Genomic DNA, 56,333 nt, shown 5'->3' on the forward strand with positions numbered 1-56,333 from the left:
CTGGTCACTCTGGGCGGGTGGGAGAGATAATCCTTGGCTTTGGAGTTCTGATCTGGTGCGCTGCGGCTGAACTGCTGGCCCGGCAAGGAGGGCAGTGAGGGCAGGGAGGGGCCTGCCGAGGCCGAGGTGCGTGGCGGCGGCTGCAGCAGCAACTGCCGCGCCTTGCCCACCTGGTCGAGCCCGACGAGCACGCCGCCCTTGCGCCGAAGCACGCGGTCCACGCCGCCTTGGCGCAGGCGCTCCTGCAACTGTATGGGGTCACCCTTGACCATCAGCGTGCCGTCGCGCTGTATCTCTATGACGGGCGCGGGCTGAGACGCTGCAGCGCTGGTGGGCAAGCCATGCGGCCCCTCAGTACGAGGAGCACTGGCGCCCACTGGGCTGGGGCTGGCGGTGGAGCCGCCAGCCGTCGGCGCTTGGGTCGCGGCGGGCGCAAGCTGTGCGGCAGTTCTGGCCCGGGGCAAGGTGGCCGTTGCCGATGCGCGCTGAGACCCACGATCCGCCTGCGTGCCACTTGGGCCTGCCTGTGCAGCGAGTGGGCGGCTGAGCACCTGCTGTGCCAGTGCCGCCTGGTCCACGGGCACCAGAGTCACACCCGCGAATGGTTCGGCACCGCGCACGCCGCCGGCCTGCAGGTGCGCGAGGATGGTGGCTTGGTCGCCGCCGACGACGAGCGTGCCGGAGTCGAGGGCCTGAATCTGTGCGTCTATGGAGGCGGGGGCCGGAGGCTGGACCTGGGCCGCTGAGGTGTGGCAGGCTGAGCCGTGCTGGAGGTTGGTTGGCGCTGTGTCTGAGGCGCTGGCGGTCGGCTTCAGCATCTGCGGCGGTAGGTGTTGGTGCCGGTGCTGGAACGCCGGATGCCTGAGGCTTGTGTCCGCCTGCCCTTGCGGTGTGCCACTGCTGTTGCCGTCGCTGTGCCGGTTGCTGATTCCGGCGTGCAAAACTTCAGGATGTCGGAGGGCGCCTTCTCCACTCAGATTTATAAGACTCCTTTAACCACAAATTTATATCCTCCCCTCCTTTGACAACATATTCAATAAAAGACATCGTGTTTCCGAGATCGCCATTCCAGCCAAGAAGAAATAATACAAATTTATTAGTGTATACACTGCCCATGGGCATGATCTTTTTTACCTCGTCAAGATAACGATTGTACACATCAAGGTAGTCACCGCAGCTACCCCCCTCCTGGGAAATATCCCTTCCGAGGGTGGCTCCAAAAATCTCTATGGTATCGATCTTAGTCATAATATTTTCTTAAAAATCAGGTGGGTCTTGAAATAATATTCACTTTTCTAGGGATATTTTTAATGCCGTTGATATTAGTGTATTCTAATAATTCAATTTCAAAAATTCCATATCCCAATTTTTCTCTGGCTTTCCCGAATGATATGTCTCTTATGGCGGCCTGAGCCCAATCTTCTTTCGTTCCATTGTGATTGCTTTTGCGATGTTTGTCGAATTCTTTCTGAAAATTTTCAAGATTGCTTTCTGTTAGATTGCCTGGTAATCCAATAGGAGGGCTTCCTTTTGTTTTTATGTAATAGGAAATTACTTTTCTCAATATCGCCTCTGTGAATCCATGGCCGTCAATTCTGACGTATTCTTTTGATTTTTTTGCGCCGTCTTACCAATGTTCAAACGAGGACCGTCTTTCGTATCGTCTATGTTTGCAAAGGCAACATATTCCCCGTCAACGGGCAAAGCAATGTCGTCGCTAAACGGGTCATCTTCCGACATCCGAACCTCAATGTCTTCTTCGTTGTATGGGACCGGTCGAGGATTTTTCTCCGTTCCCAGAGGGCCTTTCGGAGAAGCACCGGCGCTGTCGTCTCCTGCCTTGCGGCTCATCTGGATGGGAAGAGACCGGGAAGGCGAAGAAGAACTTGCTTTGCCCGTGGGGCTCGCAAGATCGTTTTGCGATGAAGCAGTGGCTGCACGCTCTTGCTGCGCAATGCCAAACGCCAGGTCCACCAGATCCTGCCCATCGAAAGCCTGCGGATTCCCCGTCAGCTTGCCGAGCACGGCCTGCAGCGATTCCCGTACGCGCGCTAGCCACCCCTGCACCGAATTGATGGGCATCAGCGCCGTGGGCTGCACGCCCAGCTCCATGGCCACTTCAACGGCGTAGGGGAACAGTTCTGCGCTGCTGTAGGCGGCTGCATCTGCACTGTCTGGCCGTGAGGCCTTCACACGCGCCATGGCCTCGTCGTAGACCCTGCGCTCCAGGCTTCCCTCTGGCCTGTTAGCCCAACTGCCGATTACCTCGTGCAGTTGCTTCCACCCCGCCTCGCCCAGCACCGCCTTGCCATGCTTGTGCACCAGCTCGTGCGCGGCCACGGCTATCTCCTGGCCTGCTTCGATGTGGTCGGCGATGAGCAAGACGGTGTTGGTGTCCTGGTCAAAAAAGCCCCGCGCCAGTCCCGTGTCCTGCGAGCCGATGTCCACCTCGCCAATCAGTGGCTCCCAGTGCGCCTTGATATCGGCCGAGGTGGCGACCACCACGCGGCCGCGGCCCTCTGAGAGCAGGCCCATGCTGTTGGTGAGCTTGGCCACTGCGGCGCAGACGGATCGAGCGGTGGCGGGCTTGGAGGGCAGGCCCCTGGCCCGTGAGGGGCGGTCTGGCGAAGGCGGTGCGCTGCGGCTGAATTGCTGGCCTGTGGGGGAGGGGCCTGCGGATGTTTGTGCGCGTGGTGGCTGCTGCAGCAACTGCCGCGCCTTGCCCGCACCTGGTCGAGCCCGACGAGCACGCCGCCCTTGCGCCGCAGCACGCGCTCCATGCCGCCTTGGCGCAGGCGCTCTTGCAGCTGTACGGGGTCGCCTTTGACCGCCAGTGTGCCATCGCTCTTGTGCACCAGCTCGTGCGCGGCCTCGGCCATTCGCGGGCCGGTCGTTCAGATCGACGGTGCGCTTCTATTCGGTCAGGTGACTAGCCGCGCGGCAAGCTCGTGACCAGAAAGCCCTCGCAAGTGGCCCAGTTCGCCACACTTCGGCGCAACAACTTTAGCGCAGCATTGGCATCCATAGCACCAAACGTTTCGAGGCGCTCGCTGTCGGGGATGAGCATCAGCGCCCAGAAATCCAGTTGGTTCAGCACCGCAGCCCATCTCCGTTTCGAAACGGCTCAATTGCATGATGGCATCGGCAGCCACATCTTCGGCATCGTCATCGTCATAGACATCGGCCATCCAGACCCAATGATCGTAGGAGGCGAACACGGGTCCAGATATGCCGCCATACTCAAGGTCACGTTCGGTTTGGGGCAAGTACTTGCGCAGATGTTCCTTCACGGGACCGAAGTTGAAGCGCACGTCCCTGAGTCCTGGCGCCGCAAAGTTTTGTGGTCTCTGCTCTTCAAAAATCTCATTTCCCAATGAGCGAAGACCGGTTGTATGAATGGGAAACACTGCATCCCTTTCACTCCTTCGCACATAGATCCCGAGCCACGCATTCATGATTCAGTGCCCCCAAAAAAATGTTGCTGATCCGCTCCGCCACTTCTTTTGCACGGGATCATAGGGCGCCTCTAAAAACCTCAATTTTCCAGATTTTCGCCCATATGAATCAATGACTTAGGTGCGCTGTTTTTGAAAAATCAGGGGTTTTAAGAGGCTCCCCATAGTAGTACTGATGGCCGTGAGGATTTGGATGGGGATTCTCTTCTTCTGGCAGATACCCGTGATCGGTCCAATCCACGCGAGACCATGGAACGTCTGTCCCATCAAGTGGAGGCCAAACACCGCCAGGGAATGTCGCGGTCTGTCGATAAATGGTAGGGAGCCTCTAAAAACCGCTGTTTTCAGCCAGTCACAGGCGCAGGCGGCTTGAGCGCTTCGGATGAGGCTCATTTTTTGAGCAATTTCCCCCTTTTTTGGGCATTTCTTGCCCCATTTCTCACCCATTGGCCCCTTGCAGGCGCACCTCGGTCTTTGAGGGCATTCCCTTGTCTTTGTAGAACGCATCCACCCCGTCGTCCACGAACTTGGCCAGACGCTTGAGGTTGTAGCAAACCGCCATCATGGTCATGGCCACCGTGGCGCGTGCCTGGCCAATGGTGCGGATGAACTTGCCGCCCATGTGGCGCATCTGGGCAAAGGGGTGCTCCACCCGGGCTCGGGTTTTGGCAATGCGCTTGTTGCGCCCTTTCTGGCATTCGCTCAGGGGTTTGCCCGGCTTGGCCTTGCGCTGGATGTGCTCGCGATAGCCCAAGACCTTGAGCATCTCGCTGCGCTGTTCGCTGGGGTAGCCACGGTCGGCATAGACATCGCAGCTGGTGTTGTGCTCATCGAGCACTTCATCAAAGTGCGTGCTGTCGTGCTCGCTGGCTGTGCCGGTGGTGATCTTGCGAATGAACTTGTGGCGCACATCCACGCTGATGCTCAGCTTGTAGCCGTGGTAGCCCTTGCCGTGCTTCTTGGTATGGGTGGCGTCCAGGTCTTTTTGCCTGCGCTTGGCCTCGTTCCAGTCGCTGGGGATCTTGCCCTGCTCCAACTGCTCTTTGTCTTGTTTTGTGAAGTGCTGGATGGGTGCAGGCACCAGGGTGGCATCGATGATATGCCCGCACCGCGCCAGGTAGCCGCGCTGCAGCAGTTGGCCGTCCACTGCCTGGAACAGGGCCGCCACGCCATCAACGCCCAGGCGCTGCTGGTAATGCCAGATGGTGTTGCGATCTGGGACGTTGGCGCTATCGGCCAGCAAGCAAAAGCGCTGGTAGCTCATGCGGTCAAGCAGTTGGTATTCCATCTGCTCGTCGCTGAGCTTGTAGAGATACTTCAGGATCAGAATGCGCACCATGACCGCAGTGGGATACGGCGGACGTCCACCCTTGGCGGCATCCCCTCGGGGCAGCAGTTGATCAATGACCCGCGTCAGCTCGTCAAAGTCAATGTGCCGGGCAATGACCTGCAGGGGATCGCCCAAGGTCTCGATCTTGTGCTTGCGCGCGGCATCGGCGAAGAGGTCCAGCTTGATGGCGCTGCGCGCTTGCGCTTTGGGTTTGCTCATGCGGTGATTGTCGCGTTGGCTGCGGTGGCATCAGGCGGGGAGGTTTTTAGAGGTTCCCGGTAGTTCCATCTTGGCCTACTTTCGCACTCAGAATATGGGGTAATCTCCTATGCATGAGTGGAGGACGGCAAGCACAGACGGTCAAGCTATCGAAAGAAGATCGTAAATCTCTGGAATCATTGATCCGTCGAGGCACTGCTGAGCAGCGCCAAGTGGTTCGAGCGAAGATCGCGTTGATGTGCCACGCGGGTGCCTCGACGACGGCCATCTCGCAAGCGGTGGGCGTTTCCACGCAGACCGTCTCTCATTGGCGCACTCGATTGGCCCGGCAAGGCCTCAAGGGTTTGGACGAGGTGGCGCGCACTGGGCGGCCCCGACGTATCAGCCCCGCACAGCGCCTGCAGTTGCTCTCGCTCGCTTGCGAGCCCGCCCAGGTGCAGGGGCGCTCGACACCAACACTCGATGAATTGGTAGAGCGTGCTGTCCAGCGTGGCGTGGTCACGCAGATCAGCCGCAGCCACCTGCAACGCATCCTGCAGGCAGGCGACTTGCGACCGCATCGTGTACGGCAGTGGCTGCATAGCCCCGATCCGCAGTTTCGCCAGAAGGTCAACGAGATCTGCGCGCTGTACCGCCAGGCTCCCAAAGGATCTGTCGTGCTATCGGTCGACGAGAAGACAGGGATCCAGGCCATCGAGCGCAAGCACGCAGACCACGCGCCAGGGCCGGGCCGTGCGCGACGGCGCGAGTTCGAGTACATCCGCCATGGCACCCAGTCCCTCATCGCTGCACTGGACGTGCATAGCGGGCGCGTGATAGGCCGTTGCACGGATCGACGTACCCAGGCCGATCTTGTGGCCTTCATGGAGCAGCTCGCTCTGGCTTATCCCAAGGAGCGAGTTCATATCGTGTGGGATAACCTGAACACCCATCGCGCCCAATCGGTATGGGAGGACTTCAACGCCCGACACAACAATCGGTTTGTCTTTCACTTCACGCCGCTGCATGCAAGCTGGGTCAACCAGATCGAGCTGCTGTTCGGCATCTACGCGCGCAATGTCCTGCGCCACGCCAGCCATTCATCGATAGCACAATTGCGTGAACGCACCGAAGCCTTCATGGCGCAACGCAACAAAGCGCCCAAGCCGTTCAAATGGACATTCGCCGGCTTTGAGCTACAAACCGGCGAACCTCTGAGGTTCAAACACCATGCCAACGTTCGAAGCACAAGGAAAGGCCGCTGAGCTACAACGCCAACTCGCCACGCTCACCGGTCACCATCTGGCCCACGTCAGGCCCTATGGCAAGCATTTGCTGATTCAGATGCACAGCAAGGGTAGTGACGACAACGATGACAGCATCAACACCATCGCACGCCTGACCGAACTTGCGCGCAACTCCTACTCAGCCGCATTCCGCAGCCATACGGGTCGATGGGAGCCCTTGCCCGGCAGCGGAGATCTAGCCACAGTTGCCGACTTGGTGGTCTCCTTACTTGGGCCATACTTCGAGCCTACTACGTAAAGCTATTTACGGGATGTTGTACTAGTTCACTGACCTCATCGGGCCTGAATGTCGCTACCACTCCCTCCAGCCCGTCAGCCAGGGCCGGGTTTTCCTGCTGTGCAATGGCAAATGCCAGGTCCACCAGGTCTTGGCTATCAAACAAGTCCGGCCGATTCGATAGCGTGGTCCACACCCTGCTCAGCGTCTCAAGCGCACGCGCCAGCCAGCCCTGCACCGAAGTGACGGGCCGCATGGACGAAGGCTCCACGCCCAGCTCCATGGCCACCTGTACGGCGTAGGGGAACAGCTCTTCACTGCTGTAGCTGGTCTCATCCGCTCCGGCCGGCCGCGAAGCCCGCACGCGCGCCATGGCCTCGTCGTGGACCCGCCGCTCCAGGCTCCCCTCGGGCCTGTTCGCCCAACTGCCGATCACTTCGTGCAGTTGCCTCCACCCCGCTTCGCCCAGCACCGCCTTGCCATGCTTGTGCACCAGCTCGTGCGCGGCCACGGCCATTTCCTGGCCGGCTTCGATGTGGTCGGCGATGAGAAAGACGGTGTGGGTGTTGGAGTCGTAGAAACCTTGCGCCAAGCCCGAATCCGGCGGGCCCATGTCCACCTTGCCGACCAGGGCTCCCAGTGCGCCTGGATGTCGGCCGAAGTGGCCACCACCACGCGGCCGAGGCCGTTGGCCAGCAGGCCCATGCTGTTGGTGAGCCTGGCAACTGCAGCGCGCATCGATTGAACGGTGGCGGGCTTGGAGGGCAGGCCCTGACTGGTGTGGGCGCCTCGACGCGCGCCAGGGCCTTCGCCTTGTGCGCGGCGGTAGCCAGCCAAGTGCTTTTCCGATAAAATACGCGGTGTTCCCGGCTTGTTTTGGACCGCCGTACTGGGCAATCGGAGCCCAGCCTGCGCCAAGATAGTCGGGAACTTTTTTGGTCGACATAACGCGCCAGTCCGTCCCGTAACCAGCGGCCATAGGGCGGCGGCCCGTCGTCCTTGTCGTATGCGTTGACCAGCAAATGCAGTCGCAACGCCGCGGAGCCGATTTCCGCATCAGGCTCTACTACCATGAGTACATGCGAGCCTTGCACTGTCTCTGGGGCGACCACCACCAGCCTTCCTGCAACGGTATCCGAATCAAAAACCGCAGCTGGGCTTTCCAGCCATTGCGGTACCTTCATCCACTCAGCAGCAGTCATGTGGGGATGCTTGAACTGTCCTTGCAAGACTTTGCTTTCCTGCAAGTACAGTGGTGTTGCCGCGTATCCAAGCAAACCCAGCATGTCAGACGAGTCCAGAACAGTGACGCCGATTCTGTTTGCTGGCGCTTCCGCAAACAATGCATCGATTCGGGCCTCGTAGGCAGTTTTGGTCGCTGCAGTTCGAGAGAACTGCAACGTACCTGCACCGGCTGCACCCGATCCCTGCGACTGGTGTGCGGATGTGGTGTTGAACCGGGCTTGGCTGTTGCCTTGGGCATCGCCATCCTTGCGCCCCGCATGCTCGATTGCCCGCATCACAAAGCGCTCGGCCTCGTTGTAGGTCATGGCTCTTATGGCCCGCGCCAGCTTGGCCATGCCTGCCTTGTCAGCCACGGTGGCCAACCATTGCGCCAGTGCTCGGATGCGCGATGGCTTCCAGCGCGTTCCCATGCTCAAATCGACATTCAGCTCCTCGGATATCCGCGCCAGGCCTTCCTCAATGGCCATCGCCTCCAACTGCCCTTGCAGTTCACTGCCCTTGTACCCAAGGCGCGCAAGTTGTTCGCGCTGCTGTGGCACGATGCCGGTGCGCTTCCATTCATTGGCATACTGCTGAATCCGCGTGTCCCTTGCCGCCAAGTCCAGCATGGTCTGCACGTACTGAGCGCGTGGCACCAGAAAGCGCACACCCCGATGGAGCAGTTCATGGAAAACGACCAGCCGCACGTCCAGGTCCGAGCCCACGCCCGACTGGAACACATAGATATCCCCACTCCCGAGGGTAATGCCCGATGCCATTACTTCCGCAGGCACGACGAGTCCGATATCTCCGGGGCTGCCCACGGCCTTGACTGGTGGCGCACCAGCAACCCCCGCAAGAGTCTCCTGGATCACCTGGTCGATGCGTTCAAGCGAAAGCTCCGCCTTGGGGAGCGTTGAACGGGTGCTGTAGCGGCTGGCAGGCGAAGGTCCATCTTCGGCTTTGCTTGCTGATGCGTTGCGGCTGAACTGCTGGCCCGACAGGGGGGAGGGCAGAGAGTGGTCCGCCGAGGCCGAGGTGCGTGGCGGCTGCTGCTGCAGCAACTGCCGCGTCTTGCCCACCTGGTCGAGCCCGACGACCACACCGCCCTCGCGCAGCAGCACGCTGTCCACTCCGCCACCCCGCAGGCGGTCGCGCAGTTGCGCTGGATCACCCTTGACCATCAGCGTGCCGTCGCGCTGCGTGTGCATGCTCACGGCGCTTGGGGCGCTCGACCCAGGTTCGCCCTCGGCGACCCGGCGCCCCCGGGTCAGCGAGAAGCCTTTGCCGCCCGTATGCACGCCCTGCTGGTGCAGTGTGCGCCCTGCATCGGGCAGCGCGTCATGCAGGATGCCGGCGGCCAGTGCATCGCGCACAGGCTTGGACCCTATGTCGCCCGCGTCGCCTATCGCGAAAACGCTGCCCGAGCCTGACTGGCGCATGAAGCGGCGCACGGTGGCCGCCAGGTAGGGATAGCTGCGCGTGAGGATGCTGGCTGGCGCTTCGGAGATCGCGCGCACCTTGCCATCTGCGCCGGTGCCGATGAGCGTGATCCAGCCTGGCCGCTGCATGGACTTGCCTACGATGGCCAAGTCGTCCGATCCTGCGATCCTCTCGCCCAATACCGCCATGGGCTTGCTGGCCTTGAGCAGCCTGTCCTCGCCGAAGTCTTGGTAGCGCACCATGTTGGCAGGTTCACTGCCCTGGTTCGCAGCGTCGATCACGGCGTACTTGTTGCTGTTGATGACAACGTGGGCCAGCAGGCCCGGCACATGCGCGGCGAGGGTCTTGGTAAGTTCCAGGTCCGGCCCGCTGGGCGTGGGGTTGCCAGATGGATGGTTGTGTAGCACATAGTAACCATCAGCCCCAGTGCGCTGCATGTTGTCTCGGAACTCTTGATAGTACTCAGGATGGGTCATCCCGGCCGGCACCATGGGCGTTTCGCCCGGCAGCCGCGCGCTGACGCCGGTGGCATGCACCACCTGGCCATCCTTGACGAAGAAAACCCGGAACGTCTCGAACCGGGGATCGCGATACACCTGGGCCAATTCGGCCAGGTGCGCGGGGCTGTCTACTTGCTGCCCGACGAGAGATTGACTGCCGGTACGCTCAATTCGCTTGGCGATTCCAAGTCCCACGAGAGTGGCGGTTCGAGGCGGTATGGCATCACCCGCCCCCCGCACGCTGTCAGCGGTGGAAGCACTGGATCGACCAGTTGTTGGTCCTCGGCCGTCGTCAGGCTGTGTAGGTTCTTGAACGCGTCCATCGGCATCACTGTAGCCGCTGCGATAGCTCTCTGCAACGAGCTTGCCTTGGCTGGGTGCAGGATTGTGAGGTTGCGCAGGCTGCAGGCCGCCCAGCAACTGCCGCGCCTTGTCCACCTGATCGAGCCCGACAACCACGCCGCCTTTGCGCCGCAGCACGCGGTCCACGCCGCCTTGGCGCAGGCGCTCCTGCAACTGTGCGGGGTCGCCTTTGACCATCAGCGTGCCGTCGCGCTGCATCTGCATGCGCATGGAGTGGATCTGCGTGCCATCATTCTTGTCATCAGTTTGAAGGCCGGCCGATGGATCTTGCGCGCTGCGGGTGCTGAACCGTGTCTGCCCGGTGTGCGAAGCTTCCGCGCCAACTGCCCCCGCCTGGTCGATGGCGCGCATCACGAAGCGCTCGGCCTCGTTGTAGCTCATCGCTCGGATCGAAGCGGCCAGCCGCCCCATGCCCATGCGGTCCGCCACGCTGGCCAGCCAGTTGGCCAGCGTTCGGATGCGCATGCCCAGACGGGTGCCCGCCAGCTTCTGGGCGCGAAGCTCTTCGGCCACTACCGCCAAACCCTCTTCGATGGCAAGGGCCTCGTATTGGGCAGTCAGCTCGGTTCCGGTGAGGCCCCTCTCACGCAACACGCGCAGTTGATGCGGAGCATCCGGCGCTTTCGCCTTCCATTCAATCGCGTATTGCTGCACCCGTCTGTCGCGCTTTGCCAAGTCCAGCATGGACTGCACATAATCGCGGCTTGGCAATACATTGCGCACTCCCAAATGGAACATTTCATGGAAAAGCGTCTCGGCCACCGCGTCGGCGTTCTGGTGAGCCGAAGCGACGATCACGATCCGGCCCTCTTCTGGCAGCGCCGCGCCCATTACACCCTCCGGCGCCCCGACCCAAGCCTCTTCGCTCCGCCCCACGACGTCGACTGGTGGCGGGTTGCGGAGCCCCGACAAGGCCTGCTGCACAAGCTGCTGCACCTGTTCAAGAGATAGCCCTGGTGCGTGGTTACCGCTGTGCGTACTGAATTTGGATGTGGCATTGCGGGGTGAAGGCTTGGAGATGCTGGCAACTGGCACCTCTACGTTGACCGTCAACAACCTGCGAAGTACACTGGCCACGTCTCCTGAAGTTGCATTGCCGGATCGCTCCACACCGTCCACGGTGTCGGCCCCGGAATTACCGGACTTCAGGAGGCTTTCTTTTGTGATTGCACTGTGCAGGTACATGCGCTGGCTGTTCGGCGTTGTACGAACCAGCACGGTGACTATGTTCTCCACCCCTGCAATGCTCACCGGCGCGCTGATGAAGTGGTCCGTGGTGTCGCGACTGTGCTGTGCGCTCAGTACGAGAGCACCATGCTCCACCACCTGTCTTGCTGCGGCGAACGCCACCGCCTTGTAAGGATTCATGCGGTGTGCCATTGAGTCGCGCACCGACCGTTCGTCCAGCACCACCTGACCAATTTCTCTGTTCGTGGCTTTGTTGCCGAAGCCTTGGAACAGTCTCACCGCCCAGTCGCGCAGGAGCGGATACCCGTGAGGCGCTTCGTTGCCTTTGAGCACAGCCACAGGTGCTCCTTGCAGTATGCGCGCCTGTTCCTGAATTCTGGATTCGCGTTGAGCATCGTCACTTGATGATGCAACTGAGGTGGCTGAGGGCGATTCGAAGGCGACCGAACTGGCGTGGAGGGCATTGATGGGTGGCGATCCTGCAGTGTCTGCGCCTTCGCTTATCTGCGCAGGGTGGGGTTGGGGTGCACCCAGCAACTGCCGTGCCTTGTCTACTTGGTCAAGCCCGACGAGCACGCCGCCCTCGCGCCGCAGCACGCGGTCCACGCCGCCTTGGCGCAGGCGCTCCTGCAACTGTGCGGGGTCGCCTTTGACCATCAGCGTGCCGTCGCGCTGCATCTGCATACGCACAGGGACAGGCTCCGGCGCCTCTCGAAACTGCGCACTGTTGCTGGGCCTTGCGGTTGTCCTCCCTCCATTCGCCAGGGACTGGCCAAGGTCGGTCACGGCGTCTCGCAGAATGCCAGCTTCGACAGCGTGGCGAACCGGACTGTTGTTGATGTCTCCAGCCTCGCCTACGGCAAAGACTTCGGCAGACCCCGACATCCGAACGAATCGGCGCACCGTGGCCGCCAGGTAGGCGGGGCTGCGCGAGAGAATGCTTGAAGGTGCTTCGGCAATGGCCCGCACATGGCCGTCGGAACCTACTCCCACCAAGGTCATCCAACCGGGCCCTTGCATGGACTTGCCTACTATCGCCAGAACATCCGGCGATGGGATGGTCTGGCCCAGTGCAGCCATGGGCTTGCTGGCTTGCAGCAGGCGGTCTGGCCCAAAATACTTCAAGCGCACCATCGTTGCAGGCGCAGTTGCACGCGCCGCATCCCCAGGCGTGATCACCGCATACTTGTTGCTATTGATGACCACATGGGAGAGCATGCCGGGCACCTGCCGGGCAAGGTGCTCCGTCAGCTCAAGATCCTGCGCGCTCGGCTCTGGATTGCCCGATGGATGGTTGTGCAGGATGTAGTAGCCCTGCGCCCCGGTTCGGCGCATGCCCTCTCGGAACTGCGCGAGGTACTGGGCTTCGGTCATGCCTGCAGGCACCATCGGTGTCTGATCGGGCAGGCGTGAACTCACGCCCGTTGCGTGCACTACCTCGCCGTCCTTGACGAAAAAGACCCGGAAAGTTTCGTAACGGGGATCCCGGTAGACCTGCGCAAGCTCTGCCAGTTGCTCTGGAGAATCTACCCGTTCACCGACAAGGGCCTGGCTGCCGGCAAGCTCGACGCGCTCGGCGATTCCAAGTCCCACAAGAGTGGCCCGGGGTGCCGCGGGCCCTCCTTGGCCCGCCCCTCCACGGCGCGCTCCGCCAGCAGTTGCTCTGGCTGGTTGTGCGGTGCCCGCAGAGTATCCATCGTCGGGCTGGGCGGGCTCGTGGAGGTAAAAGCGGCCACTGCCGTGACTTGAGGTATCTGCGGCAGTTCTGTCAGGGCCAAAGTCGCCCCGTCCACCGCGTCCTGTTCGTCCGACTCCCAGATCAACGGCCCGCCCGGATCGTAGTAATCCATGCGTGTCTCCGACTCGCGCACTGACAGGAGCGACCGGTTCTGGTGAGGCGGAATCCGTGTCATGCCGGTCAACGGATGGGGCAGGGCGGGTGGGGACGTCGTCATCACGGAAAGTGTAGCGGGAATGCCCCTGGCGATGATCCCCAGTATGGGGCCCGGATCCTCGTTCACCAGATGTGTCGCGCACGGGCCTTCGCGCAGTAGTCCCGTCGCTATTTGCAGACACCGATGCATGACCTGCCGACTGGCCTGATGGCGCCAAAGCGCGCGACGGGCGAAGCAAGACCCGTTGTGCCAGTGCCGCCTGGTCCACGGGGACCAGGGTCACGCCCGCGAATGGCTCGGCACCGCGCACGCCGCCGGCCTGCAGGTGCGCCAAGATGGTGGCCTGGTCGCCGCCGACGACGAGCATGCCGGAGTCCAGGGCCTGGATCTGTGCATCTATGGGCGCGGGGGCCGGGGGCTGGATCTGGGATGCTGCGGTGTGGCGGGCCGAGCCGTGCTGGGTAGTGGCTGGCGCTATGTCTGTGGCTGCGGCGCTGGCATCGGCTTCAGCGTTCGCAGCGGAAGGCGTTGGGGCCGGAGCTGGGGTGCCGGGTGCATTGGTTGCGGGATCGGCGGCGCTTGCCTGGGTGGCTGTCTCTGCCTGATCTGCATCGCTGTTGACCTGTCCGTGCGGTAAGGCGTTGGCGCCTTGCTGTGTGCCGCTGCTGTTGCCGTCCGTCGATGCCGGCATGGGCATCGTGGGCGTGGCCGATGGGGCGGCAGGGCTTGGTGTGGTCGCCGCGCCGGTTGCAGCATCCAGTGCCGGCAAGGCCTCGGCCTGGCGCAGTATCTCGGCTTCGGCTCGGGCTTTCTTGTCGGCGGCGGCTACGTCCGACCATTGGGTGGTGTTGGGCACGGGCTCGCCGTGGTAGCCCGTTGCTGGCGCCGTGGAGCCTGATGAGGGCGCTGGAGTGGGGGCGGTGGTGTTGCCGGTGCCTCCCTCATAGGTCCCTTCACCGGCCCGGGGTGCGTGCGGTGCGGTGGATTGGTCCTGTACGCGCGGTGCGGGCTGCGTCACACCACCCCCCAGCACGCGCCGTCCCCCGCTCATCATTGCGCCCTGCATCACGGTCTGGGTGATGGTGTCGCCCAGCTGTTGGACGTAGTCGCCCAGCGTGGCGTTCGGGTTCAGCGCCATGCCGGCGGGGGCCCATTTGTCCACGGCGAACTGGCCGGTGGTGGTGAGCACTTCTCCGGGGATTTCCTTCTTGACCAGGTTGGCCAGAAAGCTCGCCAGCGCATCCCCGTGCATGCCGGCGCTGGCCTTGCGGATGGCCTCCATGTTGCCCTTGAAGCCGAACTTCTCGCCGATCACCTCGAAGGCGGCGAATGCGCCTGCGCGCCCGGCTGCCTGCTGCGGATCGAGCCCGCGCGATTTGCCGTCGCTGTACTCCTGGCCGAACGACTGCACCGCTATGCCGCCCATGCTGAGCAACTGCGACGGTACGAAGCTGCCGGTGACCAGCATGGGTAACTGCTGGGTGATGGAGCTGACGGCACCTTCGAAGTTGCGCTGCAGTTGGGTGCCGCGCTCGCCAATGGCCTGCTCCATGCCGCGCAAGGAGGTGGCGCGGTCTGCGGTGCGCTGCCGGGTTGCATCGTCTGCGCCGGTCAGGTCTTCGATGGCCTGGCTCAGGCCCACCACGCCCTTGCCCAGGCCCAGCCCGCCTTTGGCGACGCCGCGCACCACCGCGTTGTTCAGCAGGTTGGCGGGGCGGTCGGGGTCGAAGAGGTTCTTGGTGTCGAAGTCGTAGGTGGAGGGCTGCACCGTGCCGCCCAGGGCCTTGATCTCTTGCCCGGGCGCCACACCTGCGGCAGCGCCCTCGTGGGCTGCGCGGCGGGCGAAGTCGGGGTGCTCGCCCTTGGCGATCAATGCCTTGGTGCGGCCTTCGGCGCGGGTGTCGAACAGGGCTCCGGTGGGCGAGCGCGACAGGGCGCCTTCGTCTGCCCGTGCGAAGAGTCCCGCCCGCTCGCGTGCGAGCTGGCCCTGCCACCCGGGCAGGGATTGCATGCGCTGGCGGTCTTCAGGGTTGGCTGCGTTCCATGCGTTGCCAAAGGCCTGGCGCACCTCGGGGCGCACCGGGGCAAAGCTGGCGGCGGGCAGGTCCGCAGGCGGTGCGGCGCGTTCCAGCACGCTGCCAACGCTGGCTGGCGTGGCCTTGCCGGCGGTGGCCTCGGGCTGGGTGGCCACCCATCGTGCGGCAGCGCCGGTGCCCGGCAGCATCTGGGCCAGGGTCTTTGCGCCCGACGCCAACTGGCTCTTCACCTCATCCACCAAAGGCTTCTGCGCTGCCGGGGCCTGGCGGTACACCAGGCTGCGCGGGTCGTCGGCGGCCCCCAGCCTGCCGTCTGGCGGGGCAGGGGGGTGGTCTGGCCTTGAGGCTTGCGGTTGCGGCGCCCCCGGCACGGGCGTGCTTGCCTGGGGCCGCGCGGGCCGGGGCCGTGCCGAGGGGGCCGGTGCTGGCCCCGGGGCGGGCACCTGCGCATCGGCCTGCGTTGGGGGCGAGAGGGGTGCAGCGGCCGGTGCCGCCAAGGCATCGCCAGCGTTGCCCTCTTCGTCCCGGCGGTAGGAGGCCAGGGCCTGGGCGTAGTCGCCATCTAAGGCCTCCAGGCGCGAGCGCAGCGAGGCTGCGGTGCCGAAAATGGAATCGACCGAGCCGCCAGGGCCCAGCGCGCGCAGCACATCGGCATCCACCCCGTATTCGCGGGCGGCAGCATCCAGGGCTGCGTCAAGAGGTACTGGGCTGGGCGGCATGGAGGCGGGCGGGTCCGCAGGCCAGGCGGACCAGGGCGTGTTGCCGTCATCGAGGGCGTAAGCGCCCCAGGCCTCGTCTTGCGAGGCCAGTTCGTACAGGTTCATGGAAAGGGCTCCGCGCGGAGGTTGGTGGTACGAGACCACTCTGGCGCGCGGATCAGCCGCTGGGGAGTGCCGGCATATATGCAGCAGGGCGGGGGGGCAACCCCCACGCGCCCGCCCGCCCGCCGCTACCCGGCCTTGATGTGCTCGGTGAGGAACTGCACAAACGCCTTGCCCGCGGCCGGCAGGGCGCGGCCGGCCAGGGTCTGCACCTCCAGGTAGCGCTCGTTCATCTCGCGGTCGCGCAGGGCAATGGCCACCAGCTCCAGCGACTGCAGGCGGGTGCGCACCGAGAGTTCGCCGTAGAAGGCGATGGCTTCGGGCGCGGTGGCGGCGTAGCTCACCAGCGAGTCGGCGTGGTTGCTGGTGATGGCGGTGGCGTACTGCAGGCCCTGGCGGCTGCAGCTGGTGTCCAGCAGCTGGCGGATGGAGCTGACCGGCGTGGGCAGCGCCAGCGGGTAGGCCACCACCTGGCTGAGCGATAGCTGGCGCTGCGCGGCCAGCGGGTGGCGGCGCGACATGACGGCCAGCACCGGGCAGGGGTGGCGCAGCTCCAGCTTGATGCCGGGCTCGGGCAGGCCGCTCAGGGTGATGCCGATGTCGGCCTCGCCGTCGCGGATGCGACCCGGCACGTCGCCCTGGGCGCACATCTCCAGGTGAAAGCGGATGCCCTCATACGTTTCGCCAAAGCGCGCGATCAGCGTGGGCAGCAGGTCGTAGGCAAAGCCGGCCGCGCTGGCCACGCGCACAAAGCCTTTGCGCAGGCCGCGCAGGGCGGATATGTCGCTGAGCACACGCTCGTTGTCTTGCTGCACGCGCTTGGCGTGCGCGGCCAGCAGCTCGCCTGCCGCATTGGGCACCATGCCGCGCGCCTGGCGCTCGAAGAGCAGGGTGTCCATCTCGCGCTCCAGCCGGGCCACCTGCCGGCTCACGGCGGAGGGCGCCACGTTGAGGCGCAGGGCGGCGTCTTTCACGGAGCCGGCGCGCACCACTTCGAGGAAGTAGCGGACGGCGGTCTCTTGCAGGATGTGGCTGGCCATGGGGTCTCCTGTCGGTTCAGTTATCTATCGCGCTATGCGTTGCCCGCAGCCCATGCAACTGGCGCGGCCAGAGCCAGTGCCCACGCGCAAGGGCCGCCCCTCGCGCATGCGACGTTTCACTTGCGGGCACTGGGGGCGTCCCCCTGAGGGGGAAGGCGCGAAGCGACTCAGGGGGCATCTGGTTCAATTGCCGTTTCGGCAATCGACAATTCTAAACATTGCGCTTGTTGCATTCAATACCGGGTCCTACCATGGCTGCATGGCGTGGATGTGACGCTGACGACCAACCGACCTCTCTTTCAGGAATGCTGTTCATGAAAACACCGATGCCGCTGTCTGCCACCCGATCCAACCCTGCGCGTGCCCACCGCCTGCACGCCCTGCTGTTCGCTGGCCTGGCCAGCGTGGCCGCGCTGGCTGCGTTCAGTGCCCCCGCGAAGGCGGCCGAAACCGCATTCCCCACCAAGCCCATCACACTGGTGATCCCCTTCCCGCCGGGTGGCGCCACCGATGTGTTGGGCCGGGTGATCGCGCTGCGCATGGGCCAGGCGCTGGGCCAGCCCATCGTGATCGAGAACCGCGCGGGGGCGGGCACCATCATCGGCGCCAGCTACGTGAGCAAGGCGCCGGCGGACGGGTACACGCTGCTCATGAGCTCGGGCACCACCTTCACGGTGAATCCGGCCATCCGCAGCAACCTGCCGTACGACCCGGTCAAGGGCTTCGAGCCCATCGGCATCTCGGGCCGCACGGGGCTGATATTGCTGGCCAACCAGGAGGTGCCGGTGCAAAGCGTCAAGCAGTTCGTCGACTACGTGAAGGCAGCGCCGGGCAAGTATTCGTACGGCTCATTTGGCAGCGGCACCACCTCGCACTTCGCGGGTGAGACCATCTTGCAGGCCACGGGGCTGAAGATGGCGCACATCCCCTACAAGGGCAGCGCCCCGGCCATGACGGACCTGATGGGCGGGCAGGTGCCCTTCACCGTGGACACGGTGAGCGCCGCCATCCCGCAGCTCAAGACCGGCAAGATCAAGGCCATTGCCGTCACCACGGCCAAGCGCTCGCCGCTGCTGCCCAACGTGCCCACGCTGGCCGAGGCGGGCTACCCCGACATCAACCTGGACACCTGGCTGGTGGTGGCCGCACCCAGGGGCCTGCCGCCCGAGGTGCGCGCCAAGCTGGAGAAGGCCCTGGCCACCACCGTGGCCGACGCCGAGACCAAGGCCAAGCTCACCGCACAAGGCATGGAGCCGGCGTTCAGCAGCGGCGCTGCGGCCAGCGAGCTGATCCAGCGCGAGCTGCCGACGATGCGCGCCGTGGCTGCCCGCTCCAACATCACTGCTGATTAATTCGGTACAACCCCCTGAGTCGCTTCGCGCCTTCACCCCTTCTCTCGAATTGCTGCGCAATTAGGGAAGGGGGACACCGCCAGCGCACGCAAGTGAAACGCCGCCTGGCTGCTTGGCGGCCCTTGCGCGGCGGTCCTGGCCTCGGCCTTGGGAGTGCTGCCGTAGCGCCTTGAACAACCATCCATAGAACATGCCTGTCACCGCTTCTTCGATTCCTGTTGTAAACCAGCCCGACCGCCCAGACACCGCCAGCCGCCCCGGCGATGCGCTGGTGGAGCAATCCGCCGTGGCGCTGCGCCGGCTCATCGGGCGCAAGGAGATCTCGCCCGTGGAGCTGCTCGATGCCTGCATCGACCGCATCGAGCGCATCAACCCCTTCGTGAATGCCGTCACCGCCACCTGCTTCGACCGCGCCCGCACCGAGGCGCGCGCGGCCGAGCAGGCCGTGGTGGATGGCACTGCACCCCTGGGCCTGCTGCACGGCCTGCCCCTGGGCGTGAAGGACCTGGAGCCCACCGAGGGCCTGCTTACCACCTGGGGCTCGGCCATCTACCGCGACCATGTGCCCACGCAGGACATCGAGCTCGTGGCGCGCCTGCGCCGGGCCGGTGCCATCGTGGCCGGCAAGACCAATGTGCCCGAGCTGGGTGCGGGCGCCAATTCGCGCAACACGGTGTGGGGTGCCACGGGCAACCCGTTCAACCCCAACCTCAATGCCGGGGGCTCCTCGGGCGGCTCGGCCGCGGCGCTGGCCTGCGATCTGCTGCCGGTGTGTACTGGGTCGGACACCGGGGGCTCGCTGCGCATACCGGCGGCCAAGTGCGGGGTGGTGGGTTTTCGGCCATCGCCCGGTGTGGTGCCCAGCGTGCGCAAGCCGCTGGGGTGGACGCCCATCTCGGTGGTCGGCCCCATGGGCCGCACGGTGGAAGACGCCTGCCTGCAACTGGCCGCATCGGCCGGCATGCACGCGGGCGACCCGCTGAGCTATCCGCTCGATGCGATGGGCTTCCTCACCCCGCCCGAGGTGGACCTGGGCCGCCTGCGCGTGGCCTACACCGAAGACTTTGGCACCTGCGCGGTGGACGAGGGCATACGCGCCAGCTTCCGCGCCAAGATCGCGGCCATGCGGCACCTGTTCCGCAGCTGCGACGAGGTGAAATTCGACCTGGGCGACACCCACCGCTGCTTCGACGTGTTGCGCGCCGAGGCGTTCGTCGCCGGCATGCAGGCCGCCTACGACCGCGACCCCGACAGCCTGGGCCCCAACACCCGCGCCAACTACGAAATGGGCAAGCGCATGAGCCTGCTCGACAGCGCCTGGGCCCAGGCCGAGCAGACGCGCATCATCCAGGCCACCCAGCGCACCTTTGCCGACTACGACCTGATCCTGTCGCCCACCACGCCCGTCTCGCCCTTCGCGTGGACGCAGCTATATGCCGACACCATCAACGGCGAGCAGCAGGCCACCTACTACCGCTGGCTCAGCCTGACCTACGTGGTCACGCTCATGACGCACCCGGCCCTGTCGCTGCCCTGCGGCGTGGACCACCGGGGCATGCCGTTTGGCCTGCAGATCGTGGGCGGTTTTCGGCAGGACCACCAGGTGCTGGGGGCATCGCTGGCGCTGGAGCGGGCGTTTGCGGCCCGGCCCGAGTTGCGCCGGCCCCGGCCGGATCTGGCGGCGCTGCGCCGGGCGGTGCCGGATTTGCGGTCGATTGTGACCATGCCGCCGGTGCTGGGCGAGAAAGGACTGGGAGGGCAGGGGGCCGCTGCTTCGGTGTCGGTGGTGTGATGCAGTCTACGCGGCAGAGCCGACTTTCGCCTTGGCGCGCAGCAGGCCCTTTTTCTGCCCGAGGGTGTAGAAGACAATGACATCCACCTCGCCCGAGGTGCCGATGGTGGGGCATCCCTCTGCTGCGCCGTAGTAGATGGGCTCCTCCTTCATCCCTGGGGGAACCGGCTGGCCTGGTTGCAGGCTCTGCTGGGAGAGCCAGTTCGTCGCCGTGGTCAGCACGGTGAAGCGGTGCCGTTCTCGGATCGGAAACTCCATGGACTGCCCCCCGCTCTCGATGCGCACGGCGGTGGTGACCAGTCCATCGGGCAGGCCTTGTGCGCCGCCCCGGATGGCATGGGGGACGATCATCTCCCAGCAGGGGCCCGAGCCGGGCATCAGGTCGACGTAGGGGCCAGCCTGCAGTTGCATGCCGCTGGCGATGCCCGCGTCCCGGCTCGCCTGGAACACCCATTGGCTCAGCGGCCCCAGGTCAAGCAGCCGCCCGCCGCTTTCCGGGCCCAGGTACATCAGGTGCGGGGTTCCGTGGCCGTTGACGGCGAGCTGGTGGCCGCCGGGGTACTCGCGCAGGTAGTAGGGGCCGTCGATGTGCGCGGGCACCTTGGCTGCCTGCGGCGCAAAGGTCTGCGGCATCGTCTTTTCTGCCCAGTCCAGCACCAGCGCCGCGTCGTGCACGGGGCCCAGCCCCTGCACCGCCATGGGCGCTGCAGAGCCCTGGGGCAGGCAGATGACCAGATCGGGGGGTGGGTTGTAGGTGGCGGGCACGCCGGGGTAGAAGCTGGTGGTCACGCGGCAGGGGGCGCTGTTCCAGCCGGCGCCTTCGCCCCAGCACTGCACGTACCCGCCTTCGAGCACGGCGCAGGCGGCTGTCTGGCCGGCGCTGATGGCCGTGGCGTCCGTGATGCCCGCGACCTGGCCGGCAGTGCCCCCAGCGAGGCCCGTGCCCAACTGCCCGTTGGCATTGTTGCCCCAGCAGGACACGGTGCCGTTCACCAGCAGGGCGCAGGTGTAGCCGTTGCCCACAGCCACGGCCTTGGCGGCGGCGGCAAGGCCTGTCACCTCGACCGGCGTGCTCAGCGGGCCGGTGCCTGCCGGCACGCCCAGTTCTCCATAGCGGTTGTTGCCCCAGCACGAAACCCTGCCGCCCCATCTCAGCACGCAGGCGTGGCCGTCGAAAAGCGATACCTCCAGCGCATCGCTGATGCCCGGCACGGTGCGCGGCTGGCGCGGGTCGTCAGCAGCCCCCGCAAGCCCGCTGCCGGCGCCCACGCAGACCACCTTGCCGTCCAGCCGGGCCACGCAGGTGCTGCCATGGCCAGCCGCTACGTGCCGCACGTCCGACAGGCCATCCACCGCTGTTTCCGTGCCTATCTGGGTCTGCACGTGCCTGCCGAGTTGCCCCTGGCTTCCATCGCCCCAGCACGAGATGCGCGTGACAAAGCGAAAGCACGCATGGGTAGCGCCCACGGCAATGGCGTCTGCGTTGTAGTAGCGCGCGACGGTGTCGGGCACGGGTGGCCCGCCCAGTTGCTGCCGATCGTTGCTCCCCCAGCACTTGACCGATGCATTGGTCAGCAGGGCGCAGCTGAAGTCACGCCCCACCTTCACGTCCTTGATCGAATAGGGGCCGAAGTCCGGGGCGGCCAGGCTGCCCCAGCAGGTGATTTTGTGGGTGTCCGCCGCGGAGCAGCCGTGGCTGGTGCCCATGCTCACGGTGGTGGCCATGGACGTCGACGGCATGAAGGCTGCGGACAGCAGCAGCGCAGCGGCCGACGGCACGATCTTTTGGAGAAGCCGCGGCGCGCTGGGTGTGATGTGCATGGTCATGGTCCTTGGCGTACGAGGGAGCGCAAACGCGCCGGGGCAAAGAGGTCGGGATGGTGGATGTCGATGCTGCAGAGCGCTGTGCGCAGGGGCGTGCAACTCAGTACGCCGCGCCTACCTTGGCCCGCGTGCGCAACTGTCCCTTGCGATTGCCCAGGGAGTAGAGAACCGTCACGCCCACCTCGTCGCCCGAACGCACGGCCACGGGGCAGCCTTCGGCGATGTCGCTCAGCACCGTCTCCAGCTTCATGCCGGCCGGTACCGTCTGGCCCGGCTGAGGTATGCGCTGCGAAATCCAGTCCGTATCGGTGGTGAGGCGCTCACTGGGGTAGTTGCCCAGGCCACGGATGGGCAGTTCCATGGTCGTGCCGCTGCTGTTTTCCACCCGTACGGCAGTGGCGACCAACCCTTCTGGCAAACCGTTTGCGCCACCGCGAATGGCAAAGGGCACCAGGAAGTTCTTGCACGGGCTGGGAATCCTGTCTGTGAAGGCGACGCCAGGCATGAGGTTGAGGTAGGGCGCCGCCTGCAGCTGCATGCCGCTCTTGGTGCCTTCTACCTGGCGTGCCTCGCTCAGCCACCGGTCCAGCGGCCCCAGGTCGAGCAGCCTGCCCTCGCTGATGGGCCCCAGGTACAGCAGGTGCGGCGTGCCGTGGGCGTTGACGCCCAGCGTATGGCCACCCGGGTACTGGCGCATGTGGAGCTGGGTGTTTACTGGATCTGGATCACGGCCTGCCTGTGCCGGGAAGGTGCCGGGCATGGCCTTTTCGGCCCAATCCAGCACCTGGCCTGCATCGCTGGCTGCGCCCAGACCCTTGACGGCCAGCGGTGCGAACGAGCCCGGTGGGCGGCAGATGGCGATGTCGACAATGGGGCCCCACGATGCAGGGTGCTCCGGGTAGGTACCTCCCAGTGTGCCGCAGATGCCGTTGCCCCAACCCGAGCCCTGGCCCCAGCACTGCACATAGCCACCCTGCAAGGCCACGCAAGCGGCCGTCTGCCCCGCGCTGATGGCGGTGGCGGTGGTGATGCCGGTGACCAGGCCGGTGGCGGTGCCACCCAGGGCCGTGCCCAGTTGGCCATTGGCGTTGTTTCCCCAGCATTTCACGGTGCCGTTGACCAGCAGGGCGCAGCTGAAACCATTGCCCACGGCGACGGCCTTGGCTGCGGCGCCCAGGCCCGTCACCTCGACCGGGCTGCGCAGGATGTCGCTGCCGGCCGGTATGCCCAGTTGGCCATGGCTGTTGCGCCCCCAGCACGACACCTTGCCCTGCGCGCGCAGCACGCAGGCATGGCCGTCGAAGAGTGCGACCTCGCGTGCATCGGTGATGCCGGGCACGGTGCGTGCCACGCGGGGCTCATCCAGGCCGCCCGAGAGCTCGCTGCCCAGGCCGACGCAGACGACCTTGGCGTCCCACTGCACTACGCAGGTGACGCCCTGGCCCGCCGCGAGGTGCACGGCCTTGTTCAGCCCCTCCACCGCGATGGGCGCTGCCGAACTGGCGGCACTGCCGACGCCCAGTTGCCCCCGACTGCCGTCGCCCCAGCAGTAGGCCTGGTTGTCCAGCAGGGCACAGGCGTGCGTTGCGCCCACGGCCAACTGCGTGAAGCGCCACAGGCCCCCCACGCCCAGGCCGGCGGCGGTGGGGGCGTTGACACCCAGTTGCGAAAAATCGTTGTTGCCCCAGCAGCGCACGGTGCTGCCCGCCATCAGGGCGCAGCTGAAATCCCGCCCCGCCCGCACATCGAGCACCGTGTCGGGCGCCTGGTCCTGCATGGGCACGCTGCCCCAGCAGGTGGGCTGGTGGGTGTCGGACACCGAGCAGCCGTGGCTGGTGCCCATGCTCACGGTGGTGGCCGTTGCCGCCGATGGCATCAAGAACAGGAAAGCGGCAGGCAGTGCCAGCGCCGCCATGGCAGTGGCCTTGCGCAAAAGCCGCAATGCAAAAAAGAACGGGTTGCTTGTGTAGTCGTTCATGGTCCTCATCCTCCCGGGACTGTCGAAGGCCATTCTAGGAACGCGAAGGCTGCCAAGCATGTGGCCGCAGTCACAGGCCTGATGTAACGAAACGTGGCGAAAGCAGGCCATGCGATGGGCGTGGCGCAGCAATGCCCCGCTCTAGAATCCGTGACAAACACCAAGCCTGGGAGGGAACCGAGGATGAGTTACACGCTGCAGCTGTGGGAAAAGCCCGCCGACTGGCCGTGGCCGGCCACCAAGGCGGAGGCCGACGCGCAGTTCGAGCGCGTCAGCGACAGCCCGCCGCCAGGTCAGAACCCCAAGTTCCTGGAATGGGGCCGGGCGCTGCAGGAGCGTTATCCCGAAGCGATGGACGTGTGGCTGGACGGCAGCGAGGACGGCATCACCGAAGATGCGACGCTTGGCTTTGGTATCAACACCCGCACCGAGCACTGGAACGATGCCTTCGAATTGGCCTGGGCGCAGGCCACCCGGCTGGGGCTGAACCTGTACGACCCGCAAAGCGGCGTGCACTACCTGGGCAATGGCGATGTGCCCGAGGAGCCCGACCTGCAGCTCAAGCGCGCCGAGCAGGCCCGCAAGGCCGGCGACGATGCCACGGCCTGGGCCGAGTACCGCATCCACGCCGCGCGCGGCAACCCGCATGCCCTGTATGCCATGGGCCGGGCGCTGCGCTTTGGCACCATGGGCCAGCGCCGACACTTCGACCTGGCGGCCGCGCTGCAGGTGATGGGCGCACACGACGCACCCACCCGGCAGGACGCGCAGGCTTTCTACGAGCGCTTTCCCGTCGAGGGGAAGGGGCGCATACAGACCCTGATGGCGCGGCTGAAGTCGGCATCGGGCGACATGCTGCTCGCGATCGTCGATGGCGAGCGCAAGGCGGTGGACGATGCCTATGTGCACAACGAGCAGTTGCTGCTGTACACCCGAAAGCGCATCGAGGCCGCCGACGGCATGAAGGCGGCCGCATCGATGGGCCACGAGCTGGCGGCCTTCTACACCGTGCTGGAGTCGGTGATCGGCTGGGAGGAGCCCAGCTTCGAGAACGCCCGCTACTGGTGCCAGCGTGCGGTGGACTGGGACCACGAGCCCGCCAAGCGCCTGTTCGCGCTGATGCACGAGCGCGGCTGGGGCGGCTCGGTGGACATGGCCCTGGCCGCCAAGTGGAACGCTGCGGCCAGCGAGCAATGGCAGCAGGAGCACAAGCTGCGGCGCGCGAAGGAAGAGGCCGAGTCCCCCGGCGGCCTGAGCCTGGCGCCCATGGCGCCCCCCGCACCCGCCACGGCCCCCGTGGTGTGGACCGGATCGGTGCTGCGCGACCTGGTGGGCTGGTTCGCGCGCGAAGGCAACCCCCATGCGGCGTTCTACATGGGCACGCTGGACGAGCACGGCCGCGCCGGCGGCGTCGTGAACCTGGCGCAGGCCCGCGACTGGTATGCCCTGGCGGCCGAGGAAGGCCATGCCGATGGCACCTACAACCTGGGGGTGGCCATCGAGAACGGCAGCGGTGGCCCCAAGGACCGGCTGGTGGCCCAGGCGCTCTTCATGCTGGCCAACACGCGCGGCACCACCGTGCGCGTGGACACGCTGAAGCTGGCGCCCCACGAGCAGGGCCCGGTGCGCGCCCTGGTGTCCGCCCTGCGCGAACCGGGCCGCCTGCGCGCCGTGCTGCGCGAGAAGGGGCTGCAGGCCGGCGCGGGAGGCATCGGCGCACCCCCCAAGGGCGCGGCGGGTGCCGCAGTGGTGGCAGGTGCCGGCGCTGCCGCAGCGGCCGGGCTCTCTGGCACGGACTGGGGCCGCACCGGCGGCGCACAGGCCCCGCCAGCCGCCGCATCACCGCAGGGCGGGACACCAGGCCGATCGCGCGGCCAACTGGCGCAGGACGAGGGGGAGGACGACGAAGATGACCGCATGCCGGAGCGCGACCGCAGCTACCAGCGCACCACCTTCGCCCTGCACCTGGGCCACCTGGCCCTGCTCATCGGCGCGGCCAACGTGGTGCTGCTGATCCTGTTCTTCAAGGAAGGTGCGAGCTTTCGCCGGGGCATGGCCGTGATGGGCCTGATCGCCGCGTACGGCGCCTGGCGCACCGGGCGTGATTTCGACTGGGCGCCGGCTGCGCGCGCTGCGGTGGCGGTGGTCGCAGCCATCCCCATCGTGGGCATGGCGGTGAGCGTGTGGATGCTGGTGCGGTCGTTTCGCGGGCGGGAGTGAGAGCGCCAGGAGCGTGCGGCAACCCGGCGCATGCATGCCCGGACGCCGCAGCGCCCGGGGTGCATGCGTTCAGGCCGGTATCAGGCCAGTGCCTTGCCGAAGGTGGCAAGCAGGCGCGCCCAGGCGCGGTCGGACTGGGCGGCATCGTAGACCCGCGAGTCGGGCGGGCACCAGCCATGGGCCGCGGGGTAGACCTCCACCTCGGCCTGCAGCTTGGCGCCCTCGAACGCGGTGCGCAGGCTGGCCTTGGCCTCGGGGTCCTTGGTATCGTCGTTCTCGGCAATCGCAATCAGGTACTGCGCCTTGGTCTGCGCGACCAGCCGATGGGGGCTGTCAGCCGCTGGCGTCACCATGGCCGCGCCATGGAAGCTGGCCACCGCACCCACGCGGCCCGCCGCCACCAGGGCCGTGCGCACCGCAATCGGCCCACCCATGCAGTAGCCGGTGGTGCCCATCTTGCGCACCTTGTGCACCTCGGCCTGGGCATCGAGCCAGGCCACAAAGGCCTTGCCGTCGCTCAAGTGCATGGCGGGCGTCAGGGCCTGCATCAGCGGCATCACTTCGGCAATCGGCGTCTGGCCGCCCTGTGCTGCGGTAGGCGCCTTCTTCTGCCGGTAGAAAGGATTGACGACAAGCACGCTGTAGCCCGACTCTGCCAGGCGCTTGCCCATCTGCCGAAAAGCCGGGCGCAGGCCGAAGATGTCGGGCCACACCAGCACACCAGGGGCCGGGCCCGACGTCGGTGCGACGAAGTAGGCGTCGCAGCTTCCGTCTGGCGTGGTGATGGTCACGTCACGCTCGGCCACCGCTGCAGCGTTGGCCACCGCAGGCAAGGCGGTGAGCAAACCGGCCGACCCAGCCCACGCAGTGAAGTCGCGGCGGGTGTACTTGTGGAGATCGTCATTCGAATCGCACATGGTGGTCCAGCTCCTTTTCGGTCAAAACAGTTGCGGCAGGGCGTGCCATGGTACGTGACAAACAGGAATGCTGCAGGCTCTGTTGTGCGGTGCCTGGGCACATGGGCTGCATGCGCTTGCTCCCTTGTCTTGAGGGCGGCGCAAAGCACCCACAGCCTGCATGGCAAACGCGAAATTTGCCGATTCAAGGGCTGCGCTTACGATGGCTGCGAGGGAGTTTTCGAGCCATAAAGAATGACACCATGAGAGACCATCGCCACCCCGAAGGTCTGGCCCCTGCGCTGCCAGCCGCCTACGCAACGGGCGCTGCCACACCCGGCAGCACCGCCCGCGCAACCGATGCACCCCCACAGCGCCGCCGCAGCCGCGAAGAGCTGGCCGCCGCCCAGCAGCGTGCCCAGTCGCGCGTGCAGGGCCAGGTGCAAAAGCAAAAAGACCAGGAGCGCCGCGCACGGATGCGGCAGGCCCACCAGCGGCGCGAGCAACTGCTGCGCAACCCGCCTGCCGCACACCTGTTCGTGCCCTACGGGCTGGCCATGGTCTTCGTGGCCCTGCTCGTCTTCGTCTTTGGCGGTGCCCTCTTCGAGATGGCGCAGGGCGACCATTTCCTCGTCTCCGGTCACGCCACCCTGCGCGCCGCAACCCCCTGGCTGGTGCTGGCCGCGGCCCCGCTGTGGTACTGGGCACTGTGCCGCACCGAGGTGCTGGCGCCTTGGTGGGTGGCGCAGATGCCCACCTGGTTTGTGCGGCAGATGGTGGTGTATCCCTTCGCGGCGCTGCTGGGTGCTGCAGCGCTGGGCGCCGCCCCCTGGGGCTGGGCCGCGTACCTGGGCGAACTGGTGGGCAAACCTGCGCGCGTGGAGGCGCTCGTGGTGTCGGTGGAGGCGCCGCGCATTTCCAGCAGCTGCAACCAATACGCCCGCCTGGAGTTTCGCGGCAGCACGGGCAGGGTGTGCATGAACACCGCCGTGACGGGCGTGATGCAGCGCGCGGGCGATACCGTGGTGGTGGCCGGGCTGGTGTCGCGCTGGGGGTTGCATGTGGGAGCGGTGCATGCCAAGTGAGGCGCCTGGTGGCCCGCTCTGCACTGCCTCCGGGTGCATTCGTCTGCAGGAGGAGGTAGCCCATGGCACGACATGAACTCTCGCTTTCAATACAACAACCGAGACATGAGAAAAAACAACTGTCAAATTGACGGTGCTGCGCCGCTGCAGCGGGCGGCCAGCGATACCGAAGGGGGCGTGGCAGCCCTGGCAGAGGCGTCTGCTGCCCATCGCCAAGTCACCGGGAGGCCGCAAGCGGCTCTACCTGAAGCCGCGCGGTCACGGCGTGCAGTGGATCCCGAGGCGCTGGCTGCCAGGCTGCGACGTGCCGAGCAGCGGGTTCTTGGCGAGGTGCGACGAGAGATGGCGCAAGACGATCAGGTGCAGGCACAGGCGTTTCAGGAATTGCTGCACAAGGCCCGGCCGCAGCACGGCCAGAAGAGGCTGGGGCCTGCGAAGGTCTGGGTGCCAGCTGCAGTTGCCGTTTTCTTTGTGTTCGGCGGCGTGGCGCTGGAGATGGTGTTCGGATCGGGTTTCATATTCCTCGGCAGTGGCGCGTTGTACTCCGCCATGCCCTGGTTGCTGGGCATCCTGTTGGCTCTGTTCGCCTGGGGCGTGTATCGCCTGGAGCGGTCAACGGGTTTTTTGGAAGCGGATGTGCCCACCTGGTCCATTCGTTGGCTGATCATGTACCCGTTCGTGGTTCTGTTGTGCGCAAGCGCCGTGTTCGGTGCTCCGTGGGGCTGGGCTGCATTCCTGGGATGGAGCACCGGCGTCCCCGTGCGAGAGCAGATTCGTGTCGTCTGGATCGAGACTCCTAGGGACTCTGACAACTGCGGCCAATCGGCCCGTGTCGAGTTCCGCGGGTCCACCGCGCGGATTTGCGTGGAAGGTCTGATGGAAGGCGCTGCGCCGCGCGCAGGTGACACGGTCGGCGTATCGGGGCTGATTTCTTCCTACGGACTGCTGGTGACAACGATCCATACAAGATGAATTCGCCTCCACACATCCGCGATGGCGGCGAGTGCGCGCAGCTCCTTACGAGCGAGCTGCCCAGGCAGGTCGGTACCGGGGCAGACGGTGCCATCGACCGGTTGGGGCCGGAGGTCGCGGCCGTGCTGCGCGAAGGCATGGCGCTTGAGCGCAAAGGCAACCTGGATGCCGAGGCCACCGCGCGCATCGAGGCACGGTTGGAGGCGATTCTGCAGGCTCAGATGCGCGCCGCGCAGGTGGCGCTGGAGGCGCTGGAGGCGCCATCGCCGGTTGAACGCAAGGCTGCAGTCGATGGCGTTGATCGCATGCACCGGGTGAGATCTGTGGCGCGCTGGATTCCCTTTGGAGTGTTTGTTGCCGTCCTCGCTGGGCTGGTACTGGAGATGACTATCGGGCAGGGGTTCATCTGGTTCGGTGGTGCAACCTATGAGCCACTGGCCCTGAAGCTGTTCCTGGCCTTGCTGCCTGTGTTTGCTGTGTTGATTTATCGCCCCGAGCGGTCTACCCATTCCCTACGTGGCCGCTACCTGACCTTGCTCGCGCGGTGGCTAGTCATGTATCCCTTCGCAGTACTGGCCAGTGCGGGCCTGGTGGCCTTTGCGCCATGGGGATGGGCTGCTGCGCTGGGATGGGCCTGGGGTGCATCTTCACGTGTTGAGGTGCGCGTTGTTTCGGTGGATGCGCCGTCGCCCAGGTCGCGTGGCTGCGATCAATATGCCCAACTGGAATTCAAGGGCGCCATGGCCAGCATCTGCCTGGAAGGACGCCTTGGCAAGCAGGCGCCGGTCTCTGGCGAGACGGTAGTGGTGTATGGGCGCGTGTCCCGGCTGGGCCTGTATGTGGAGAGCATCCACAGGCAGTGAAAGCGTTGCTACGGCACGTAGACCATCTGCACCTGGAAGGCGAAGCCGGCTTCCGTCTCCGTGACGCGCGCGCCCAGCACCAGGTCGCTGCGGCCTTCCTCCTGCGTCCACAGATCGACCAGCACGTCCCAATGCGCGCCGCACCAGATGCACACCGAAGACTCCCAGGTGCCCGGCGGCAAGGCCACCAGGGTGGCGCCATAGTCGCTGATGTAGTCGCGTATCTGCGCTGCGGTGTCGTCCGGGATTTCGGCAACCCCTGGCACGCCCGCCTTCAGGGCATGGTCGCCCCGCACGAGGGCATCCACGATGCGGCAGAAAACCGGCCGCCAGGCCGTGGGGATGGGGCGCTGGCCCGAGCCGTCCTGAACAGCGGGCACGTCGGTGTGGGGGTTGCGGTCGTCGTTCATGGGTTGCCTCTGCGCGTCAGTATGCCGCGTCCATGGTCGCTCTGGCCGATGTACTTGGCATGTTTGGCGCTTCGGTTGCCGCCCGATTGCGCCCCAACGCGGTCCTCTGCGAGAGAGTAGGCAGGTTCCAGGCAGGACGCGCGGCCGTTCCACTGCTCCTGCGTGTAGCCCTTGCGCGTGGCGGGCTGAGGGTGCTCCCCGCATCGCATTGCTGCACCCCATGCACGGCTTAACTGCACCCAACTCAATTGCTGGCGCGGGCGCGCATGCCTACGCTTGCTGGGTCTTCAACCGAATGAATGAACAAAACAGGAAAGCCCGCATGGCACAACAGCAGCACCAAGTCGTCCTCCACGCAACCGGCGCCCCCGAGGTGATGCGCCTTGAACCCGTCGAAGCCCAGACCCCCGGCCCGGGAGAGGTCTGCCTCACCCAGGCCGCCATCGGCGTGAACCCATTGGACGTGAGCCAGCGCAAGGGCGCGGTGCGCATCCCCTTGCCTTCGGGCCTGGGGCTCGAAGGGGCGGGCACGGTGGCGGCCATCGGCGCGGGTGTCAGCAACGTGGCCGTGGGCGACCGCGTGGCCTATGCTGGCTGTGCACAACTGCCTGGGTTTCACAGGCCTGCGGTCCTACCCCGAATGGCGCCTGACGCGCGATGGCGTGACCGAGGCCGTGCAGATCCGCGGCACCCTCATCAGCAACGACAACGAGGCCCTGCTGGCCGCCGCGCGGCTGGGCCTGGGCATCATGGCCGCGGGCGATTGGCTGGTGGGCCCCGACATTGCTGCCGGCCACCTGGTGCCGGTGCTGGAGCCCTGGGGCCTCAACGCGCATGCGGGCATCTACCTGGTGCGGCCCTCGGGGCGGTTCAGCACGGCGGCCATGGCGGCGTTCAAGGCGTGGGTGGTGGGGCAGTTCGCGCAGGGCGCGCCCTGGCGGCTGTGAATTCCCATGGGCAACACCTTCTAACACCCAGGCCAGGGCGCGTCGGCAATACTCGGCTGCATGAAAGCATTCTTCCTGGCCCTGGTGGCGCTGGCCGCATCGCTGGCCGCAGCAGCGCAGCCTGCCCCCGGCCCGCGCGAGAAGCCCATCGAAGCCCGGGGCCCGCTGGGGCCGCTCAAGGGCACGCTGCTGGCGCCCGCGAAGGCCGGCGCGTCCGTGGTGTTGATCGTGCCCGGCTCGGGCCCCACCGACCGCGATGGCAACAACCCCATGGGCGTGAATGCCGCCACCTACAGGCTGCTGGCGCAGGACCTGGCGGCCCGGGGCATTGCCACGGTGCGCATCGACAAGCGCGGCATGTTCGGCAGTGCCAAGGCGGTGGCCGACGCCAACGCCGTCACCATAACCGACTATGTGGCCGACGTGCACAGCTGGGTGGGTGCCATCCGCCGCAGCACCGGTGTGCCCTGCGTGTGGGTGCTGGGCCACAGCGAGGGCGGACTGGTTGCGCTGGCCGCTGCGCAGAGCGGCAGTGAGGTGCAGGGCATCTGCGGCCTGCTGCTGGTGGCCACGCCCGGCCGGCCCCTGGGCCATGTGCTGCGCGACCAGCTGCGCGCCAACCCGGCAAACGCCCCTGTCCTGGAGCAGGCGCTGGCCGCGGTTACCCGGCTGGAGGGCGGTGGCCGAGTGGACCCGGCCAGCCTGCACCCTGCCTTGCAGCCCTTGTTCAACGAGGCGGTGCAGGGCTTTCTGATCAGCGCCTTTGCGCTGGACCCGGCCAGGCTCGCCGCCGCCACCAAAATGCCGGTGCTGGTGCTGCAGGGTGAGCGCGACCTGCAGGTGGGCGTGGCGGACGCGCGCCTGCTGGCCCAGGCCAACCCTGCAGCCCAACTGGTGCTGCTGCCCGACACCAACCACGTGCTCAAGGCCGTGGTGACGGACGACCCCGCAGCGAACATGGCGACCTATGCCAACCCGGGCCAGCCGCTGGCGCCAGGGGTGGTGGATGCCATCGTGCGGTTTGTGGCACAGGGCAAGCCAAGGCCGTGAGGTGACCCGCCTGGTGCGGCGCGGGGAGCGCCGCTCTGTCTATGCCCGTGCCTTCTCGTGGTGCTGGGCCAGATGCACCCGGTCCTCCCGCGTCGAGAACACCACCGCAAACGCCATGCCCATCAGCGCGCCGAGCACCGTGTCGAGCACGCGCGCCAGCGGCATGCCGCTGCTCGCCGCAGGCGCTGCCAGCGAGGTCATGAGCAGGGCCATGGGCGTGACGAAGACCTGGCCCAGCGCGTAGTTGGCGCCGATCACCACCTCGGTGGCCAGCTGCAGCACGATCACGGCCAGCAGCAGTGGCCAGAACGAGGGGTGCTGCGCCAGGATCAGCCAGGCCAGGGCCGCGCCGGCCAGGGTGCCGATGGTGCGTTGCAGGGCGCGGTGCATGGCGGCATGCAGGGGGCCGCCCTGCAGCACGGCCATGGCGCCGATGGCGGCCCAGGCGGGGTGCTGCCAGCCGGCGGCCAGGGCCAGCAGGCCGGCGCTGGCAGTACACAGGGCGATGCGGGCAAAGGCCAGCCATGGCGCCTGCAGCGCGGGTGTGGCAGGCGGCGCTGCGGGGGCGGAGCGCAACCGGTCGGTGGCGCGGCAGACGGCAAGGGCCGTGGCGACACCGGCCAGGGTGAAGAGCACGCGGGCGCCAGCGGCCTGCCAGCCATCCACCGGCACCATGGCTGCGCAGCCCGCAAAGACAAAGATCACCGCGCCCGGCGGGCCCAGGCGCCAGCGGCCGGCCAGCCACGAGACTGCGCCGGCCAGCAGCCCCAGGCACAGCAGCAGGGCAGCCGGTGTTGCCCCCGCCAGGCCCAGCAGCGACATCAGCGCGACCGCGCCGACGAGCAGCACGCCCGCCCGCAGCACGGCAGGCATGCGCTGGCCCACGGGTGCAAAGCGCCCCAGCAGCGCCGCCAGCGCGCCCAGCGCCGCATAGCCCACCAGGTGCGCCCACGGCGACAGGTGCGTGGCCCCCGCAGCGATCAGCACCGCCAGCCCGGTCTGCAGGCCCACCACGGTCGCATTGCGCAGCGAGGGCAGGGGGGCGATGGCGCAGCTCTCGCGCAGGCGCGCCGGGGCCAGCAGGCGCGCGATGCTGGCCAGGCGCGAGCTGGCGGGGTTGGCGGATGATGAAGGCGTGGCGGTGTGCGGCATGGTGGTCATGCCTGTGCGGCGATGCGCGCTTCGATGCGCTCGAAGGCGCGCAGCATCGCCAGCGCGTCCTGCTCGCCGATGTCGGCCAGCAGCTCCGACTCGATGGCCTGCAACTGCTTGCGCAGGGCGGCCACCGTGCGCCGGCCGGCGGGCGTCAGGTGCACCAGCTTCACGCGGCGGTCCTCGGGGTGGGGGCGGCGCTCGATCAGCCCGCGCTCCACCAGGATGTCGAGCAGCCGCACCAGGCTGGAGCCATCAAGCCCCACGGCCGCCGCCAGCGCGCTCTGCGATACATCGTTGTCGCTCCCCAACTCGTGCAGGTGCATCAGCGGCGCCCAGGTGGCGTCGCTCAGGCCGCTGGCAGACAGCCGTGCGTCCAGCGCTTGACGCCAGCGGCGTGCCAGGCCCACCAGGCGGATGCCGATGCGGTGGCGTGGGTCGGTCAGGGCTTCTTTCATGGTGATTGATTTTACCACAATCATTTGAATTCAAATGATTGTGGTGCAATAGGGCGGGTTGCCGAGGGTGCAGGTACCTGTTGCCGTTCCACGAACCAGGGGATGGGAGCAGGGCCTGCTCTTGACCTATCATCTATCGAAGAAAAAGCCGTCCGAACAGGCACCCAGCCAAAGCCCATCCATGCCCTCTCTTTCGTCCCCCCCGGCCGCCACAACGGCGCATGCCTTCGTCCCCGAGACCCGCTTCGGCCTGTGGTTCCTGTCCACCGCGACCTGGCGCGTGCATGTGCTGCAGCGCGCACTCAACGACCTGCAGCGCCTGGCGCCCGACCTGCCCAAGGGCGGTGCCGTGCTGGACATCGGTACCGGCCTGGGCCATTCCATCCCGGAGCTGGCGGAGCGCTTTCGCCCCAGCCAGATCCATGCCCTCGATCCCGAGCCGGACTTTGCCGCGCGCAGCGCAGCGATGCGCCAGACGGTCAGCCCCCCTGTCACACTGCACCACGCGCATGCCGAGCACATCCCGCTGCCCGATGCATCGGTGGATCTGGTGCTGTGCCACCAGACCCTGCACCACATCGTGGACCAGCAGGCCGCGCTGGCCGAGATCTTTCGCGTGCTCAAGCCGGGCGGCCACCTGCTGCTGGCCGAAAGCACCCGCGCGTACATCCACAGCCTGGCCATCCGGCTGCTGTTTCGCCACCCCATGCATGTGCAGCGCAGCGCGACGGAGTTTTTGGCGATGCTGGGCGAAGCCGGCTTCGAGGTGAAGCCCGAGCACATCAGCATGCCCTACCTGTGGTGGAGCCGAAAGGACCTGGGCGCGCTGGAATGGATGGGCTTTGGCGTGCCCAAGGAGCGCGAGGAAACCCTGCTCAATGTGGTGGCGCGCAAGCCGGGTTGAGAGGCGACGCAGCCCTAACCAAGCGCCCTGATCACCGCCGCATGCGCCATCGCCAGCTCGGGCGAGGTGTGAAAGTGCCGCTGGTAGTGCCCTGAAAAATCCGCCTCGGCCGAATGCTCGAGCTTGAGCATCTCGCGCACGCGGCGTGCCACGACCTGGGGCGCCTCGGCGGCGTCGGCGTTGTCGGGCTCCAGGGCCTCGTCGAGCATCACGATGAGGCGGCTCAGCGGTTCCAGCCAGCGCATGGACTCTGCATACGCCATGACCTGCAGGAACTCGCCGGCCGACTGCCGGCCGTGGACTTTCTCATAGTCGCGCCGCTCCAGCTCGATCAGGTGGCGGTGCAGCGCCAGCAGCGCGGTGCGCAGGGCGGCGCATTGTTCGGGGGTGGCAGGAGTGGTCGTCATGGGCAGGCCGTTGGAAGAACAAAAAATCTCTGCCACATGATCGCACGCCCTGACGAGGCGGTCAGTCTTTCATCTTGGCAAAGTCCACCAGCTTGGCGTACTGCGCCATGTCGTCGCGCATTAGCGTGGCCAGGTCGGATTGGGGCGTGGGCAGCACCATGCCGGCGTCTTCGAGGCGGCGCCGCACAGTCGGGTCCTGCAGGGTGGCCTTGAGGCCCTGGGTGAGCTGCTGGGCCAGGGCGGGCGGCAGGTTGCGCGGTGCGGCCATGGCGAACCAGCCGACCAGGTCATAGCCCTTGAGCAGCGGGTGCTCGGCCAGCGCGGGCACGTGGGGCAGGGCCGGGCTGCGCGCGGCGCTGGTGATGGCCAGGGGCACCAGGCGCCCGCTCTGGATGAAGGGCAGGGCGGCGGTGGGCGAGAGCATCGCAAAGTCCAGCGTGCCTCCGGCCAGGTCGCTGGTGAGCGAGGCGGTGCCCCGGTACGGGATGTGCGTCATGAAGATGCCGGCGCGCTGCTTGATGAGCTCGCCCGCGAAGTGCAGCGTGGAGCCCACGCCCGAGCTGCCGTAGCTGAACTTGCCGGGGTTGCGCTTGGCCAGGTCGATGAACTCGGCCAGGGTCTTCACACCCGTCTTGGGGCCGGCCACCAGCAGCACCGGGGCGGTGGCGATGAGGCCGATGGGCGCCAGGTCCTTGAGCGGGTCGTACTTCTGCGCCGGGTTCACCAGGCCGGTGGCGGCCATCTCGTTGCTGGAGCCGACCAGCAGGGTGTAGCCGTCGGCCGGGCTGCTGACCACGCGCTGTGCGGCGATGGCGCCGGCAGCGCCGCCCTGGTTGTCCATGACCAGCGTGGCGCCGAGCCGGGGGCCCAGCGCGTCGCCGATGATGCGCGCGGCCTGGTCCACCGAGCCGCCTGGTGGGTAGCCAATGACGATCTTGACCGGCTTGGTGGGCCAGGCTGGCGCGCCCTGGGCCAGGGCGGCGGGCGCATGGCAGGCCCATGCCGCCGCAGCCACGGCGAGCCCGAGGGCGCATCGGCGCGTGCGCTGTGCGGCGAAGGAAGAGGTCAGGCGAAGGGTGGACATGTGCATGGTGGTGGTGTGTGCCGTGTGGAGGGTTGCGGGGAAGGGAGAGGCGGAGGCTCAGGATTGCGGCGCCAGAAAGCGCTCGGTCAGCTTGACCCAGTAGGTCGATGCCAGCGGCAGGCAGGCGTCATTGAAGTCGTAGCCGGGGTTGTGCACCATGCAGCCGCCGCTGCCATGCGTGTCGCCCACGCCGTTGCCCACGATGAGGTAGCTGCCGGGGCACTGCTCCAGCATGAAGGAGAAATCTTCGCTGCCGGTCAGGGGCTGCAGGTTGGGCATCAGGCCTTCCTCGCCCAGCCAGTCGAGCGCGACCTGGCGCGCGAAATCGGTGCTGGCCACGTCGTTCACCAGGGCCGGGTAGCGCCAGTGGTAGTCCACCTCGGCCTGCACGCCCAGCGTGGCGGCCTGGGCCTGCACCAGGGCGGTGATGCGCTCGCGCAGCATGGCGCGGATCTCGGGGCGGTAGGCGCGCACCGTCAGGCGCATGAGCACGCTGCCGGGGATCACGTTGGGCGCATCGCCGCCGTGGATGGCACCCACGGAGATGACGGCCATCTCCCGCGGGTCCACATTGCGCGAGACGATGGTCTGCAGTGCCAGCACGATGTGCGCGGCCGCCACCACCGGGTCGGCCGCCAGGTGCGGTGCCGAGCCGTGGCCGCCCCGGCCCTTGACGGTGATGGTGACCGAGTCGGACGAGGCCATGAACGGCCCGCCCATGAAGCCGAAGCTGCCCACCGGGTGGCCGGGCATGTTGTGCAGGGCATAGATGGCGTCGCACGGGAAGCGCTCGAACAGGCCATCCTCGATCATCTTGCGGCCCCCGCCCAGGCCCTCTTCGGCGGGCTGGAAGATCAGGTGCAGGGTGCCGTCGAAGCTGCGCTCCTTTGCCAGGTGGCGCGCCGCAGCCAGCAGGATGGCGGTGTGCCCGTCGTGCCCGCAGGCGTGCATCTTGCCCTGGTGCGTGCTGGCATAAGGCAGGCCGGTCTCCTCTTGGATGGGCAGGGCGTCCATGTCGGCGCGCAGGCCCAGCACGCGCGGGCTGCTGCCCAGGCGCAGCGTGCCTACCACGCCGGTGCCGCCCAGGCCCCGGTGCACCGTGTAGCCCCACTCGGCCAGGCGCGCGGCCACCAGGTCGCCGGTGGCGAATTCCTCGAACGCCAGCTCGGGGTGCGCATGGATGTGATGGCGCAGGGCCACCATCTCTGCCTCGATGGCGCGGATGCCGGGCAGCACGGGGTCGGCGGCGCAGGTGCCGCCGTGCGCGTGGGCCTGCTGGCGCGGTTGCTGTTGCTGTTCGTTGTCTCGTTCGGTGACCTGGTTCATGGCAGTTCTTCGTGTGGTGTGCGGTATGCAGGCAAAGTCTAGAAACCGCACCCTCCCGGCGGCAGACAGGGGCTGCCTTGCACCGCATGGCGGTGCTTGTCTTGCTGTTGTCACGGGGTTGTGCTGTGGCAGGGCTGCAAGGGCGGCCGGGGCCTGCGGGCACCCATAATGGCCACTATGAAATTGCACCAGATGCGCTACATCGCCGCGGTGGCTGCGCACGGCAGCATCCGCGCGGCGGCGCGTGCGCTGGGCGTGACGCAGGCGGCCGTCACCCAGGGCATGCGCGAGCTGGAGGCGGACTGCCAACTGGCGCTGTTCACCCGGCACAGCGGCGGCATTGGCCTCACGCCTGCCGGGCGCGACCTGGTGCAGCATGCCCAGCGCATCCTGGAGCAAATGCACCAGGCCGAACAGGACCTGGCCCGCCACCGGGATGCGGGCGCGCCGCAGCGCCTGTCCATCGGCATCACGCCCTGGGTGGCCCAGACCCTGCTGGCGCGCGTGCTGCCGCCGTTTCGCGCCGAGATGCCGCATGTGCAGCTGGAGCTGTTCGATGGCTTCTCGGCCCTGGCCTACCCCAAATTGCGCGAGGGCAGCCTGGACCTGATGATCGGCCGCATCGCCGCACCCGACGAGATGCTGGGCCTGCAGTCCACGCCGCTCTTTACCTACGAGGCCACGGTGATGGCCCGGGCCGGCCACCCGCGTGCGGGCGCATCGTCCATCCACGAGCTGCTGGGCGATGACTGGGTGCTCAACTTCGGCCCTGGCGGCGAAAGAGAATTGATGGACCAGCTCTTCACCCAGCACGGGGCCGCCGTGCCGCGCCACCACATCCACCTGGCCCAGTCGGCCTCGCTGATGCTGACCCTGGTGCAAAAGACCGACATGCTCACCTTCTGCCCCTGGCCGCTGGCCGAGACCGCGTCGCTGCGCGGCAGCATGGTGGCGCTGCAGTTGCGCGAGCAGTTCGCCCCGCGCACCGTGGGCATCATCCGCCGCAGCAACGAGATGCCGTCGCTGGCCGCACAGCGCTTTTTGGCGCACTTTGCCGAGCAGGTGCAGGCCAGCGTGCATTCCGACGATGCGGAGCTGCGGCGGGTGTTCTATTCGGTGGAAATGGCACAGGGGGCGGGCGCCGGGGGGTGATGGCGGACCTGGTTGCCAGCGCCGAGCCGGGCACACACGACGACGACAAGAGGGCGCCGATCCATGCAGGCAATTGCAAGAACCGCGGCCGTGGCCGCCATGGCGCTGTGCGCCGCTGCGGCCTTTGCCCCGCAGTCCCCGAACATGGAGGCCATGAACTGGGGCGTGTTCCTTGCAATCCCCGCCCTGGTGGCCGATGAGCTGCAAAAGCTTGCCAGGCTCCGTGCCGACGGCACCCTTACCGAGCAGGAATTCCAGACCCTCAAGGCCAGGCTGCTGGCCAAGTGAGCCCGGGCTGGTGCGCCGTGCTGGCCATTGATTCATTGCACCTCTCCCACCTGCCCCTATGATCCGGGGATGGCAGAAGTTTGCATTTTCCATCCCTCAGACCGTTGCACAGTGCTCTTGCAGGGCGCAGTGGATGGAGTGCTGCCAGCGCAAGAGAAGAGGGCGGAAACCTAGCCATGCCGTCCCCGGTGCCCCCTGTGGTGCCCAAGCGTCTCAGTACCTTTCCGACGTTGTGGGCGTTTCTGTTCAGCCGCAAGCGCTTCGCCGACATGGCGGCCGCGCATGACCTGGCCATCATCATCCAGCCCGCAGACCAGCTGGCGCGCTACAACGCGGGCGCATGGAGCACCGGCACCGAGCTGGAGGCCATGCGCCAGGCATCGCTCGCGCGCCTGCTGCGCACGCGCACCCAGTTCTGGCGTTCGGGCCTGGCCATCGTGGGCGTGTTCATGCTGCTGGTCATCATGTACTCGGGCCTGGGCCGGCCGCTGGAGCTGGTCTTTCCGGACGACATGGGCAAGGTCCTGGCCGCCCTGGGCGCCATCTTCGCCACCTGGGGCTCGGTGATCCAGCTCACGGGCGTGGAGTCCTGGTCCGGCGAAAGTGCCGATGAAAAGCTGCGCAGCATGCTGTTCCAGACCATGTTCGTGCTGGGCGGGGCGTTTGCGCTGATTGGGGTGCTGTGGTGAAGAGGCGACGGCGTGACGGCGCTTGAGGGTTCTTGCAAACAGCTGCCTTGCCGCTGTTCAGCGACCGAGCGCCCGCCCGGATGCCCCTTCGGTTTTTCCCATCGACATTGAGTGAGCGTTTTCTTGCAGATACTCTTCCAGTTCTTCTACGGCATCCATCCACTGCTGCCCATGGCCTATCTGCTGCTTTTGGCCACAGGGCTTCTGGCGCCAGCGCTCTACTGTGCCGCCAGAAAAATCCCTTACTCGATCACAGTGATCTGGAGCCGCTCCAAGGCCGGGGATCGCTGGGCCAAAGCGGTCGTGGCGGTCTATGCGTTGTTCGCGGCAGTGACGTTGCTCGCCCTGGTTGCAGAATTGCTGCGGCGATAGCCGAAGCGGTCGGGTCGGGTGTGGGCGGCGGAGCCGCACGCACCGATCCTGCACAGGCCTGTGCGCTCCAGACCGCCCCGCCCGCGATGCTGGCCGGTGCCACGGTCTCCACCGCCACCGACACACTGGCGGACCGGATAGGCCTGGACGCCCTGAGCACCCAGACATTCAAAGGCAACGCGCTGGAACGCCTGGGCAAGTCCGTGGGTATCCAGATGGCCGTGCAGGGAGGGACCGAGGCTGTGCAGCGTTTGCCTGAAGAGTTGGGCGCTGGCAGAGCGCCTTTCAGGGAATGAACTGGCGCCCAGTATGTGGATGACTTCGCAGCCGGCGCCCTGTTCGGTGCCCACGCTGGCACGGTGGGCGGCTTGCGCGGCGGTGAACCAACGGGAGCGTCGGTCCAGCCTGGAGCACACAGGGCCGATGTGCCACTGGTTGGGGAGCAGCACACCACGCCAACCCCACCAGTGCATGCCGAACAGGCTTCTGCATTGCCTGAGAACTACTTGCCCGTGCCTTCCGACCTGCCGCCTGATCGCGCCCTGGGCGGGGCCGAGCGCGCTAACCCGCCAGCGGCGCAAGGGGGCTCTGAGCTTGCGATGGTGAGCGAGCCTGCCGCGCACATGGCACAGCCAGCAATGGACTTTCGGGGGGGATGCAGCGCAAGCCGGGCAGGCGCAGGCGCTTGCCCCACCCCCGGCCGCCGCTATCCTGCAAGTGGACACACAGCCCACTGGTACGCTGGCCGTGACGGGGGATCCGGCGCTCATCCGCGACGCATTGCTGCAGGCGGGTATTGCTGCTGAGGATATCTTCCCAGGATCGCAAGGCGCTTTGGTTGCGCCCCGAAGTGCCGAGCGCGCCCAGGGTATCTTGTCGCCCCTTACGCAGGCTCAGTATGCCGGTTCAGGGCTCCAGGGGCCTGTCTTGCCGGTCGCATCCCCTGCTTTAACTCCTTCGCATCCGAGAATGGCTTTGTTGGATGGAGGCTCGCTGGCAGTAACGGGCGGTGATCCTGCCGAAATTGCGGATCAACTCCTTCGGGCTGGGATCGGAGAGGCTGAGCGGCTGCAAATTCCAGGAGGTGTGCTGGTGCCGCCAGCCAATGTCCAGAAAGTGCTGCAGATTTTCTCGGCGACCGGTGCAGGAAAGCTTGTTCCAGAGCGCCCTGGTTCTCACAATGGCGCGGAGGCATTCGATGGGCCACCTGCCTGGCCCATCCATGCATTGCCACCAGGGCCGGTTTTTGCGAATCGATTTCCCGATGACGCAAGGGAGTTTCGCGATGTGGCCGGCCTTGACGAGAGACCAAGCGTTGAGAATGCCTGCAAATGTTCTCTATGTGGTCAAGGAAAATGGTGCGTTGATCATGGCGCGCAAACCGCACGATCCGGGAGGTTTTGGCCATGTCGATCTGGCACGAGGAGAAAAGGTCATTGCCGCCGGTGAAGCCAAGGTGCTGTGGGGAACTGTCAAGTACATCGATAACGCGTCAGGCCATTACCTGCCCAACGCAGACGCAGCAGCGGGGGCCGCAGTCAAGGCCTTTAGAAACCATGGCTTTCAAGTTTCTGATGAAAGATACATCAACAAAATTTTTGACTTCAAGAGCAAGAAATGGGTGAAGAAATGAATGATCTCATCATCGAAAATTTCAATAAGTTATGTCAAAAATTCCGCTCCGTGAACTACGCTGAAACCGGCGAAGATGAGATGGAGTCTTTGTACGAGGAACTGCTGGGTTTTTTGCAGCGCAACGCTCAGCACCGCCAGCAGTTGGCGCAGCTCCTCATGGACGACATCCGTCGGCAGCGGTATGGCGGACGGCAGGGTGAGGTATGCTTTTCGGATACCGCCATAGGGTATTGCATGCGAGAGCTTCGTTGGCCGGAAATCCTGGCGTTTGCTCAGCAGGAGAATTCTGAATTCCACTCCAGAAAGATGTCGACTGCCTTGCATAGCATTTTGGAGGGCCTACGACGACGAATGGCCGGATGCTGTGTTTTTCCGTCGCTTCGGTGGCGGCAGGGATGCTTTGGGCGGTTGATTTTTCCGATTTGTGATCGCCCGATCTTGGAGTGTCGGGTGCCCAGGGGCAATTTCGTCTGCACCCGATAAACGCATGGAGGAATGCGATGGACCGCTACGCAGGCAAGCCGTTTCTGAGGCTTCTGGACAGCTATTTCCTGGATGTGATAGGGCAGTTGAGCGAGGAACAGGACGAGGCGCTGGCCGCCATGCAGCCCCGGCTGGCGCAGGTGTATGGCGACGAGGGGACGTTGCAGGACATGGTGGCCGCGCAGATGCAGTCCCGCCGAGCCTGGACGACCAGGTGCGCCGGTTCTGGGCAGGCTACCTGGAGCACTGCAAGGCCAACGGCATGCCTGCAGACCCCAACGAGTTTGTGGTCTCGTTCATCGACCAGAACTTTCCGGGGATCGAATAGACCCGCTCTGCGTGAACCATAGGCAGCCCGCTTCGAGCGGGCTTTTTTTCGCCTGTTTGTTGCCATGGTGTGCGGCATATATGCCACCCCTTCAGCGCGGTCGCCTCTTCGCGGACATTGCTTTCACGGGCGATGTGCCCGGTGTCAGCAACCACCACTGCCTCTGGCCCGCGCGGGCCATGCCGAAGAAGGATAGACCGCACCATGAACGCCACCGACAGCAGCAACAGCAACAGCAACCACTTCGCCTCCGCCGCCAGCCAGGAACCCGGCGAGGGCGCCGCCAGCGCGATGGATGCCGAGGACCAGATGGCACAGGCGCTGGATGCGCTGCGCCAGGAGCGTGCGGAAGCCGGTGGTGATGCCCAGGTGCAGGCGCCCACCGCCGCCATGCCGGCAGGCCCCGACGGGGGCATGCCCGCAGCAGCGGCGATGGGCGCCGAAGCCACAGGCACCGATGCAGCGCAGGCCCGTGCGCGCGCACCTGCATCCAGCGCCGCGCAGCACGCCGAAAGGGCCGGCAACCCCGACCCCGCCGAGCTGCTGCGCCGCACGCAGGAAGAGCTGCACAAGGCGCGCAGCGAAATGGGTCGCGTGGGCCAGCTCAACCGCTACCTGAACCAGGCGCGGGCCGAGCGCGACCGCCTGCTGCAGGAGAACGCCCAGCTCAAGGGCAGCGGCAAGGCCGCGCCGGGCGCTGCCGCGGATGGATCCGCCGCCGCTGCCCGGCTGGCCGAGCTGTCCCAGAAGGTGCAGCAGTTCCCCGAGCTGCATGGGCTGGTGGGCGCCGTGCAGCAGGCCCTGCAGGCCGTGGATGCGCAGGCCGCGACGGTGGCCGAGCAGACCGCCGCCCGCATGGTCGAGCCGCTGCACGGCCTGCGCGCCGAGCAGGAGCAGCGCGCGCAGGAGCAACGCAGCGCCGCCTACGAGGCCGCGATGCAGACCTTCCAATCCACCTACCCGAATGCCGTGGAGGTGGTGCGCAGCACGGATTTCAGCGCCTGGATCCACACCCAGCCGCAGCCCATTCAGGCGGCCTTCTACCAGGGGCAGGACCCGGGCGAGGCCATCGCGGTGATGGACGCCTACGACGCGCACCTGCGCCGCGCAGGCCGTGCGCCCATTGCCCACTACCCCCAGCAGCCGGCCGCCCAGCGCGCCAGCGCCAATGCCGCGCGGCTGCAGTCGGCGGCGGGCCTGCCCTCGCGCGCCAGCGGCGCCAAAGGCGGGCTTCCCCCTGAGGACGACTTCGAGGCGTCGCTGGACTTCTTTCGGCGCCAGCGCCTGACGCGCGCGGGCTGACGCAAGGCCCGACGCCCCCACGCGCTCCATAGACGGGCGCTGCGGCCACCTGCAGCGCACGGACACCTGTACCCAATTTTCCCGATGAGGAGCAATCGATATGACCGTTTACGGTGACATCACCCCCCGTACCGCCGCCTATGCGGTGGACAAGATGCTGGAGCGTGCCCAGCCCTCCCTGAACATGGCCAAGTTTGCCGTGGTGACTGCCGTGCCCAAGGGCAAGACCAAGGTCGTCAAGTGGCGCCGCTATGGCCGCCTGGCGCCCACCACCACGCCGCTGACCGAGGGCGTGACGCCGGTGCAGGGCAACATCACCAGCACCGACGTGTCGGCCAACCTGGAGCAGTATGGCCAGCGCGTGCAGATCACCGACGTGATCGCCGACACGCACGAAGACCCGGTGCTCAGCGAACTGAGCGCCTCGCTGGGCGAGACGGCAGGCCAGACGCAGGAGCTGATCCTGTACAACACCATCAAGGCCGGCACGCAAGTGCTGTACGCCAACGGCGTGGCGCGCAACACGGTGAACACGACCATGACGGCCAACGTGGCGCGCCGCGCCATCCGCCAGCTCAAGGCGCAGGACGCGCGGGCGCTGACCACCGTGCTCAACGCCACCGATGGCGTGGGCACGCTGCCCATCCCGCCGTGCTACGTGTGCTTCGTGCACCCCAACGTGGAGATGGACCTGCAGAACCCCGCGTTCTTCCCGGCCGGCTACACGCGCATCCAGAACTACGGCACCTTCAAGCCGCTGTGCGAGAACGAGATCGGCTCGTTCGAGAACATCCGCTTCGTCTCGTCCACGCTGTACGCGCCGCTGGTCAATGCCGGCAATGCCACGCTCAACGGCATGCTGGGCGGCACGGCGGTGGACGTGTACCAGTCGGTCATCGTCGGCAAGGAGGCCTATGCCACGGTGAACCTGTCGGCATCGGGCTCGGGCCTCACGCCCATCGTGGTCAACCCCAAGCCCAGCGACAGCGACCCCATGGGCCAGCGCGGGCATGTGGCTTTCAAGATGTGGTCGGCCGCAGCCATCCTGAACGACGCCTGGATGACGCGCATCGAGCACGGCGTGTCCGCCTGACCCTGGCATAGCAACCCCCGGGCCGGCACGCTGCCGGCCCCTTCTTTGGAAGGAACATCCCCATGGCAAAAGCACAACCCAAGGCCGCCGCATTGGCCGAACCCACCGCAGGCACCGACACCGACATCGACGTGGCCGTGCAGCAGCACGGCTTCTCGGGCCAGACCTGCGAGATCAAGCTCTTCAAGGGCGAGCTGCACGAGCCGCAGCAGCCGTTCTTCGGGCTCAACAACTACCAGATCCAGATCCAGCGCGAGCGCTGGGTGCGCGTGCCGGTGGAGATGGCCGACCACATCGAAGGCCTGGCCTACACGGTGCGCGAGGCCGACCCCGAGGAGCCCGAGAACATCGACAAGATGCGCTGGGTGGAAAAGCCCCGTTTCCCTCTCCAGCGCAAAAGCTGAGCGGGGAGGGCGCGCACCATGAACTTCCTGCAACTGGCCCGGGCCGTCAAGCGCGAGAGCGGCCTGTCGGGCGGCCCGCCGGCCTCGGCCACCACGGCCGGCGGCGACGATGCCCGCGTGTTCGAGTGGGTGAACTGGGCCTGGCGCGACATCGCGCTGGCGCACGAGTCCTGGCTGTTTCGCCGCGGCGAGGCGCTGGGCCAGGTGCCGGCCGGCGCCCTGCTGATGGTGCCCGAGGCTGCTGCCCCCGGCTTCGCCCTGGCCGACTTCGCCGCCTGGAAGCCCGCGGCCGACGGCTACCGTCCCAGCGCCTGGCGCGTGGCCGACGGGCAGGTGAGCGAGCATGCGCTGGCCTGGCTGGAGTACGAGGCGTTTCGCCAGCGCTTTCTGACCGGCGCGCACGCGCCGGGCGCGCTGCAGTGCTGGAGCATGGCGCCCGGTGGCGAGCTGCTGGTGGGCCCTACGCCCGATGCGGCGCACATGGTGCGCGCAGCCTACGTGAAGGACGTGGTGGACCTGGTGCTCGACGCCGACGAACCGGCCCTGCCGGCGCGCTTTCACAACCTCATCGGCTGGCGCGCGCTGCGCGAGTACGGCGGCTTCGACGCGGCCAGCGAGGTCTACCAGCGCGCCGAGCAGAACTACAGCATGGGCTTCTCGGCGCTGGCGCAATCGCAGTTGCCACGCCCAGGCTTTGGCGCGAGGCCCTTGGCATGAAGGGCGAGATGCGCATGCCTGCGCTCAAGACCCAGTACTTCCCGCTCGCCGGCGGGCTCGATGCCGAGTCGGCGCAGCTCACGCTGCGCCCCGGCATGGTGACGGGTGCGATCAACTACGAAAGCTCGGCGCTGGAAGGCTATGAGCGCATCGGCGGTTACGAGCGCTTCGATGGCCGGCCCCGGCCCAGCGATGCGGCCTACAAGTGCCTGCGCGCCGCCACCACCTTCACGGGCGTGGCCGTGGGGCAGACGGTGGTGGGCGCCACCTCGGGCGCCACGGCACTGGTGCTGTTGCTGCGCAGTGCGGCGCAGATGGTGGTGACCCGGCTCACAGGGGTGTTCGCCGTGGGCGAGGCGCTCACGGTAGCGGGCAGCCCGGTGGGCGTGTTCGATGGCGATGCTTCGGACATCGATGGCTTCGACGACAACGCCTTTGCGGCGCTGGCTGCCGACCACTACCGCGCTGCCATTGGTGCCGTGCCGGGCTCGGGGCCGCTGCGGGGCATCGCCGTATTGAACGGCGCGGTCTACGCCTGGCGCGACAACCTGGCGGCCACCGCCTGCAACATCTACAAAAGCGCGGCTACCGGCTGGGCGCTGGTGTTCCATTACTACGAGCTGGCCTTCACCGGTGGCAGCGGCGTGGAGCCGGCCGTGGGCGCCAACATCACCAAGGGCGCGGTGTCGGCGCTGGTCAAGCGCGTGGTGGTGGAGTCGGGCACCTGGCAGGCCGGCACGGCCCGGGGGCGCTTCATCGTCACGGCGCCCTCGGGCGGGCCGTTCACCGCGGGCGCCTTCACAGCCGGGGTGACGGCGGTGGCCGGTGGTGCCGAAGCGGCCATTGCCTTGCTGCCCGGCGGCCGGCTCGATGCCGTGGTCTACAACTTCAATGGCCGCGCCGGGCAGCAGCGCATCTACGGCGCCGATGGCGTGAACCGCGGCTTCGAGTTCGACGGCGAGGTGCTGGTGCCGCTGGCCACCGGCATGGCGGTGGACAAGCCGGTGCACTGCGTGGCGCACAAGAACCATTTGTTCTTCAGCTTCGAGGGCTCGGTGCAGCACAGCGCCGTGGGCGACCCCTGCCGCTGGTCCGCCGTGGTGGGCGCCGCCGAGATCGCCGCGGGCGACGTGGTCACGGGCTTCCAGGTGCTGCCGTCGGACGCCGAGGGCGGCGCGCTCATGGTGTTTGCCGCCGAGCGCACCTGGGTGCTGTACGGCAGCAGCAGCGCCGACTGGCGCTTCGTGAACTTTGCCGACGACGTGGGCGCCCAGCGCGGCAGCGTGCAGAACCTGGGCCGCGTGCTGGTGTTCGACACCCTGGGCGTGGCCGTGGTCAGCGCCACGCAGGCCTTCGGCAACTTCGAGCGGCTGCCGCTGTCCTCGCGCATCCAGCGGCTGCTCAAGGCGCGCCAGGTCACGGCCTCGGTGGTCAACCGGGCCGACAAGCGCATGCGCCTGTTCTTCGCCACGGGTGAGAGCCTGAGCGTCACGCCCATCCCCACGGCGGATGGCGGCAGTGCGCTGGCCTTCATGCCCATCGACTACGGCCGCACGGTGCGCTGCACCTGCGACGCGGTGGTGGGCGGCGAGCACCGCAACTTCTTCGGCAGCGACGACGGTTTCGTCTACGAGGCCGACCGGGGCCGCAGCTTCGATGGCGCGCAGATCCAGGCCTACCTGCGCCTGGCCTTCAACCACACCAAGAGCCCGATGGAGAAAAAGCGCTTTCGCCGCGTGGACCTGGAAAGCAAGAACCGCAGCGCCTGCCGCCTGCTGGTGCAAGGCGAGTACAGCCTGGGCAAGCCCGAGGTGGGCCTGACCGACGTGGTGGGCGTGCTGCAGAACGCCGGCGGCGCCTACTACAGCGTGAGCAACTACGGCCAGAGCTACTACAGCGTGCCGGCCAACACGCTCTCCAAGGTGCGCCTGGACGGCGTGGGCACCGACCTGAGCCTGAACATCGTGAGCACCGCGCGCGACGAGCTGCCGCACACCCTGCAGAGCGTATCAGTGGTGTACACGCCGCGGCGCCTGGACCGATAGCCAACCCAAGGAATCCCTCCCATGGCCAACACCTTCTACCACCGCGTCTTCAACCCGCTGCCCGGCCAGCGCGTGGACGAACAGGTCCTCAAGGACGAGTTCCAGCGCATCGAACTGGGCTTCGACGGCGTGGCCGGCCAGGCCGGGCAGCTCGCCACCGGCCTGGCCACCAAGGCCAACCTGGCTGGCGGCAACGCCTTCACGGGCGACCAGGCCATCGCCGGCCACCTGGCCGTGAGCGGCACGGTCAGCGCCGCCACGCCGCTGCCCCCGGGCGACAACAGCCAGGCCCTGGCCAGCACGAACTGGGTGCAGGCCTGGGTCAGCGCCCAGGCCGGCGGCACCCTGGGCCTGCCCGTGGCGCCCGTGCAGCCAACGCCGCTGGCGCTGTTCGTGATTGCCGGCGTGCACCAGTGGGCGCCGGTGCAGTCGCGCAGCAAGGTTTTCTTTCTTTCAGGAGCTTGATCGACATGGCCAACGGACGCCTTTTTGCACTGGACCTGGCTGCGGCCACGGCCACCACCCTCTACCAGTCGGCCACGCAGACCGCCACGCTCACGCTGTCGCTGGTCAACCGCAACACCTGGGCCGTGCTGGCGCGCGTGGCCCTGGCCGCTGCGGCCACCCCCACCGATGCCGAGTGGATCGAGTACGACGTGTACCTGCCGCCCTCGGGTGTGCTGGAGCGCACCGCCATCGTGGTCGGGCCGGGCCAGTACCTGGTGGCGCGCATGAGCGCGGCCGGGGTGTCGGCCGTGGGCTTCGGGTTCGAGGAGTAGGGCGGGCCGGGCTCTGCGGCGCCCTTGTCGCCTGGATGCAACGACGCGCCCCACCCGAACGGGTGGGCACTAAGCCTTAAACCGTTGTGACACCAAGCGCAACCCGCTTGAGGGTGGGTATTTGTGTGTTTTTGTAACGGTAAAACTGTCGCCGCAAAGGGGGATTCTGAGATAATTGCCCCGTGTGTGCCGTACACACACCAACCAATGAAATCAGGAGAGGGCCGTGCGCGCTGCGTTCGCCATTCGGGCGTGGGCTGCGATAGCACCGGGCCTGCAAAGTCAGGAGCAATGGCTGCAATGGGCCAAGGCCCCGGTGTGCCCCGTGGGGGACACGGCGGTCGAGCTGCCCCACGTGCCCGCCATGGCGCGGCGCCGCCTGGGCCACCTGGCGAAGATGGCCGTCTTCGTGGCCGACAGCGTGCTGCCGCCCGAAGAGGGCACTGACATTCCCGTGGTCTGGGCCTCGCGCTATGGCGATGCCGACAAGGCCCTGTCCCTGCTGCGCGCGCAGGCCCAGGGTGAACCCCTGTCGCCCACCGCCTTCGGCCTGTCGGTGCACAACGCCGTGGGGGCCCAGCACTCCATCCTGCGCGGCATGCGCGCCAATGCGGTCTGCGTCGCATCCTCGCACTGCGTGCCCGAGGCCGGCATCGTCGAGGCCGTGGGCCTCCTGAACGACGCGCAGCCCCCGGGCAGCGGGGTGCTGCTGGTCTGCTACGACGAGTTGCTGCCGCCCGACTATGCCGTTTTTCACGACGAGCCTGCGGCCGAATACGCCTGGGCCGCCTTGCTGGCACCCCTGCAGGCGGGCGAAGCCGGTTTCGTGCTGCAGGCCCTCGACGACGTTGCGCCGCAGGGCCAAGGCCAGGCCGGCACCTTGCCGCACGGGCTCGATGCGCTGCACTTTCTGCTGCAGGGCGAGCGGCAGCACCTGGTGCATGGCCATGCATCGGGCCAATGGATGTGGGAGCGCGTGCATGCTTGAAGCCATCAACCGCGCCTGGCGCATCGTGGCCACGGGTTTCTGTTTTTCCGTGTTCGGCCTGGGCGGCATCGTGCTGGGTATCGTGGTGTGCCCCGTGGCCATGCTCTTCGTGCGCGGTGCCGCGCGCCAGCAGCAGCTGTCGCAGACCATCATCCACCACTGCTTTCGCGGCTTCGTGGGGTTGATGAACTGGGTGGGCGTGATCTCCTACGAGGTGCACGGCGCCGAGCGCCTGCAGCGCCGGGGCCTGTTGATCCTGGCCAACCACCCCTCGCTGATCGACGTGGTGTTCCTGATCTCCTTCGTGCGCCATGCGGACTGCATCGTCAAGGCCGCGCTGGCGCGCAACCCCTTCACGCGCGGCCCGATCCGGGCGGCGGGCTTCATCACCAACGGCGATGGCGCCGGGCTGCTGGAAGACTGCGTGCGCTCGCTCAAGGACGGCAACAACCTCATCATCTTTCCTGAAGGCACGCGCACGCCTGTGCAGGGCGCCAACCGGCTGCAGCGCGGCGCCGCCCATGTGGCGGTGCGCGGGCGCATCGACATCACGCCCGTGCACATCCACAGCAGCCTGCCCATGCTGACCAAGGGCACGCCGTGGTGGAAGGTGCCCGTGCGCAAGCCGCACTTCACCATCGAAGTGCGGCCCGACATCGCGGTGGAAGAATTCTGTGACTCGGCCGCCAGCGACTCCCTGGCTGCGCGCCATGTGACCGAGCACCTGTCCGTACAACTTTTCAAGGGGCCTGCCAGTGCTTCAACTTGAGCAAGAAATCAAAGAAATCATCATCTCCTCGCTCGCGCTCGAAGACATCGCGCCCGAGGACATCGACCCGGCAGCGCCGCTGTTCGTCGAGGGCCTGGGCCTCGATTCCATCGACGCGCTGGAGCTCGGCCTGGCCCTGCAAAAGCGCTATGGCCTGAGCATGTCGGCCGACTCGGAGCAGACGCGCAAGCACTTTGGCAGCGTGCAGGCACTGGCCGCCTTCGTGGCCGCCAGCCGCACGCACTGAAGCAGGCGGCATTCACGGAAATCCAACATGAACAAAGAAGCCATCTACGAACGCATCGCCGCCATCCTGCAGGAGACGTTCGAAATCGACGCCGGGCGCATCACGCCCGAGGCCCGCCTGTACGACGACCTGGACATCGACAGCATCGATGCCGTGGACCTGATCGTGCAGCTCAAGCCCTGGGTGGGCAAGCGCCTGAACGCCGACGCCTTCAAGTCGGTGCGCACCGTGCAGGATGTGGTCGATGCGCTGCACCGGCTGGTGAACGACGCTGCCCCCGCCACCTGAGCGCACGGGCGAGCGGCCAGCCACCATGCACAAGCTTGTGACCGCCTTGCTGGTGGTGCTGACGGTGCTGTACCCGCTGGGCGTGTACCTGGCCATCGGCCATGTGGCGCCGCAGTGGCTGGCCGTGCTGCTGGTGGCGCTGGCCGTGGCGCGCGCCGTGGTCGCGCGCCAGCGCTTCTGGTGGGCCGTGGCCTCGGGCGCGGCGGTGCTGGCCCTGGCCGCCTGGTGGCAGGGCGATGCGCTGGCCGTCAAGCTCTACCCGGTGCTGGTCAATGCCGTGCTGCTGGTGGTGTTCGCGGTGAGCCTGCGCTACCCGCCCACGGTGGTCGAGCGCCTGGCCCGGCTGACCGACCCCGACCTGCCTGCGTCCGGCGTACGCTACACCCGCAAGGTGACCGCCGTGTGGTGCGTGTTCTTCGTGGCCAACGGCGCGGCGGCGGCCTACACCGCCGCCTTCAGCAGCGATGCCACCTGGGCGCTGTACAACGGGCTCATCGCCTATGGGCTGATGGGCTGCCTGATGGGCACCGAGTGGTGCGTGCGCCAGTGGGTCAAACGCCGCGGCGCGCTGGCTTGATTGTGAATTTTCCGTCCCTGTCCAACAACTCCAAGAATCCAGGAATCGCGCAAAGTGAAAGCATTTACAGCGCTGTCTGAAGTGGCCCTGCCGCAGGCCCGTGCGGCGGCACACGCGGTGTCGATCACCGGTGGTGGCACGGTGCAGCACGCCGACTGGGTGCTTTCCGTGCAGGCCTGGTGCGCCGCTTTCCAGCAGGTGCCGGGCGCCGAGGTGGGCCTGTACTTCGACGACCCGCTGGCCTTTGCCGCAGCCCTGTGGGGCGCCTGGCATGCCGGCAAGACCCCGGTGCTGGCCAGCGACCTGCAGCCGCACACCCTGGCGCACCTTCTGCCCCAGGTTCAGGCCTGCGCGGGCCTGCTGCCCGGTGCCTTGCAGCCCGATGCAGCCGCCGCCCCGGCTGTGGTGTTGCAGCCCCTGTCGCTGCGCACCGCCCAGGTGGTGCTGTTCACCTCGGGCTCCACGGGCGTGCCCGAGCGCATCGTCAAGCACCTGTCGCAGCTCGATGCCGAGGTGCATGCGCTGCAGGCCGTGTTCGGCCCCCTGATCGATGCGCCCGGCCTGCGCACGCTGGCCACCGTGTCGCACCAGCATATCTACGGCCTGCTGTTCCGCGTGCTGTGGCCGCTGGCGGCGGGCCGGACCCTGGGCACCGCGTTCCTGCGCTACCCCGAGGAGCTGGTGGCGCAGCTGTCGCAGCCAGGCCCTTGCGTGTTGATCTCCAGCCCCGCCATGCTCAGCCGCCTGCCCGATGCGCTCGACTGGGCGGCGGCGTCCCAGGGCCTGCGCGGCATCTTCTCGTCGGGTGGCCCCTTGCCGCCCGAGGCCTCGGCCCATGCCCTGGCGCTGCTTGGCCATTCCACGACCGAAGTCTTCGGCAGCTCCGAGACCGGCGGCATCGCCTGGCGGCGCAGGGCAGAGCAGGGCGATGCCTGGCAACCCCTGCCGGGCGTGCAGGTGCGCCTGGCCGACAGCGGCTGCCTGTCGGTGCGCTCGGGCCACCTGCCCGATGCCGATGCCTGGTGGGAGACCGCCGACCGCGCGCTGCCTCAGGACGGCGGCGCCGGCTTCGTGCTGCAGGGCCGGGCCGACAGAATCGTCAAGATCGCCGAAAAGCGCATCTCCCTGACCGCGATGGAAACCGCGCTGCTGGCCAGCGACTGGGTGGCCGCAGCCCGGGCCGTGGTGCTCGAAGCGCCCCCGGCCGCCGACCGCGTGGGCATGGTGCTGGCGCTCAGCGACGCCGGCTGGCTGGCCTTGCAGCAGCAGGGGCGCCGCTCACTGGGCGCTGCACTGCGCGCGCTGCTGGAGCCTTGCGTGGACCGCGTGGCCCTGCCGCGCAGCTGGCGCTATGTGCTGCGCCTGCCGCAGAACGCGCAGGGCAAGACCAAGCAGCACGACCTGCTGGCGCTGTTTCGCCCGCTCATGCCGCAGCCGCAGTGGACGGAGCGCGGCGAGCTGCGGGCCACGGCCACGCTGCAGGTGGACCCCGGGCTGCGCGTGCTCGACGGTCATTTCCCCGGCGCCCCCATCGTGCCCGGCGTGGCGCAGCTGCACTGGGTGGTGACCCTGGGCACGCAGGCCTTCGGCATCCCGGCAGCCTTTCTGCGGGCCGAGGTGGTCAAGTTCCAGCAGCCCATCCTGCCCGGTGCCAGCGTGCAGGTGCAGCTGCAATGGGTGCCCGACAAGGGCCAGCTGCAGTTCTCGCTGACCTCCCACCGGGGCCCGCACGCCAGTGGCCGCCTGGTGCAGGGAGGTGTGGCATGACGCACGCCGCATTCAACCCCGTCGCCATCATCCCCGTCTACAACCACCCCACCACCATCGGCAGCATGGTGCAGGGCGTGCTGGCAGCGGGCCTGCACTGCATCCTGGTCGACGACGGCTCCGAGCCTGGCTGCGCCGCCGTGCTCGACGCGCTGGCCGTGCAACAAGGCACTCAGGTCACCTTGCTGCGCCTGCCGCAGAACCAGGGCAAGGGCGGCGCCGTGATGACCGGCATGCGCCATGCGCTGGCGGCCGGCCACAGCCACGCACTGCAGATCGATGCCGACGGCCAGCACGCCGTGGCCGACATCCCGGCCTTCATTGCGCTGGCCCGGGCGCAGCCCGGCACCATGGTCTGCGGCGCGCCGCGTTACGACGCCAGCGTGCCCAAGGCGCGCCTGTACGGGCGCTATGCCACCCATGTGTGGGTGTGGATCAACACCTTGTCGCTGGACATCGAGGACTCGATGTGCGGCTTTCGCGTCTATCCGCTGCGCGAGGCCATCGGCGTGATGGACGGCGCGCGCATCGGCAAGCACATGGAGTTCGACACCGAGATCCTCGTGCGCATGCACTGGAAGGGCGTGCCCTTCATCACCCAGCGCACGGCCGTGACCTACCCGCAGGACGGGCTCTCGCACTTTCGCGTGTGGCGCGACAACGTGCTCATCTCGGGCATGCACACGCGCCTGTTCGGCGGCATGCTGCTGCGCAGCCCGCTGCTGCTGGCGCGCAAGCTCGTGGGGCGGCGCCGTACCGGGCAGGCGGCATGACGGCACCGGCGCCCGACGCCAAGGCTGCGGCCGCTGCGGCCGCTGCGCCGCACTGGGCGCAGATGGGCGAGAACACCTTCGTCGCGGGCATGTGGTTCATGGTGCAGGTGCACCGCTTTCTGGGGCGCTGGCCCTTTTTGCTGTGCCTGTACCCCATCGTCGCCTACTACTGGCTGGCCAGCCCGGTGGCGCGCCGCTCATCGCTGCAGTACCTGCAGCGCATGCAGGCGGCCCATGGCCCATGGCCCCACATGCCGGGCTGGCGCCAGAGCCAGCGGCACTTTCGCATGTTTGCGCAGGTGATCCTCGACAAGCTGCTGGCGCTGACCGGTCGCTACCCCTTCGACCGCGTGGCCTTCACCGGGCGCGAGCAGTTCAGTGCGCTGCTCCAGCAGCAGGGCCGGGGCGCCGTGGTGGTCACCGCGCACATGGGCTGCATCGAGCTGTGCCGGGCCATTGCCGAGCGGCACGCGGGCCTGCGCCTGAGCATCCTCGTGCACACGGCGCATGCAGAGCGCTTCAACCGCGTGCTGCAGCGTCTGGCGCCCGACAGCGGCGTGCAGCTGCTGCAGGTCACCGAGTTCAACGCCGCCACGGCCATGATGCTCAGCGAGCGCGTGGCGCGCGGCGAGCTCATCGCCATTGCCGGCGACCGCGTGCCCGTGCGCGAAAGCCGCGTCACGCATGCCACCTTCCTCGGGCACCAGGCGCCGTTTCCCTGCGGTCCCTACGTGCTGGCTTCCGTGCTCGAATGCCCGCTGTACTTCATGGGCTGCGTGCACGAGGGCGCAGGCTACGCCGTGGAGTTCGTGCCGCTGGCCGAGCGCGTGCTGCTGCCGCGCGCCCGGCGCGAGCAGGCGCTGGCCGAGTACGCGGCCCTGTTCGCGCAGCAGCTCGAGCGCATGCTGCGCAAGGCCCCCTACGACTGGTTCAATTTTTTCCCCTTCTGGGACCAGGGCGCGCCCGCGCGCCCTGCGCACACTGCATGATTCGTCACTTCCCCGCCACCCCATCGACCCGGAGGCCTGCGCATGTCCACTGAGAAAGAGCTGGCCTCGCGCGAGCGGCTCAGCCACGAGATCGAGATCACGCCTGCGTTCTACGACATCGACGTGATGGAGATCGTCTACCACGGCCACTACGTGCGCTTTCTCGAACTGGCGCGCAGCGCGCTGCTCGCCAAATTCGACTACGACTACCCGCGCATGCGCGAATCGGGCTATGGCTGGCCCGTGGTGGACATGCGCCTCAAGTACGTGCGCCCGGCCACCTTCGGCCAGGTGCTCAAGGTGCGCGCCACCATCACCGAATGGGAGAACCGCCTGCGCATCGACTACCTGATCAGCGACGCCGCCACGGGCCAGAAGGTCAACAGCGCCCACACCATCCAGGTGGCGGTGGACATGCAGACCCGTGCCATGTGCTTCGTCTGCCCGCCGGTGCTGTGGCAGCGGCTGGGGGTGGCACCATGAAGCCCGCTCTCTGGTTGCGGGCTGCCGCGCTGGCCCTGTGTGCGCTGGTGCTCGTGCCGGCCCATGGGGCAGAACCTGCGGCGCAGGAGCTGCTCGCCCAGGTGCGCCAGCGCGTGCACGACGCGCCCGTGGTGCGCGGTGGCTTCGAGCAGCTCAAGACCGTCAAGGGCTTCAAGCAGCCGCTGCGCTCCAGTGGCGACTTCGTCGTGGCGCGTGGCAAGGGCATCGTCTGGCATGTGCAGAGGCCCTTCGAGTCCACGCTGGTGGTGCGGCCCGACAGCCTGCAGTCGCGCGGCAGCGATGGCAAGCTCACCACGCAGATGCGCGCGCAGGACGAGCCCGTGCTGCGCACCGTCAACGCCATGCTGTTCGCCGTGATGTCGGCCAACCTGGCCGAGCTGGCCCAGCACTTCGAGGTGACCGGGCAG

53 protein-coding genes and 1 pseudogene (1 of these 54 running past the window's edge) are annotated in these 56,333 nt (G+C 67.0%); 37 read left to right on the top strand and 17 right to left on the bottom strand.

The window, feature by feature from the left end; all coding sequences use genetic code 11:
- From U5N23_RS20170 to U5N23_RS20185, 4 genes are all read right to left on the bottom strand, one after another.
- Positions 1-338 (bottom strand): hypothetical protein (locus tag U5N23_RS20170; RefSeq protein WP_322594529.1); only part of this gene is annotated, 338 nt, incomplete at its 3' end.
- A 607-nt stretch (positions 339-945) separates the two neighbouring features.
- Entirely contained in the window at positions 946-1,248 is a 303-nt protein-coding gene (locus tag U5N23_RS20175; protein ID WP_322594530.1) for a hypothetical protein, read from the bottom strand.
- Positions 1,249-1,264: 16 nt separating this feature from the next.
- Positions 1,265-1,564: a hypothetical protein gene (locus tag U5N23_RS20180; RefSeq protein ID WP_322594531.1), complete on the bottom strand. Its 300-nt coding sequence runs from the start codon at positions 1,562-1,564 to the stop codon at positions 1,265-1,267.
- Positions 1,561-2,556 (bottom strand): hypothetical protein, encoded by a 996-nt coding sequence (locus U5N23_RS20185; protein ID WP_322594532.1) that lies wholly within the window; start codon positions 2,554-2,556, stop codon positions 1,561-1,563. The genes U5N23_RS20180 and U5N23_RS20185 overlap by 4 nt, the downstream gene beginning before the upstream one ends.
- A 413-nt stretch (positions 2,557-2,969) precedes the next feature.
- On the opposite strand from U5N23_RS20185, the gene U5N23_RS20190 reads away from it, so the two are divergent.
- The gene (locus U5N23_RS20190) at positions 2,970-3,377 is read left to right on the top strand and encodes a hypothetical protein (RefSeq protein ID WP_322594533.1); all 408 of its coding nucleotides are present in this window, start codon (positions 2,970-2,972) and stop codon (positions 3,375-3,377) included.
- A gap of 517 nt (positions 3,378-3,894) precedes the next feature.
- On the opposite strand, the gene U5N23_RS20195 is transcribed toward U5N23_RS20190, so the two are convergent.
- Complete coding sequence (locus tag U5N23_RS20195; RefSeq protein ID WP_322594534.1) at positions 3,895-5,004, bottom strand: IS5 family transposase; 1,110 nt, start codon at positions 5,002-5,004, stop codon at positions 3,895-3,897.
- 113 nt (positions 5,005-5,117) lie between these two features.
- Between U5N23_RS20195 and U5N23_RS20200 the strand changes: the two genes are divergently transcribed.
- Positions 5,118-6,248: an IS630 family transposase gene (locus U5N23_RS20200; RefSeq protein WP_322594535.1), complete on the top strand. Its 1,131-nt coding sequence runs from the start codon at positions 5,118-5,120 to the stop codon at positions 6,246-6,248.
- Positions 6,214-6,528, top strand: a complete 315-nt coding sequence (locus U5N23_RS20205; RefSeq protein ID WP_322594536.1) for a hypothetical protein — start codon at positions 6,214-6,216, stop codon at positions 6,526-6,528. The genes U5N23_RS20200 and U5N23_RS20205 overlap by 35 nt, the downstream gene beginning before the upstream one ends.
- Here the strand turns inward: U5N23_RS20205 and U5N23_RS20210 are convergent.
- The 3 genes from U5N23_RS20210 to U5N23_RS20220 form a co-directional block, all read right to left on the bottom strand.
- Positions 6,521-6,880: a hypothetical protein gene (locus U5N23_RS20210; protein ID WP_322594537.1), complete on the bottom strand. Its 360-nt coding sequence runs from the start codon at positions 6,878-6,880 to the stop codon at positions 6,521-6,523. The genes U5N23_RS20205 and U5N23_RS20210 overlap by 8 nt on opposite strands.
- Positions 6,840-15,980 (bottom strand): JAB domain-containing protein, encoded by a 9,141-nt coding sequence (locus U5N23_RS20215; RefSeq protein ID WP_322594538.1) that lies wholly within the window; start codon positions 15,978-15,980, stop codon positions 6,840-6,842. The genes U5N23_RS20210 and U5N23_RS20215 overlap by 41 nt, the downstream gene beginning before the upstream one ends.
- A gap of 125 nt (positions 15,981-16,105) precedes the next feature.
- On the bottom strand, positions 16,106-17,017 hold the full coding sequence (locus U5N23_RS20220) for a LysR family transcriptional regulator (RefSeq protein ID WP_179679813.1): 912 nt from the start codon (positions 17,015-17,017) through the stop codon (positions 16,106-16,108).
- 314 nt (positions 17,018-17,331) lie between these two features.
- Here U5N23_RS20220 and U5N23_RS20225 point away from each other — a divergent pair, with 314 nt between their 5' ends.
- Together U5N23_RS20225 and U5N23_RS20230 are read left to right on the top strand one after the other, a co-directional pair.
- Positions 17,332-18,369: a tripartite tricarboxylate transporter substrate binding protein gene (locus U5N23_RS20225; protein ID WP_322594539.1), complete on the top strand. Its 1,038-nt coding sequence runs from the start codon at positions 17,332-17,334 to the stop codon at positions 18,367-18,369.
- Positions 18,370-18,559: 190 nt separating this feature from the next.
- Entirely contained in the window at positions 18,560-20,161 is a 1,602-nt protein-coding gene (locus U5N23_RS20230; RefSeq protein WP_322594540.1) for an amidase, read from the top strand.
- A 6-nt stretch (positions 20,162-20,167) separates the two neighbouring features.
- Here U5N23_RS20230 and U5N23_RS20235 read toward each other — a convergent pair whose 3' ends face one another.
- The gene (locus U5N23_RS20235; RefSeq protein WP_322594541.1) at positions 20,168-21,982 is read right to left on the bottom strand and encodes a regulator; all 1,815 of its coding nucleotides are present in this window, start codon (positions 21,980-21,982) and stop codon (positions 20,168-20,170) included.
- A 103-nt stretch (positions 21,983-22,085) separates the two neighbouring features.
- Complete coding sequence (locus U5N23_RS20240) at positions 22,086-23,963, bottom strand: regulator (RefSeq protein WP_322594542.1); 1,878 nt, start codon at positions 23,961-23,963, stop codon at positions 22,086-22,088.
- A 183-nt stretch (positions 23,964-24,146) separates the two neighbouring features.
- On the opposite strand from U5N23_RS20240, the gene U5N23_RS20245 reads away from it, so the two are divergent.
- Entirely contained in the window at positions 24,147-26,183 is a 2,037-nt protein-coding gene (locus U5N23_RS20245; protein ID WP_322594543.1) for a sel1 repeat family protein, read from the top strand.
- 80 nt (positions 26,184-26,263) lie between these two features.
- Here U5N23_RS20245 and U5N23_RS20250 read toward each other — a convergent pair whose 3' ends face one another.
- Complete coding sequence (locus U5N23_RS20250; protein WP_322594544.1) at positions 26,264-27,100, bottom strand: dienelactone hydrolase family protein; 837 nt, start codon at positions 27,098-27,100, stop codon at positions 26,264-26,266.
- Positions 27,101-27,342: 242 nt separating this feature from the next.
- Here U5N23_RS20250 and U5N23_RS20255 point away from each other — a divergent pair, with 242 nt between their 5' ends.
- From U5N23_RS20255 to U5N23_RS20265, 3 genes are all read left to right on the top strand, one after another.
- Complete coding sequence (locus U5N23_RS20255) at positions 27,343-28,164, top strand: hypothetical protein (protein ID WP_322594545.1); 822 nt, start codon at positions 27,343-27,345, stop codon at positions 28,162-28,164.
- A 105-nt stretch (positions 28,165-28,269) separates the two neighbouring features.
- Entirely contained in the window at positions 28,270-29,136 is an 867-nt protein-coding gene (locus U5N23_RS20260; protein WP_322594546.1) for a hypothetical protein, read from the top strand.
- Entirely contained in the window at positions 29,133-29,999 is an 867-nt protein-coding gene (locus tag U5N23_RS20265) for a hypothetical protein (protein WP_322594547.1), read from the top strand. Before U5N23_RS20260 ends, U5N23_RS20265 begins: the two co-directional genes overlap by 4 nt.
- Positions 30,000-30,007: 8 nt before the next feature.
- On the opposite strand, the gene U5N23_RS20270 is transcribed toward U5N23_RS20265, so the two are convergent.
- On the bottom strand, positions 30,008-30,409 hold the full coding sequence (locus tag U5N23_RS20270; protein ID WP_322594548.1) for a hypothetical protein: 402 nt from the start codon (positions 30,407-30,409) through the stop codon (positions 30,008-30,010).
- Between the two features lie 376 nt (positions 30,410-30,785).
- Here U5N23_RS20270 and U5N23_RS20275 point away from each other — a divergent pair.
- The 3 genes and pseudogenes from U5N23_RS20275 to U5N23_RS20285 all read left to right on the top strand — a co-directional run.
- Positions 30,786-30,938, top strand: a pseudogene (locus U5N23_RS20275) (quinone oxidoreductase); the annotation flags it as partial.
- 58 nt (positions 30,939-30,996) lie between these two features.
- On the top strand, positions 30,997-31,356 hold the full coding sequence (locus U5N23_RS20280) for a LysR substrate-binding domain-containing protein (RefSeq protein ID WP_322594549.1): 360 nt from the start codon (positions 30,997-30,999) through the stop codon (positions 31,354-31,356).
- Positions 31,357-31,416: 60 nt separating this feature from the next.
- Entirely contained in the window at positions 31,417-32,406 is a 990-nt protein-coding gene (locus U5N23_RS20285) for an alpha/beta hydrolase (protein ID WP_322594550.1), read from the top strand.
- 39 nt (positions 32,407-32,445) lie between these two features.
- Here U5N23_RS20285 and U5N23_RS20290 read toward each other — a convergent pair whose 3' ends face one another.
- A complete protein-coding gene (locus tag U5N23_RS20290) occupies positions 32,446-33,558 on the bottom strand; it encodes an FUSC family protein (protein WP_322594551.1) in 1,113 nt (370 codons plus the stop codon).
- A gap of 5 nt (positions 33,559-33,563) precedes the next feature.
- Positions 33,564-34,016, bottom strand: a complete 453-nt coding sequence (locus tag U5N23_RS20295; protein WP_322594552.1) for a MarR family transcriptional regulator — start codon at positions 34,014-34,016, stop codon at positions 33,564-33,566.
- A gap of 181 nt (positions 34,017-34,197) precedes the next feature.
- On the opposite strand from U5N23_RS20295, the gene U5N23_RS20300 reads away from it, so the two are divergent.
- The gene (locus U5N23_RS20300) at positions 34,198-34,920 is read left to right on the top strand and encodes a class I SAM-dependent methyltransferase (protein ID WP_322594553.1); all 723 of its coding nucleotides are present in this window, start codon (positions 34,198-34,200) and stop codon (positions 34,918-34,920) included.
- A 14-nt stretch (positions 34,921-34,934) separates the two neighbouring features.
- Here U5N23_RS20300 and U5N23_RS20305 read toward each other — a convergent pair whose 3' ends face one another.
- The 3 genes from U5N23_RS20305 to U5N23_RS20315 all read right to left on the bottom strand — a co-directional run bounded on the left by U5N23_RS20305 (position 34,935) and on the right by U5N23_RS20315 (position 37,614).
- Positions 34,935-35,327 carry a hypothetical protein gene (locus U5N23_RS20305; protein ID WP_322594554.1) on the bottom strand — a complete coding sequence of 131 codons (393 nt, stop codon included), beginning with the start codon at positions 35,325-35,327 and terminating at the stop codon, positions 34,935-34,937.
- Positions 35,328-35,388: 61 nt separating this feature from the next.
- Positions 35,389-36,411 (bottom strand): Bug family tripartite tricarboxylate transporter substrate binding protein, encoded by a 1,023-nt coding sequence (locus U5N23_RS20310; RefSeq protein WP_322594555.1) that lies wholly within the window; start codon positions 36,409-36,411, stop codon positions 35,389-35,391.
- A 57-nt stretch (positions 36,412-36,468) separates the two neighbouring features.
- Positions 36,469-37,614 carry a M20 aminoacylase family protein gene (locus tag U5N23_RS20315; protein WP_322594592.1) on the bottom strand — a complete coding sequence of 382 codons (1,146 nt, stop codon included), beginning with the start codon at positions 37,612-37,614 and terminating at the stop codon, positions 36,469-36,471.
- A 300-nt stretch (positions 37,615-37,914) separates the two neighbouring features.
- Here U5N23_RS20315 and U5N23_RS20320 point away from each other — a divergent pair, with 300 nt between their 5' ends.
- The 24 genes from U5N23_RS20320 to U5N23_RS20435 all read left to right on the top strand — a co-directional run.
- Positions 37,915-38,889, top strand: coding sequence for a LysR family transcriptional regulator (locus tag U5N23_RS20320; protein WP_322594556.1), 975 nt, complete (start codon positions 37,915-37,917; stop codon positions 38,887-38,889).
- Between the two features lie 63 nt (positions 38,890-38,952).
- Positions 38,953-39,177, top strand: a complete 225-nt coding sequence (locus U5N23_RS20325; protein ID WP_322594557.1) for an SHOCT domain-containing protein — start codon at positions 38,953-38,955, stop codon at positions 39,175-39,177.
- Positions 39,178-39,377: 200 nt separating this feature from the next.
- Entirely contained in the window at positions 39,378-39,866 is a 489-nt protein-coding gene (locus tag U5N23_RS20330; protein ID WP_322594558.1) for a hypothetical protein, read from the top strand.
- A 123-nt stretch (positions 39,867-39,989) separates the two neighbouring features.
- Positions 39,990-40,238: a hypothetical protein gene (locus U5N23_RS20335; protein ID WP_322594559.1), complete on the top strand. Its 249-nt coding sequence runs from the start codon at positions 39,990-39,992 to the stop codon at positions 40,236-40,238.
- An 86-nt stretch (positions 40,239-40,324) separates the two neighbouring features.
- Positions 40,325-40,534 (top strand): hypothetical protein, encoded by a 210-nt coding sequence (locus U5N23_RS20340; RefSeq protein WP_322594560.1) that lies wholly within the window; start codon positions 40,325-40,327, stop codon positions 40,532-40,534.
- A 926-nt stretch (positions 40,535-41,460) separates the two neighbouring features.
- Positions 41,461-41,871 (top strand): hypothetical protein, encoded by a 411-nt coding sequence (locus tag U5N23_RS20345; protein ID WP_322594561.1) that lies wholly within the window; start codon positions 41,461-41,463, stop codon positions 41,869-41,871.
- Positions 41,868-42,356, top strand: coding sequence for a hypothetical protein (locus tag U5N23_RS20350; RefSeq protein ID WP_322594562.1), 489 nt, complete (start codon positions 41,868-41,870; stop codon positions 42,354-42,356). The genes U5N23_RS20345 and U5N23_RS20350 overlap by 4 nt, the downstream gene beginning before the upstream one ends.
- Before the next feature lie 532 nt (positions 42,357-42,888).
- On the top strand, positions 42,889-43,986 hold the full coding sequence (locus U5N23_RS20355) for a hypothetical protein (protein ID WP_322594563.1): 1,098 nt from the start codon (positions 42,889-42,891) through the stop codon (positions 43,984-43,986).
- 100 nt (positions 43,987-44,086) lie between these two features.
- Positions 44,087-45,079, top strand: coding sequence for a N4-gp56 family major capsid protein (locus tag U5N23_RS20360; protein ID WP_057203384.1), 993 nt, complete (start codon positions 44,087-44,089; stop codon positions 45,077-45,079).
- 62 nt (positions 45,080-45,141) lie between these two features.
- Entirely contained in the window at positions 45,142-45,483 is a 342-nt protein-coding gene (locus U5N23_RS20365) for a hypothetical protein (protein ID WP_322594564.1), read from the top strand.
- An 18-nt stretch (positions 45,484-45,501) separates the two neighbouring features.
- Positions 45,502-46,200 carry a hypothetical protein gene (locus U5N23_RS20370; protein WP_322594565.1) on the top strand — a complete coding sequence of 233 codons (699 nt, stop codon included), beginning with the start codon at positions 45,502-45,504 and terminating at the stop codon, positions 46,198-46,200.
- Positions 46,197-48,245, top strand: coding sequence for a hypothetical protein (locus tag U5N23_RS20375; protein ID WP_322594566.1), 2,049 nt, complete (start codon positions 46,197-46,199; stop codon positions 48,243-48,245). Before U5N23_RS20370 ends, U5N23_RS20375 begins: the two co-directional genes overlap by 4 nt.
- A gap of 21 nt (positions 48,246-48,266) precedes the next feature.
- Positions 48,267-48,710 carry a hypothetical protein gene (locus U5N23_RS20380; protein WP_322594567.1) on the top strand — a complete coding sequence of 148 codons (444 nt, stop codon included), beginning with the start codon at positions 48,267-48,269 and terminating at the stop codon, positions 48,708-48,710.
- 5 nt (positions 48,711-48,715) lie between these two features.
- Positions 48,716-49,024, top strand: a complete 309-nt coding sequence (locus U5N23_RS20385; protein WP_322594568.1) for a hypothetical protein — start codon at positions 48,716-48,718, stop codon at positions 49,022-49,024.
- Between the two features lie 226 nt (positions 49,025-49,250).
- Positions 49,251-50,012 carry a beta-ketoacyl synthase chain length factor gene (locus U5N23_RS20390; RefSeq protein ID WP_322594569.1) on the top strand — a complete coding sequence of 254 codons (762 nt, stop codon included), beginning with the start codon at positions 49,251-49,253 and terminating at the stop codon, positions 50,010-50,012.
- Entirely contained in the window at positions 50,005-50,781 is a 777-nt protein-coding gene (locus U5N23_RS20395; RefSeq protein WP_322594570.1) for a lysophospholipid acyltransferase family protein, read from the top strand. The genes U5N23_RS20390 and U5N23_RS20395 overlap by 8 nt, the downstream gene beginning before the upstream one ends.
- The gene (locus U5N23_RS20400; protein ID WP_007855388.1) at positions 50,768-51,028 is read left to right on the top strand and encodes a phosphopantetheine-binding protein; all 261 of its coding nucleotides are present in this window, start codon (positions 50,768-50,770) and stop codon (positions 51,026-51,028) included. The genes U5N23_RS20395 and U5N23_RS20400 overlap by 14 nt, the downstream gene beginning before the upstream one ends.
- A 27-nt stretch (positions 51,029-51,055) precedes the next feature.
- Positions 51,056-51,316 carry an acyl carrier protein gene (locus U5N23_RS20405; RefSeq protein ID WP_322594571.1) on the top strand — a complete coding sequence of 87 codons (261 nt, stop codon included), beginning with the start codon at positions 51,056-51,058 and terminating at the stop codon, positions 51,314-51,316.
- Between the two features lie 25 nt (positions 51,317-51,341).
- Complete coding sequence (locus U5N23_RS20410; protein WP_322594572.1) at positions 51,342-51,893, top strand: hypothetical protein; 552 nt, start codon at positions 51,342-51,344, stop codon at positions 51,891-51,893.
- Between the two features lie 54 nt (positions 51,894-51,947).
- On the top strand, positions 51,948-53,660 hold the full coding sequence (locus U5N23_RS20415) for an AMP-binding protein (RefSeq protein WP_322594573.1): 1,713 nt from the start codon (positions 51,948-51,950) through the stop codon (positions 53,658-53,660).
- A complete protein-coding gene (locus tag U5N23_RS20420) occupies positions 53,657-54,433 on the top strand; it encodes a glycosyltransferase family 2 protein (protein WP_322594574.1) in 777 nt (258 codons plus the stop codon). The genes U5N23_RS20415 and U5N23_RS20420 overlap by 4 nt, the downstream gene beginning before the upstream one ends.
- On the top strand, positions 54,430-55,422 hold the full coding sequence (locus tag U5N23_RS20425; RefSeq protein ID WP_322594575.1) for an acyltransferase: 993 nt from the start codon (positions 54,430-54,432) through the stop codon (positions 55,420-55,422). Before U5N23_RS20420 ends, U5N23_RS20425 begins: the two co-directional genes overlap by 4 nt.
- Positions 55,423-55,464: 42 nt before the next feature.
- Positions 55,465-55,905 carry an acyl-CoA thioesterase gene (locus U5N23_RS20430; RefSeq protein ID WP_057268221.1) on the top strand — a complete coding sequence of 147 codons (441 nt, stop codon included), beginning with the start codon at positions 55,465-55,467 and terminating at the stop codon, positions 55,903-55,905.
- On the top strand, positions 55,902-56,333 hold the 5' portion of the coding sequence (locus U5N23_RS20435) for an outer membrane lipoprotein carrier protein LolA (RefSeq protein WP_322594576.1). The gene runs 204 nt beyond the window's last position; only the first 432 of its 636 coding nucleotides appear in the window; the start codon lies at positions 55,902-55,904; its stop codon lies beyond the right edge, outside the window. Before U5N23_RS20430 ends, U5N23_RS20435 begins: the two co-directional genes overlap by 4 nt.

Origin of the sequence: Acidovorax sp., assembly GCF_034519795.1 — a bacterium.
Lineage (GTDB): Bacteria > Pseudomonadota > Gammaproteobacteria > Burkholderiales > Burkholderiaceae_C > Acidovorax.

Excerpts from the sequence above, each read along its gene's own strand:
- U5N23_RS20265 (WP_322594547.1), top strand. The coding sequence starts at position 29,133 with ATGAATTCGCCTCCACACATCCGCGATGGCGGCGAGTGCGCGCAGCTC.
- U5N23_RS20285 (WP_322594550.1), top strand. The coding sequence starts at position 31,417 with ATGAAAGCATTCTTCCTGGCCCTGGTGGCGCTGGCCGCATCGCTGGCC.
- U5N23_RS20260 (WP_322594546.1), top strand. The coding sequence starts at position 28,270 with ATGAGAAAAAACAACTGTCAAATTGACGGTGCTGCGCCGCTGCAGCGG.
- U5N23_RS20370 (WP_322594565.1), top strand. The coding sequence starts at position 45,502 with ATGAACTTCCTGCAACTGGCCCGGGCCGTCAAGCGCGAGAGCGGCCTG.
- U5N23_RS20430 (WP_057268221.1), top strand. The coding sequence starts at position 55,465 with ATGTCCACTGAGAAAGAGCTGGCCTCGCGCGAGCGGCTCAGCCACGAG.
- U5N23_RS20340 (WP_322594560.1), top strand. The coding sequence starts at position 40,325 with ATGCTGGCCGGTGCCACGGTCTCCACCGCCACCGACACACTGGCGGAC.
- U5N23_RS20380 (WP_322594567.1), top strand. The coding sequence starts at position 48,267 with ATGGCCAACACCTTCTACCACCGCGTCTTCAACCCGCTGCCCGGCCAG.
- U5N23_RS20420 (WP_322594574.1), top strand. The coding sequence starts at position 53,657 with ATGACGCACGCCGCATTCAACCCCGTCGCCATCATCCCCGTCTACAAC.
- U5N23_RS20375 (WP_322594566.1), top strand. The coding sequence starts at position 46,197 with ATGAAGGGCGAGATGCGCATGCCTGCGCTCAAGACCCAGTACTTCCCG.
- U5N23_RS20255 (WP_322594545.1), top strand. The coding sequence starts at position 27,343 with ATGAGAGACCATCGCCACCCCGAAGGTCTGGCCCCTGCGCTGCCAGCC.
- U5N23_RS20200 (WP_322594535.1), top strand. The coding sequence starts at position 5,118 with ATGAGTGGAGGACGGCAAGCACAGACGGTCAAGCTATCGAAAGAAGAT.
- U5N23_RS20315 (WP_322594592.1), bottom strand. The coding sequence starts at position 37,614 with ATGGTGGCCCTGCGCCATCACATCCATGCGCACCCCGAGCTGGCGTTC.
- U5N23_RS20250 (WP_322594544.1), bottom strand. The coding sequence starts at position 27,100 with ATGTGCGATTCGAATGACGATCTCCACAAGTACACCCGCCGCGACTTC.
- U5N23_RS20280 (WP_322594549.1), top strand. The coding sequence starts at position 30,997 with ATGCTGGCTGTGCACAACTGCCTGGGTTTCACAGGCCTGCGGTCCTAC.
- U5N23_RS20230 (WP_322594540.1), top strand. The coding sequence starts at position 18,560 with ATGCCTGTCACCGCTTCTTCGATTCCTGTTGTAAACCAGCCCGACCGC.
- U5N23_RS20395 (WP_322594570.1), top strand. The coding sequence starts at position 50,005 with ATGCTTGAAGCCATCAACCGCGCCTGGCGCATCGTGGCCACGGGTTTC.
- U5N23_RS20295 (WP_322594552.1), bottom strand. The coding sequence starts at position 34,016 with ATGAAAGAAGCCCTGACCGACCCACGCCACCGCATCGGCATCCGCCTG.
- U5N23_RS20405 (WP_322594571.1), top strand. The coding sequence starts at position 51,056 with ATGAACAAAGAAGCCATCTACGAACGCATCGCCGCCATCCTGCAGGAG.
- U5N23_RS20210 (WP_322594537.1), bottom strand. The coding sequence starts at position 6,880 with ATGGCGCGCGTGCGGGCTTCGCGGCCGGCCGGAGCGGATGAGACCAGC.
- U5N23_RS20345 (WP_322594561.1), top strand. The coding sequence starts at position 41,461 with ATGCATTGCCACCAGGGCCGGTTTTTGCGAATCGATTTCCCGATGACG.
- U5N23_RS20235 (WP_322594541.1), bottom strand. The coding sequence starts at position 21,982 with ATGCACATCACACCCAGCGCGCCGCGGCTTCTCCAAAAGATCGTGCCG.
- U5N23_RS20225 (WP_322594539.1), top strand. The coding sequence starts at position 17,332 with ATGAAAACACCGATGCCGCTGTCTGCCACCCGATCCAACCCTGCGCGT.
- U5N23_RS20270 (WP_322594548.1), bottom strand. The coding sequence starts at position 30,409 with ATGAACGACGACCGCAACCCCCACACCGACGTGCCCGCTGTTCAGGAC.
- U5N23_RS20245 (WP_322594543.1), top strand. The coding sequence starts at position 24,147 with ATGAGTTACACGCTGCAGCTGTGGGAAAAGCCCGCCGACTGGCCGTGG.
- U5N23_RS20320 (WP_322594556.1), top strand. The coding sequence starts at position 37,915 with ATGAAATTGCACCAGATGCGCTACATCGCCGCGGTGGCTGCGCACGGC.
- U5N23_RS20385 (WP_322594568.1), top strand. The coding sequence starts at position 48,716 with ATGGCCAACGGACGCCTTTTTGCACTGGACCTGGCTGCGGCCACGGCC.
- U5N23_RS20215 (WP_322594538.1), bottom strand. The coding sequence starts at position 15,980 with ATGAACCTGTACGAACTGGCCTCGCAAGACGAGGCCTGGGGCGCTTAC.
- U5N23_RS20310 (WP_322594555.1), bottom strand. The coding sequence starts at position 36,411 with ATGTCCACCCTTCGCCTGACCTCTTCCTTCGCCGCACAGCGCACGCGC.
- U5N23_RS20175 (WP_322594530.1), bottom strand. The coding sequence starts at position 1,248 with ATGACTAAGATCGATACCATAGAGATTTTTGGAGCCACCCTCGGAAGG.
- U5N23_RS20355 (WP_322594563.1), top strand. The coding sequence starts at position 42,889 with ATGAACGCCACCGACAGCAGCAACAGCAACAGCAACCACTTCGCCTCC.
- U5N23_RS20290 (WP_322594551.1), bottom strand. The coding sequence starts at position 33,558 with ATGCCGCACACCGCCACGCCTTCATCATCCGCCAACCCCGCCAGCTCG.
- U5N23_RS20410 (WP_322594572.1), top strand. The coding sequence starts at position 51,342 with ATGCACAAGCTTGTGACCGCCTTGCTGGTGGTGCTGACGGTGCTGTAC.
- U5N23_RS20365 (WP_322594564.1), top strand. The coding sequence starts at position 45,142 with ATGGCAAAAGCACAACCCAAGGCCGCCGCATTGGCCGAACCCACCGCA.
- U5N23_RS20305 (WP_322594554.1), bottom strand. The coding sequence starts at position 35,327 with ATGACGACCACTCCTGCCACCCCCGAACAATGCGCCGCCCTGCGCACC.
- U5N23_RS20240 (WP_322594542.1), bottom strand. The coding sequence starts at position 23,963 with ATGAACGACTACACAAGCAACCCGTTCTTTTTTGCATTGCGGCTTTTG.
- U5N23_RS20350 (WP_322594562.1), top strand. The coding sequence starts at position 41,868 with ATGAATGATCTCATCATCGAAAATTTCAATAAGTTATGTCAAAAATTC.
- U5N23_RS20360 (WP_057203384.1), top strand. The coding sequence starts at position 44,087 with ATGACCGTTTACGGTGACATCACCCCCCGTACCGCCGCCTATGCGGTG.
- U5N23_RS20220 (WP_179679813.1), bottom strand. The coding sequence starts at position 17,017 with ATGGCCAGCCACATCCTGCAAGAGACCGCCGTCCGCTACTTCCTCGAA.
- U5N23_RS20195 (WP_322594534.1), bottom strand. The coding sequence starts at position 5,004 with ATGAGCAAACCCAAAGCGCAAGCGCGCAGCGCCATCAAGCTGGACCTC.
- U5N23_RS20425 (WP_322594575.1), top strand. The coding sequence starts at position 54,430 with ATGACGGCACCGGCGCCCGACGCCAAGGCTGCGGCCGCTGCGGCCGCT.
- U5N23_RS20205 (WP_322594536.1), top strand. The coding sequence starts at position 6,214 with ATGCCAACGTTCGAAGCACAAGGAAAGGCCGCTGAGCTACAACGCCAA.
- U5N23_RS20325 (WP_322594557.1), top strand. The coding sequence starts at position 38,953 with ATGCAGGCAATTGCAAGAACCGCGGCCGTGGCCGCCATGGCGCTGTGC.
- U5N23_RS20300 (WP_322594553.1), top strand. The coding sequence starts at position 34,198 with ATGCCCTCTCTTTCGTCCCCCCCGGCCGCCACAACGGCGCATGCCTTC.